48 protein-coding genes (1 of these 48 running past the window's edge) are annotated in these 57,671 nt (G+C 36.1%); 40 read left to right on the top strand and 8 right to left on the bottom strand.

Going from position 1 to position 57,671, the window contains the following annotated elements:
* The 9 genes from AC6CHR_RS13710 to AC6CHR_RS13670 form a co-directional block, all read left to right on the top strand.
* On the top strand, positions 1 to 1,437 hold the 3' portion of the coding sequence (locus AC6CHR_RS13710; protein WP_498249491.1) for a glycosyltransferase. 474 nt of this gene lie to the left of the window's left edge; 1,437 of the gene's 1,911 nt are visible here — the last part of the coding sequence; the start codon falls outside the window, past its left edge; its stop codon occupies positions 1,435 to 1,437.
* Between the two features lie 672 nt (positions 1,438 to 2,109).
* Entirely contained in the window at positions 2,110 to 2,277 is a 168-nt protein-coding gene (locus tag AC6CHR_RS13705; RefSeq protein WP_498249490.1) for a hypothetical protein, read from the top strand.
* A 191-nt stretch (positions 2,278 to 2,468) separates the two neighbouring features.
* Positions 2,469 to 2,825: a flagellar protein FlaG gene (gene flaG / locus AC6CHR_RS13700; protein ID WP_498249489.1), complete on the top strand. Its 357-nt coding sequence runs from the start codon at positions 2,469 to 2,471 to the stop codon at positions 2,823 to 2,825.
* An 11-nt stretch (positions 2,826 to 2,836) separates the two neighbouring features.
* Positions 2,837 to 4,360: a flagellar hook-associated protein 2 gene (locus AC6CHR_RS13695; RefSeq protein ID WP_498249488.1), complete on the top strand. Its 1,524-nt coding sequence runs from the start codon at positions 2,837 to 2,839 to the stop codon at positions 4,358 to 4,360.
* Positions 4,361 to 4,393: 33 nt separating this feature from the next.
* Complete coding sequence (fliS, locus tag AC6CHR_RS13690; RefSeq protein ID WP_498249487.1) at positions 4,394 to 4,795, top strand: flagellar export chaperone FliS; 402 nt, start codon at positions 4,394 to 4,396, stop codon at positions 4,793 to 4,795.
* Positions 4,795 to 5,145, top strand: coding sequence for a flagellar protein FliT (gene fliT / locus AC6CHR_RS13685; RefSeq protein ID WP_498249486.1), 351 nt, complete (start codon positions 4,795 to 4,797; stop codon positions 5,143 to 5,145). The genes fliS (AC6CHR_RS13690) and fliT overlap by 1 nt, the downstream gene beginning before the upstream one ends.
* A 564-nt stretch (positions 5,146 to 5,709) precedes the next feature.
* Positions 5,710 to 5,940 (top strand): hypothetical protein, encoded by a 231-nt coding sequence (locus AC6CHR_RS13680; RefSeq protein ID WP_498249485.1) that lies wholly within the window; start codon positions 5,710 to 5,712, stop codon positions 5,938 to 5,940.
* A 15-nt stretch (positions 5,941 to 5,955) separates the two neighbouring features.
* Complete coding sequence (locus AC6CHR_RS13675; protein WP_498249483.1) at positions 5,956 to 6,186, top strand: reverse transcriptase domain-containing protein; 231 nt, start codon at positions 5,956 to 5,958, stop codon at positions 6,184 to 6,186.
* Entirely contained in the window at positions 6,119 to 6,979 is an 861-nt protein-coding gene (locus AC6CHR_RS13670) for a reverse transcriptase domain-containing protein (protein ID WP_498249482.1), read from the top strand. Before AC6CHR_RS13675 ends, AC6CHR_RS13670 begins: the two co-directional genes overlap by 68 nt.
* An 88-nt stretch (positions 6,980 to 7,067) precedes the next feature.
* Here the strand turns inward: AC6CHR_RS13670 and AC6CHR_RS13665 are convergent, their stop codons facing one another.
* On the bottom strand, positions 7,068 to 7,856 hold the full coding sequence (locus AC6CHR_RS13665; RefSeq protein WP_498249676.1) for a flagellin: 789 nt from the start codon (positions 7,854 to 7,856) through the stop codon (positions 7,068 to 7,070).
* A 184-nt stretch (positions 7,857 to 8,040) separates the two neighbouring features.
* Between AC6CHR_RS13665 and fliS (AC6CHR_RS13660) the strand changes: the two genes are divergently transcribed.
* From fliS (AC6CHR_RS13660) to AC6CHR_RS13590, 15 genes are all read left to right on the top strand, one after another.
* Entirely contained in the window at positions 8,041 to 8,406 is a 366-nt protein-coding gene (fliS, locus tag AC6CHR_RS13660) for a flagellar export chaperone FliS (RefSeq protein WP_498249481.1), read from the top strand.
* Between the two features lie 81 nt (positions 8,407 to 8,487).
* Positions 8,488 to 8,859 (top strand): flagellar export chaperone FliS, encoded by a 372-nt coding sequence (gene fliS / locus AC6CHR_RS13655; RefSeq protein ID WP_498249480.1) that lies wholly within the window; start codon positions 8,488 to 8,490, stop codon positions 8,857 to 8,859.
* Between the two features lie 91 nt (positions 8,860 to 8,950).
* Positions 8,951 to 9,337, top strand: coding sequence for a DUF8042 domain-containing protein (locus AC6CHR_RS13650; RefSeq protein ID WP_498249479.1), 387 nt, complete (start codon positions 8,951 to 8,953; stop codon positions 9,335 to 9,337).
* 338 nt (positions 9,338 to 9,675) lie between these two features.
* Positions 9,676 to 10,233 (top strand): ribosome hibernation-promoting factor, HPF/YfiA family, encoded by a 558-nt coding sequence (hpf, locus tag AC6CHR_RS13645; protein WP_498249478.1) that lies wholly within the window; start codon positions 9,676 to 9,678, stop codon positions 10,231 to 10,233.
* Between the two features lie 202 nt (positions 10,234 to 10,435).
* Complete coding sequence (locus tag AC6CHR_RS13640) at positions 10,436 to 11,059, top strand: hypothetical protein (protein ID WP_498249477.1); 624 nt, start codon at positions 10,436 to 10,438, stop codon at positions 11,057 to 11,059.
* Between the two features lie 312 nt (positions 11,060 to 11,371).
* A complete protein-coding gene (gene secA / locus AC6CHR_RS13635) occupies positions 11,372 to 13,885 on the top strand; it encodes a preprotein translocase subunit SecA (RefSeq protein WP_498249476.1) in 2,514 nt (837 codons plus the stop codon).
* Positions 13,886 to 14,410: 525 nt separating this feature from the next.
* Positions 14,411 to 15,515 (top strand): peptide chain release factor 2 gene (gene prfB, locus AC6CHR_RS13630; protein ID WP_498249475.1). Its coding sequence is split into 2 segments (ribosomal slippage): positions 14,411 to 14,482 and positions 14,484 to 15,515, totalling 1,104 coding nucleotides; the frame shifts between segments, so codons are not numbered across the junction.
* A gap of 407 nt (positions 15,516 to 15,922) precedes the next feature.
* Positions 15,923 to 16,783 (top strand): YitT family protein, encoded by an 861-nt coding sequence (locus AC6CHR_RS13625; RefSeq protein WP_498249473.1) that lies wholly within the window; start codon positions 15,923 to 15,925, stop codon positions 16,781 to 16,783.
* A gap of 60 nt (positions 16,784 to 16,843) precedes the next feature.
* Complete coding sequence (gene cccB / locus AC6CHR_RS13620; RefSeq protein ID WP_498249471.1) at positions 16,844 to 17,164, top strand: cytochrome c551; 321 nt, start codon at positions 16,844 to 16,846, stop codon at positions 17,162 to 17,164.
* Positions 17,165 to 17,687: 523 nt separating this feature from the next.
* Positions 17,688 to 18,374, top strand: a complete 687-nt coding sequence (gene ftsE, locus AC6CHR_RS13615) for a cell division ATP-binding protein FtsE (RefSeq protein ID WP_498249470.1) — start codon at positions 17,688 to 17,690, stop codon at positions 18,372 to 18,374.
* A complete protein-coding gene (gene ftsX, locus AC6CHR_RS13610; RefSeq protein WP_498249469.1) occupies positions 18,367 to 19,257 on the top strand; it encodes a permease-like cell division protein FtsX in 891 nt (296 codons plus the stop codon). The genes ftsE and ftsX overlap by 8 nt, the downstream gene beginning before the upstream one ends.
* Before the next feature lie 102 nt (positions 19,258 to 19,359).
* Complete coding sequence (locus AC6CHR_RS13605; RefSeq protein ID WP_498249468.1) at positions 19,360 to 20,739, top strand: murein hydrolase activator EnvC family protein; 1,380 nt, start codon at positions 19,360 to 19,362, stop codon at positions 20,737 to 20,739.
* A gap of 238 nt (positions 20,740 to 20,977) precedes the next feature.
* Positions 20,978 to 22,435: a S41 family peptidase gene (locus AC6CHR_RS13600; RefSeq protein ID WP_498249467.1), complete on the top strand. Its 1,458-nt coding sequence runs from the start codon at positions 20,978 to 20,980 to the stop codon at positions 22,433 to 22,435.
* A gap of 242 nt (positions 22,436 to 22,677) precedes the next feature.
* Positions 22,678 to 23,025 carry a swarming motility protein SwrAA gene (locus AC6CHR_RS13595; RefSeq protein ID WP_498249466.1) on the top strand — a complete coding sequence of 116 codons (348 nt, stop codon included), beginning with the start codon at positions 22,678 to 22,680 and terminating at the stop codon, positions 23,023 to 23,025.
* Between the two features lie 445 nt (positions 23,026 to 23,470).
* Complete coding sequence (locus tag AC6CHR_RS13590) at positions 23,471 to 24,658, top strand: cell division protein (protein ID WP_498249465.1); 1,188 nt, start codon at positions 23,471 to 23,473, stop codon at positions 24,656 to 24,658.
* A 159-nt stretch (positions 24,659 to 24,817) separates the two neighbouring features.
* Here AC6CHR_RS13590 and AC6CHR_RS13585 read toward each other — a convergent pair whose 3' ends face one another.
* Positions 24,818 to 25,165 (bottom strand): DUF3895 domain-containing protein, encoded by a 348-nt coding sequence (locus AC6CHR_RS13585; RefSeq protein ID WP_498249464.1) that lies wholly within the window; start codon positions 25,163 to 25,165, stop codon positions 24,818 to 24,820.
* Positions 25,166 to 25,433: 268 nt separating this feature from the next.
* Between AC6CHR_RS13585 and AC6CHR_RS13580 the strand changes: the two genes are divergently transcribed.
* The gene (locus tag AC6CHR_RS13580; protein ID WP_498249463.1) at positions 25,434 to 25,682 is read left to right on the top strand and encodes a hypothetical protein; all 249 of its coding nucleotides are present in this window, start codon (positions 25,434 to 25,436) and stop codon (positions 25,680 to 25,682) included.
* Between the two features lie 405 nt (positions 25,683 to 26,087).
* Here AC6CHR_RS13580 and AC6CHR_RS13575 read toward each other — a convergent pair whose 3' ends face one another.
* Positions 26,088 to 27,251: a diguanylate cyclase gene (locus tag AC6CHR_RS13575; RefSeq protein WP_498249462.1), complete on the bottom strand. Its 1,164-nt coding sequence runs from the start codon at positions 27,249 to 27,251 to the stop codon at positions 26,088 to 26,090.
* Between the two features lie 218 nt (positions 27,252 to 27,469).
* Positions 27,470 to 28,828: a helix-turn-helix domain-containing protein gene (locus AC6CHR_RS13570; protein ID WP_498249461.1), complete on the bottom strand. Its 1,359-nt coding sequence runs from the start codon at positions 28,826 to 28,828 to the stop codon at positions 27,470 to 27,472.
* A 261-nt stretch (positions 28,829 to 29,089) separates the two neighbouring features.
* On the opposite strand from AC6CHR_RS13570, the gene AC6CHR_RS13565 reads away from it, so the two are divergent.
* From AC6CHR_RS13565 to AC6CHR_RS13530, 8 genes are all read left to right on the top strand, one after another.
* The gene (locus tag AC6CHR_RS13565; protein ID WP_498249460.1) at positions 29,090 to 29,656 is read left to right on the top strand and encodes a DNA-binding protein; all 567 of its coding nucleotides are present in this window, start codon (positions 29,090 to 29,092) and stop codon (positions 29,654 to 29,656) included.
* A 37-nt stretch (positions 29,657 to 29,693) separates the two neighbouring features.
* The gene (locus AC6CHR_RS13560; protein WP_498249459.1) at positions 29,694 to 30,674 is read left to right on the top strand and encodes an HD-GYP domain-containing protein; all 981 of its coding nucleotides are present in this window, start codon (positions 29,694 to 29,696) and stop codon (positions 30,672 to 30,674) included.
* 197 nt (positions 30,675 to 30,871) lie between these two features.
* Positions 30,872 to 32,578 carry a methyl-accepting chemotaxis protein gene (locus AC6CHR_RS13555; RefSeq protein WP_498249457.1) on the top strand — a complete coding sequence of 569 codons (1,707 nt, stop codon included), beginning with the start codon at positions 30,872 to 30,874 and terminating at the stop codon, positions 32,576 to 32,578.
* A 694-nt stretch (positions 32,579 to 33,272) separates the two neighbouring features.
* Entirely contained in the window at positions 33,273 to 34,709 is a 1,437-nt protein-coding gene (locus tag AC6CHR_RS13550; RefSeq protein WP_498249674.1) for a DHA2 family efflux MFS transporter permease subunit, read from the top strand.
* A 229-nt stretch (positions 34,710 to 34,938) separates the two neighbouring features.
* Positions 34,939 to 36,369 (top strand): PTS mannitol transporter subunit IIBC, encoded by a 1,431-nt coding sequence (locus AC6CHR_RS13545; RefSeq protein ID WP_498249455.1) that lies wholly within the window; start codon positions 34,939 to 34,941, stop codon positions 36,367 to 36,369.
* A gap of 323 nt (positions 36,370 to 36,692) precedes the next feature.
* A complete protein-coding gene (locus AC6CHR_RS13540; RefSeq protein WP_498249454.1) occupies positions 36,693 to 38,798 on the top strand; it encodes a BglG family transcription antiterminator in 2,106 nt (701 codons plus the stop codon).
* 7 nt (positions 38,799 to 38,805) lie between these two features.
* On the top strand, positions 38,806 to 39,237 hold the full coding sequence (locus AC6CHR_RS13535) for a PTS mannitol transporter subunit IIA (protein ID WP_498249453.1): 432 nt from the start codon (positions 38,806 to 38,808) through the stop codon (positions 39,235 to 39,237).
* Position 39,238: 1 nt separating this feature from the next.
* Complete coding sequence (locus AC6CHR_RS13530) at positions 39,239 to 40,378, top strand: mannitol-1-phosphate 5-dehydrogenase (RefSeq protein WP_498249452.1); 1,140 nt, start codon at positions 39,239 to 39,241, stop codon at positions 40,376 to 40,378.
* Positions 40,379 to 40,814: 436 nt separating this feature from the next.
* Here the strand turns inward: AC6CHR_RS13530 and AC6CHR_RS13525 are convergent, their stop codons facing one another.
* Positions 40,815 to 42,107, bottom strand: a complete 1,293-nt coding sequence (locus tag AC6CHR_RS13525) for an aminotransferase class I/II-fold pyridoxal phosphate-dependent enzyme (RefSeq protein WP_498249451.1) — start codon at positions 42,105 to 42,107, stop codon at positions 40,815 to 40,817.
* 282 nt (positions 42,108 to 42,389) lie between these two features.
* Here AC6CHR_RS13525 and cls point away from each other — a divergent pair, with 282 nt between their 5' ends.
* The 3 genes from cls to AC6CHR_RS13510 all read left to right on the top strand — a co-directional run bounded on the left by cls (position 42,390) and on the right by AC6CHR_RS13510 (position 47,054).
* Entirely contained in the window at positions 42,390 to 43,838 is a 1,449-nt protein-coding gene (gene cls, locus AC6CHR_RS13520; protein ID WP_498249449.1) for a cardiolipin synthase, read from the top strand.
* A gap of 660 nt (positions 43,839 to 44,498) precedes the next feature.
* Positions 44,499 to 45,509 carry a substrate-binding domain-containing protein gene (locus tag AC6CHR_RS13515; RefSeq protein WP_498249448.1) on the top strand — a complete coding sequence of 337 codons (1,011 nt, stop codon included), beginning with the start codon at positions 44,499 to 44,501 and terminating at the stop codon, positions 45,507 to 45,509.
* A gap of 252 nt (positions 45,510 to 45,761) precedes the next feature.
* Positions 45,762 to 47,054 (top strand): ABC transporter substrate-binding protein, encoded by a 1,293-nt coding sequence (locus tag AC6CHR_RS13510; protein WP_498249673.1) that lies wholly within the window; start codon positions 45,762 to 45,764, stop codon positions 47,052 to 47,054.
* 470 nt (positions 47,055 to 47,524) lie between these two features.
* Here AC6CHR_RS13510 and AC6CHR_RS13505 read toward each other — a convergent pair whose 3' ends face one another.
* Positions 47,525 to 48,391, bottom strand: a complete 867-nt coding sequence (locus tag AC6CHR_RS13505; RefSeq protein WP_498249447.1) for a TetR/AcrR family transcriptional regulator — start codon at positions 48,389 to 48,391, stop codon at positions 47,525 to 47,527.
* A 196-nt stretch (positions 48,392 to 48,587) separates the two neighbouring features.
* Here AC6CHR_RS13505 and AC6CHR_RS13500 point away from each other — a divergent pair, with 196 nt between their 5' ends.
* Positions 48,588 to 51,755 (top strand): efflux RND transporter permease subunit, encoded by a 3,168-nt coding sequence (locus AC6CHR_RS13500; protein ID WP_498249446.1) that lies wholly within the window; start codon positions 48,588 to 48,590, stop codon positions 51,753 to 51,755.
* A 257-nt stretch (positions 51,756 to 52,012) separates the two neighbouring features.
* Here AC6CHR_RS13500 and AC6CHR_RS13495 read toward each other — a convergent pair whose 3' ends face one another.
* Positions 52,013 to 52,348: a DUF3221 domain-containing protein gene (locus AC6CHR_RS13495; RefSeq protein WP_498249445.1), complete on the bottom strand. Its 336-nt coding sequence runs from the start codon at positions 52,346 to 52,348 to the stop codon at positions 52,013 to 52,015.
* Positions 52,349 to 52,808: 460 nt separating this feature from the next.
* On the opposite strand from AC6CHR_RS13495, the gene AC6CHR_RS13490 reads away from it, so the two are divergent.
* Both AC6CHR_RS13490 and AC6CHR_RS13485 read left to right on the top strand, forming a co-directional pair.
* Positions 52,809 to 54,563 carry a methyl-accepting chemotaxis protein gene (locus tag AC6CHR_RS13490; RefSeq protein ID WP_498249444.1) on the top strand — a complete coding sequence of 585 codons (1,755 nt, stop codon included), beginning with the start codon at positions 52,809 to 52,811 and terminating at the stop codon, positions 54,561 to 54,563.
* Positions 54,564 to 54,652: 89 nt separating this feature from the next.
* Entirely contained in the window at positions 54,653 to 54,829 is a 177-nt protein-coding gene (locus AC6CHR_RS13485) for a hypothetical protein (protein ID WP_498249443.1), read from the top strand.
* A gap of 120 nt (positions 54,830 to 54,949) precedes the next feature.
* Here the strand turns inward: AC6CHR_RS13485 and AC6CHR_RS13480 are convergent, their stop codons facing one another.
* Positions 54,950 to 55,366 carry a hypothetical protein gene (locus tag AC6CHR_RS13480; RefSeq protein WP_498249442.1) on the bottom strand — a complete coding sequence of 139 codons (417 nt, stop codon included), beginning with the start codon at positions 55,364 to 55,366 and terminating at the stop codon, positions 54,950 to 54,952.
* A 698-nt stretch (positions 55,367 to 56,064) separates the two neighbouring features.
* On the opposite strand from AC6CHR_RS13480, the gene AC6CHR_RS13475 reads away from it, so the two are divergent.
* A complete protein-coding gene (locus tag AC6CHR_RS13475; RefSeq protein ID WP_498249441.1) occupies positions 56,065 to 57,651 on the top strand; it encodes a peptide chain release factor 3 in 1,587 nt (528 codons plus the stop codon).
* Positions 57,652 to 57,671 lie beyond the last annotated feature (20 nt).

Here is a 57,671-nt window from a genome sequence, read left to right as displayed (position 1 = left end):
ATATTGATTGCAGATATATGGTTGATGCATTATGGGTATGATAATGAAAACAAGGATTTGATGGAGAAGAAATTCAAACGAACAGCAGGAATGTTAAAGAAAGAACTTGAAAAAGATCCTGAACGTATATATTACCGTTTTCAGTTAGCTCGTTCGTACATGATGCATGGTGACTATGTTGATGCTTTAGAAGAAATCACAAAAGCATATCAATCGATGAAAGAACAAGATGAAAAATTAATTGTCCATAAATACTATGTATTTGGTGAATATGCACGTATATCCTTAAATGCAAAAAAATATGAACAGGTTATTGAGGTTTGTAAGGAAGGTCTATATTATAACGAAAATTATGTAGATTTATATTATTACATGGGTCATTCATATTTATCATTAGAAAATTATGAAAAAGGTAAAGAATATTTAGAACAGTACCTACATTACTATGAAAAATATAATAACGGAGAGTTGAACTTATCCACTTTTACTGCTGTTGAGATGTATGCGTTAGATGAAAATTCATTCCAAAGTACATTGGAACGACTCGTCAATATTTTATATAAAGATAAAACACTGGGTTTTAAATTAGATGAATACCAAAGATGGTTGAATACATTTGAGAATAATATGCTTAGGTTTAAATTACTTATTCAGTTATTATGTATTAACAGAGAATTTGAGATTATATTTAATTTATACCATAGTATAGATGGAAAAGATCAACTTTCATTTGTGAACATTTTTGAAAAATATAAAAAGGATCTTAAAGAAGATGAAAAGAAACAAGTAGAATCTATATTTTCCACTAATGTGGATGCTTACGGTTTATTAAATAGTATTCGTATTGCTGAAGAACGAAGTAATTTATTAATAGATTTTATAAATCACTATAATCTAATTGATTTTACTGATGAAGTTATAATAGAATTTGTAAATTTAATATTAGAAGGTAAGTTATTAAATAGATTTTTTAAGACATTAGACAGTTTTACAGTTAAGAAGATTGTTAAGGTATTGATCGATAAGGAAGATAAAAAGGAGTACTTTTTAGAGAGTTTACGAAATGAATTTAAATTTAATGATTTTCAAGGTAATAGGGTATATATAGCGATAGCAAATGTTCTGCTTCTAACTATAGTTGAAGAAGATGAGAATAAACAAAATTTAAATAAAATAAATGATATCTTCAATTTATATATTGAAAAGGGATTAGAATATATTAAATATATGTATAACAAAGAGAGAATTCGGTTGACTTATAATACTTTTGTGAATAAAGAGGAAAAGTTTTTTGCATTAATATACCTAGCAAATGATAGACTTCAAAAAGGTGACATACGAAATTATAATAAAATTGTGTTAGAGGCTGCTATTGAATATCCATATTTATCAAGTTTGTTTAAATCGTATGTATCAGAAATATTGTCTGAATATTAACAGAAATATATCCTCTCATCTTAATAAAAAAATGAATTTGTTTAATTTAAAATTTATAGATCTTTTGTTTTGATATTTTACCTATTATGTCATGTGAATTTAATATACTCCTGACGTCCTTAATAAAGGAGAAGAGAATTATATGATTTCTGAAGAAAATGTAAAGAGGAAAATAATGATTTTTGAATTATTAAATATAATAAGAAGTAAGATAGATGTCGCAGAAACCTTTAAGCTGCATATTATAAATACTATGATTGATAACATTCTAAAAATTAAGGGAATGTTGGAATATTCATATTAAGCTTAGATATGAGGAAAAATTGTTCAATCATTCTCTTATGCCAGAAGCTGAATTAAGAGCACTTCAAAAAGAAATGCCCGATCTTAAGGAGGAAAATGAAATCTTTAAAATGGAGATGCACTACTTCGCGAAAAGCCCTCAGTAAAGTATGAACTCATACATGAAGACCGCTCCCGACGAATGTACGGAAAATCCACAGCTTGATTTCACCTTCATAAAAAAGTTTAAATTCCTAATTTGAACTTTTCTATGAAGGCCACCAAGCGAAAGCGTGGTAGAAATCTGCGTCAATTTTCTTGACATATCAATTGTGATAACGACAGTTTCAGGTAAACGTTCTCGTTTCGGGGCAATGAAAAATAAGATTATTGTATGCTTTATCGGTAAGTGTAAATAGTGCAGAAAATATAACCGCTTCTAAATCCCGAATTCGAGATAAAGATATAGCAAAAGAAATGATGAATAAAAAAAAACTCAATTCTTTCTCAAACTGCACAAGCTATCCAGCTATCATAGAAAGTACTACAACTTCTTAACTCGTCCTAAAAAAAGTCGCATAACTCTAATCAATGGCTAAAGATACATAGCCATGATTAGAGTTTTTTCTATATATATAATACTTAAATTTTATATATAATCCAATTTAATAATATTAAAAACTATTAAACTATATTCTATTTTACCGATATAACCTATATATAAGTGAATGGTAGGGGAGTGTCTATAAATGTCTGTTGAATCAATTTCATCACCTTTAACTTCTCGCAACATAGAATCAACTAAAACGACTGAAAATAGAGAAACAATTTCTACAAACGTGGAACAAATTAAAGATAGTAATGAGCAAGAGCGAAACCCAAAGAAAGAAGAAGTAGAATCTATTGTTAATAGTATGAATGACTTTCTTCAAGCTTCATACACACACATTAAATTTGAATTTCATGATAAGTTGAATGAATATTATGTAACGATTGTGGATAATGAAACGAATGAGGTCGTCCGTGAAATCCCTTCAAAAAAATTACTAGATATTTATTCATCTATGGCTGAATTTCTTGGATTTATTGTAGATGAAAAGATTTAGGAGGAGAAACAATGCGTATAGGTGGATTAGCAAGTGGTATGGATATAGATACATTAGTTAGTGATTTAATGAAGGCTGAGCGGATTCCATTGGATAAATTTACACAAAAGAAACAGACTCTTGAATGGCAACGTGATAATTACCGTGATATGAATAAGCTCCTATCAGAACTAGATGATATGCTTTTTACGAACAAAGATAGTATTGGTAGGGAATCAACTTTCCTACAAAAAACAGTAACTAGTTCAAATGAGGGATTGGTATCAGCAAAGGCTATTAATGCTCAAACGAATGTAACTTCAACGATTGATGTTGTATCATTGGCTAGTTCACAAACTTGGAAGACAAGCGGTGCTGTAGCTTTCACTGCACAAAATACAGAACTTAAATTTAAAGTGACAGATCCTGGAACCTCAACTACAAGAGATGTAAAATTATCAATAACCGATACAGATACAATAGACAAAGTAATTTCTAAAATTAATTCATCAGGTCTTGGTGTTACGGCTATGAAAGAAAAAATTTACAATGAAACAGATAACACATATACTGAGACGATAGTTTTTACAAGCAAAAACACTGGTGCAGGTGGAAAGATTGAGTTGGATACAAGTGACGCAACGTCTCTAACTAGTACAAAAACGTTTATGGAAGACTTTGGGTTCTCTTTTGGTACAGATAATATTACTTTAACTGGCGATAAAGCAGGTGCAAATGCTGTTGTAAAAGTTAATGGTTATCAAATGGAAAAGACCTCTAATTCTTTTACAATTAATGGTGTTGAATACACAGCAAAAGGTGTAACAACTACTTCAGGTTCAGTTACGATATCTTCTTCAACAGATGTAGAAAGTATAATGGATTCAATTGTGGAATTTGTAGATAAATACAATGAAGTGATAAAAACAATAAGTGAAAAGCTGTCGGAGACACGCTACCGTGATTACCAACCGTTGTCAGAGGAACAAAAGAAGGATATGGAAGAAAATGCCATCGAACTTTGGGAAGCAAAGGCGAAAAGTGGTTTATTAAAAAACGATTCTATTCTTTCCAATGGATTGAATAGTATGAGAATCAACTTTTATACACCAGTTAATAACTCCACGAACATGACAGGATTTAAACAGTTATCGGATATTGGAATAACGACTACTTCTAATTATTTAGATAATGGAAAACTTACGATTGATGAAGACGAACTGAGAAAAAAAATACAAGAAGATCCTTCAGCTATTTTTCAGTTGTTTAATGCCGATGGTGAAACAGATGAGACGAAAGGAATAGCAAAAAGGCTCCGTGCAACAATTGAAAACACAGTGACCAACATTGAAGAAAAGGCTGGAAACTCTTTACAAGTAAATAATCAATTTTCAATTGGGAAAAATATAAACAATGTGGAAGATTCAATTGAACGTTTTGAAGACCGGTTGAAGCAAATTGAAGACCGTTACTGGAGACAGTTTACAGCTATGGAAAAGGCAATTCAACGCTCAAACGAACAATCATCATATCTTATGCAACAATTCTCAATGTAAATAATGAATATATATAATAGAGGTGAAAAGTAAATGGCGCTCAACAATCCTTATCAAGCGTACCAACAAAACTCAGTCAGCACAGCTTCTCCAGGGGAACTAACATTGATGCTTTATAATGGATGCCTGAAATTTATTAGACAAGCTAACAAGGCATTGGAACAGTCTAACATTGAAGAAAAAAATACAAACTTAATTAAAGCACAAAAAATCATTACAGAATTGATGTTAACCTTAGATATGGACCAAGAAATCTCAAAGAATATGATAATAATGTACGAGTATTTGAATCATAGACTTATTGAAGCTAATACAAAAAACGATAAGGATATCTTAACAGAAGTAGAAGGACATGTTACAGAGTTTCGTGATACGTGGAAACAAGTTATTCAAACAGCCCGTCAAAAGCAATATGGTCAAGGCGGACAAGCATAGTGAGTGTAGTTAATCAAGTATACGACTTGACAAAGGAAATTATTGACATGTCAAATAAGAAGATTAATAAGGAAGAGCGTGAGGATGTTATTAACAATCTCACGCAATTATTAGAACAACGTGAAGTTTTTATTAGTGAAATGAAACCACCTTTTACTCCAGACGAGATGTTATTAGGTAAACAAATCTCGCTTTGGAATGAGCAAATCACATCAGGCTTTACCGAAATTAAGAAGCAAATACAACTAGATATTAAACAACTGAAGAAAACGACAGTTTCAACGAATAACTATATTAATCCTTATAGAAATACAGCAACTGATGGAATGTATTATGATAAACGAAAATAGATTCCTGTGTAGGAATTAACATCTAAAATGAAAGGAGCCTCTTCGATTAGAAAAGGCTCTTTTGCTTGTGTGCCAGGCATGGCAACTATCTAGGTGGTGAAAGTCCACTGTGGGGGTACACATCGACCAACCACTAAGGAAGCGCAAGGTACTTATCGTGAGATAGGGGCTAGAGGAAGCGTGGAATAAAATCTTGGCTCGACGTACAGAAATCTGATACTAAGGCTTTATAAAGGGATGAGACTCCAAGACAAGTCAAAGTCCAAAAGATGTGCGTAACTTTATGGAGTAAATCAGGCGAGTAAAAGAGGAAAGGTAGTGTCTTACCCTGGGCGGTCTTGCGGATGTACAGTGGTACAGTCGAAAAAGGTTAGTCGCAAGAAGTCAGCAGAAGCCATAGTAGTGAAATATTTCATGAAGGGCTGAACAATTTATAGTGTTTCAACACCACGAATGCGTAAGTGACGTACTCCGAATGTGTTAATGGTGAAAGTATGGGCGTATCTCAAAGGATAACCAAAATGGAGCTATCACTTACTACGTGAGAGGGAAGGAGAAACGAGTGTGGAACTTTTAGAACAGATTCTAAGTAATCAAAATATGAATGAGGCCTACTTACGTGTCTATAAAAATAAAGGTGCAAGTGGGGTAGATGGAGTAACTGTCGATGAATTAAAACAATATCTAAAAGAGAATAAGGATGAGCTTCGTCAGCGCATCAGAACAAGAAAATACCAACCACATGCTGCCTTAAGAGTGGAGATCCCAAAAGAAAATGGAAAGATGCGCAAATAGGGAATACCAACAGTAGTGGATAGAGTAGTTCAACAAGCCATTCATCAAGTTCTCAGTCCGATATTTGAAGAAAAGTTCAGTGAATTTAGTTACGGTTTTAGACCAAAGAGAAGTTGTGAGATGGCTATAATACAAAGTTTGGAATTTTTGAATGATGGGCACGACTGGGTAGTCGACATTGACCTTGAAAGATTCTTCGATACAGTTCATCAAACTCAAGCGAATTATTTCCAACACAATAAATGACGGAGATGTCATCTCGCTAATCAGAAAATACCTAGTCAGTGGAGTTTTGGTGAATGGGAAATATGAAGAAACACCAGTTGGGACTCCGCAAGGAGGCAACCGCAGTCCACTATTAAGTAATATTATGTTAAATGAACTTGATAAGGAACTAGAAAATAGAGGGTTGCGATTTGTGAGATACGCCGACGACTCTCTCATCTTTGTGAAGAGCGAGAAAGCAGCGAACAGAGTGATGAAGTCAATCGTGAGACTTATAGAAGACAAATTAGGATTGATAGTTAACGTGGAGAAGAGCAAAATCTCTCACCAAAAAGAATTAAAATTCTTAGGGTTTGGGTATTATTACAATACTAAAAACCAGAAATTCAAAGTAAAACCTCACTTAAATTCGATTCAGAAGTTTCAGAGAAAACTTCGAAAACTGACTAAACGAAACTGGGGTGTTCCGCTAGACTTCCGTATATTGAAGCTGAGACAAGTAATATTCGGTTGGGTAAATTACTTTAGGGTCGCAAATATGAAAGAAGTGATGATTCGAATAGATAAGAAGCTTCGCTCCAGAATTAGGGTAATCATCTGGAAACAATGGAAGGTATCGAAGAAGCGAATCAAATCGCTAATTCACCTAGGAATTCCGAAGGAAGAAGCCAAAGGATTAACGTTCTGTCGAAAAGGTTATCGCTTCATAGGACTATCGAAAGTAGTCCAAAGAGCAATCTCAAATAAAAGACTAAAGCAGAGGGGACTCCCCTCTGCTTTAGAACATTATCTAAAAGTTCACACTGTAATATAAATTGAAACGCCGTATACGAGATCCGTACGTACGGTGTTGTGAGAGGGGCGAGAATAAACACATTATTTTCCCTCTACTCGATTGAGTATTAATTAGAAATAATTTTTAATATATCAGCAGTATTTTGATTTATGTTTGATACGAGTAATTTGTCACCTTTCTGGCGTATTTCAATATTTACGAACTGAATCATTTCTTTTGCCATATTTGTGTTAGCTAACCTTGATCTAGAAGAAGTTATATTATTCTCTTTTACAAGATTATTTTTCATATGGAGTTCAAGGACTTTGTAATACGAACCAACCTGTGTCAAACTACCAGTTGTCTTCATAATTGCATTATCTAACTTAGTGATTAATTCGGAAGCTTTCTCTGTGGTGAGCAGGTTTACTTGATCCAATTTTAATGCTGATGTGCTTGTATCCATTAGGTCTAATGTTAATTGTTGCCCAGGATTTGCACCTACCATCAAAACTAGTGGGGAGTTCTCTCCAAGAATTTTCTTTGTGTTGAATTCAAGTTTGTTTGCTGTATCATTGATTCCTTCCATTAATTGTTCTAGTTCTAGTTGGCTTGATTGGCGGTCAGTGTCTGTTAATGTGTCACTAGCATTCATGACGGACAGTTCACGAGCCCTTTGAAGAAGGTCATTCACATTATTTAATCCTTCATTAGCCGCAGATAAAACGGAAAGTCCATCCTGCATATTACGATGTGCCTGTGATAATCCTCTTATCTGTGCTTGCATCGTTTCAGAAACAGCCAATCCAGAAGCGTTGTCACTGGCGCGTCTAATATCTAAACCAGATGCTAACTTATCAATTGTTTTTTCAATCCTTGTTTCATTACGCTGATAACGGTTAACTGAAAAGGCAATAGCCGATTGATTATGAATTTTAATATTATCACCTCATTTCAATACAAATCTTCCTAACATAAATAATATCGTTTTCAAGTAATTAGTGAAATATTACTAATAATTGTCGATATTACCTATATAACGGTAAATTTAATAAAGCAGATTAATTAGTAGAAGGACTTTTCAAAAGGGGATCATGTAAATGAATGTAAATAAACCAGAGGAAATATATAGACAAATCAGTTTGATGACCTCTCCTCCTGAAAAGTTGATTATATGGTTATTAGATGAAGCTATAAAGGCGATAAAAAGTGGAAAACAAGCAGTGAACGCTAAAGATATAGCAGAACAAAATTTACAAATTCAACGAGCACAGCAGCTCATAATAGAAGTCATTCCGATGACTAATGGTTCAATTGAGGGAGGAAAGAAATTTATGATGGTTCTTGATTATTTAAGCCGTCGTCTAATTGAGACAAATATAAAAAGTGAGGTTTTCATTTTAAATGAAATCGAACTCTTTCTTCTAGAAATAAGTGATGCTTGGAAAGAAGTGTTGAAGAACTGAAAAGTTAATAAGAGGAAGGAAAAAGAGGATTCATAAGTATTCCTGAAATTATGTATTGTAATGGAAAAAGGAGTGTAATAATTGGCTTTAAATAAACGGTATGCAGCATATCAACAAAATTCAGTGACGACAACATCACCAGGTGAAGTTACACTTCTGCTATACAGCAGATTTATAAAGGTTGTAAAGTTAGCATCCATAGCAATTAAGGAATCAAATATGGAAGAGAAGAATAAGGACATACAAAAAGCACAAATGATTATCAATGAGTTAAGGATCAATTTAAATATGGATTTAGAAATTTCCCGAAACATGGAGGTAATGTACGAATACATCATTCATCGTTTATTAGAAGGAAATATTAAAAATGATAGATCGATATTGAAGGAAGTAGAAGAATATGTTGAAGAGTTTCACGACACATGGAAGCAAACAAATAATAGCTGTGTTTGAAAAAGTTAAAAATCAAATTTAAAAAGACATTACTTATGAAATTGTAAATACAGATGGAATGAAATATGACTAAAAGAAGTAGGCGAAGAAAATGAAAACGATAACCTTTGATCAATTCCAATTGCTCGACTTCTATTATCATCTATTAGAATATGTAGAAGATGGAATTGATTATGTCATCGAAAGCTTTAGTGATTTGAAGCTTAGTGAAAGTGATAAAATTATGAAAGACATTCATACTGCTCTCTATCAAATTGATTCCACCAACCAAGTTCTGCTTAGAAGCTTAGATGATAGTGAAAACCTCATGCTTGAAATCAAGAAGTTTGATGTTGTTATTACCGTTTTAGAGGGGCTGGAATTGACGATCACAAATTCCTATCAATTTGAAACATTCATTAAAGGCCAATTATCACCTACTTTTAGGTTGTGGAAGCAATCTATCGAGCGCTATATCCAACCTTATATTATTAATTAGACTCGTCAAAATTTGGCGAGTTTTTATTTTCATTCTAAAGGTGCGACGCTAATGATGTATTCGGAACGAGATAGTTTTCCACAACGTTTGGAGAAATAGATAGTGAGGGAACAAGGAAGAAACAAAAGCTTGTTGCATAACACACATTGATTATATTATTTTTTCATACTCCCCAAACCCCGCGCATATATTAATACACTTAACCTACAATCCCCAATAAAACAATCTTCTACAAATAATCACAATTTTTTCACAATTATTTTAAAGTTTAAGCAGGAGACAAGTAGGGAAATGTAGAATTAAGTATACATAGCTTTATCAAAAGGAGGAGTTCAATCATGAGATACAATGTTAGAGGGGAAAACCTTGAAATAACTCCAGCAATTAGAGAATATGCAGAAAAGAAAATTGGTAAGCTTGAGCGATACTTTGAAGAGTCAGTTGATGCAAATGTAAATGTTAATTTGAAATATTATAGTGACCAGGATTCTAAAATTGAAGTAACGATTCCAATGACAGACCTGGTGTTACGTGCCGAAGAGCATAATCAAGATATGTATGCTGCAATCGATCTTGTTGTCAATAAATTAGAGCGTCAAATTCGTAAGCATAAAACAAAAGTCAATCGCAAACTACGTGAGCAAGGTGCACCTAAGTTTGTGTTTAGTAATCTATTAGAAGCCAATGGCAATTCATTAGAAGAAGAGGAAGACCCACAAGAGGTTGTCCGTACCAAGCGATTTAATTTAAAACCAATGGACAGTGAAGAAGCTATTCTTCAAATGGACATGTTAGGACATAACTTCTTCGTGTTTACCGATTCTAAATCAAATAATACAAGTGTCGTCTATAAACGTAAAGATGGAAAATACGGCTTAATCGAGCCTCACGTATAAACAAAGTGAACAGCGTCTATTAATAGACGCTGTTTTTTATCGTTTTTTCTTCATTATTAAATCCACATCCATTGCTTCTTCACTAAAATTTGGGCACAACCACTTTTTTCTCCTAATTCCTATGATTAGCTCTCAAAATCTAACTAAATTAACCGATATAAAAATTAATAGTTAATTTATCCTATTTTGAAGAGGTGACAACATGGTAAAAAGAACCTATTTAATCATACTGCTAACCAGTCTTCTTTCAGCTTGTAACCAGAACACAGCCTATATTTCTGAGATTGACGTGCAAAGTGTTCAGTCGATTGAAGATGTAACAAAAAAATCTCCGTTGAAAGCTGAATTCCAAATTAGAGGTATTTCAATTGGAGCAGATTTAACGACAATCATTCAAGCACTCGGTGAACCAGATACAAAGACTCTATTAGGAGAAGTGTCAGGTGGCATCAAAATAGAGGAATTAAGCTATGGATCGAACTTTTTTATCATGAAGGAAGGCAAAGCAATCGGTTTACTATCAAAGGACCCTTCTATCGAAACGAAAGCAGGGATTATGAATAACGATGCGATCGATAACCTATTAGAGAAATATCCGGATGATTCCCTTTTGTATACAACAGACACTTATTTTTTATATGATGAACATTACCTTTTAACATTCGAACCCCAAGAAGGTCTTATAAATGAAATCAGCCTTTTTAAGAAAGATACTTTTTTAGAGTTAAGTGGTTCTTCTTTTGAAAATTTACTTTTAAAGTCTACTAAATTTGAATCACCTACTGGAGAAACGTCGATCGGTCTAGAGGATGGGAACTCCTTTTGAGTGGATGTTCATTAGGTGCAACTCAGCAATTGCATTTTATTGCTATCCACCATATTTTGGGTATGAAGCCATTTAGAATAGTAACTTCCTCATTGCTATTCTAACTATTAAAAAGTAAAATATAGGAAATGAATAACCATATGAAATACATAATTGTGTGACTTACTATTTAATGTAGCTTTCATTTAAATAGACCAAGAGCCTGCTCCTGTTGTACCTTGCATTAAATAGTGCTAAAATAAAGGATAGTTTATAGTAAAACATTCGATAATTAATAGAAAATTTCACTCTATACAAAGAGGAGCGCTATGAATGCTTGGAATTTTAAATAAGGTATTTGATTTTAACAAACGTGCGTTAAATCGTTATGAAAAGATGGCTGATCAAATCGAAGCATTAAACAGTAAAATGAACGGTTTATCAGATGAAGAACTTAAGGCTAAAACAGAAGAATTTAAAGGTCGTGTTGCAAAAGGTGAAACGCTTGACGATCTTTTAATAGAAGCTTTTGCTGTTGTTCGTGAAGCAGCGAAGCGTGTATTAGGTTTACACCCGTACAAGGTACAATTAATGGGTGGTGTCTCCTTGCATGAGGGGAATATTTCTGAGATGAAAACAGGTGAAGGGAAAACATTAACTTCAACAATGCCTGTTTATTTAAATGCGCTTTCAGGTAAAGGCGTCCATGTTGTGACAGTCAATGAGTATTTAGCAAGTCGTGACGCACAAGAAATGGGTCAGTTATATGATTTCTTAGGTTTAACAGTTGGTCTGAATTTGAACTCGATGAATAAAGATGAAAAGCGTGAAGCGTATGCTGCCGATGTCACTTATTCAACGAACAATGAGCTTGGATTTGACTACTTACGTGACAACATGGTGCTTTACCGCGAGCAAATGGTTCAGCGTCCACTGAACTTTGCCGTTATTGATGAAGTTGACTCGATCTTAGTCGATGAAGCAAGAACACCACTAATCATTTCTGGACAAGCTGCAAAATCGACAAAACTTTATATGCAAGCGAATGGTTTTGTCCGTCAATTAAAGCAAGAAGATGATTTTACTTATGATGTCAAAACAAAAGCTGTTCAGCTTACAGAGGATGGAATTACGAAGGCTGAAAAGGCCTTTGGAATTGATAACCTTTATGATATTACGCATGTTGCCTTAAATCATCACATCAACCAAGCTTTAAAAGCACAATTTGTGATGCATAATGATGTTGATTATGTTGTTGAGGAAGAACAGGTTGTCATCGTTGACTCATTCACTGGTCGTCTTATGAAAGGTCGTCGCTACAGTGATGGACTTCATCAAGCGATTGAAGCAAAAGAAGGGTTAGAAATTCAAAACGAAAGTATGACCCTTGCAACGATTACATTCCAAAACTACTTCCGTATGTATAAAAAGCTTTCCGGTATGACGGGTACAGCTAAAACAGAGGAAGAAGAATTCCGCAATATTTATAACATGCAGGTCATTGCGATTCCAACAAACCAGCCGATTGCTCGTGATGATAAAGCTGATTTAGTTTATCGTTCAATGGAAGGGAAATTCCGTGCGGTTGTTGAGGATGTTTCACAGCGCTATGATCTAGGCCAACCAGTTCTAGTTGGTACGGTTGCGGTTGAAACGTCTGAATTAATTTCTCAGCTTCTCAAGAAAAAAGGTGTTCCACATCATGTGTTGAATGCGAAAAATCATGAGAAGGAAGCAGAAATTATTGAAACAGCTGGTCATCAAGGTTCAGTAACGATTGCAACAAATATGGCTGGACGTGGGACAGATATCAAGTTAGGCGAAGGTGTCATTGAACGTGGCGGTTTGGCCGTTATTGGTACTGAACGTCATGAATCACGCCGTATTGATAATCAGCTCCGTGGACGTTCAGGACGTCAAGGGGATCCCGGTGCAACACAATTTTACTTATCAATGGAAGATGAATTAATGCGCCGCTTCGGTTCAGAGAATATGATGAATATGATGGATCGTCTAGGTATGGATGATACCCAACCAATTCAAAGTAAAATTGTTTCTCGTGCTGTTGAATCTGCGCAAAAGCGTGTTGAAGGAAATAACTTCGATGCCCGTAAGCAGCTTCTACAATATGACGATGTTTTACGTCAGCAACGTGAGGTAATTTATAAACAACGCTTTGAAGTTCTAGACTCAGAAAACCTTCGATCAATCGTTGAAAAAATGCTTGCATCAACCATTGACCGTGTCGTTGCTACCTATACGCCGAAGGAAGAAGTTGAGGAAGAATGGAACTTAGACGGCATTGTTGATTATATGAATGCGAACATTCTTCAAGAAAATGACCTTGATGCCAAGGCGCTTCGTGGTAAAGAACCTGAAGAAATGGCCGAGTTGATTAACAAAAAAGCAATTGAGTACTATGATGCAAAAGAAGTGGACTTCGGCGAAGAACAAATGCGTGAGTTCGAAAAGGTTATCCTGCTTCGTGCTGTTGATTCGAAATGGATGGATCACATCGATGCTATGGATCAACTTCGTCAAGGTATCCATCTACGTGCATACGGTCAAAATGATCCATTACGTGAATACCAAATGGAAGGCTTTGCAATGTTTGAGGAAATGATTGCGTCGATCGAAGAGGATGCTGCTAAGTACATTATGAAAGCACAAATTCGCAACAACCTTGAGCGTGAAGAAGTAATCAAAGGCCAAACAACTGCTTCTCATCCTAAAGAAGGCGATGAAAAGCCAAAGAAAAAACCATCTCGTAAAGTCGTAGAAATCGGACGCAACGAAGCATGCTTCTGCGGCAGCGGCAAAAAATTTAAAAACTGCTGTGGACAATAAAGCTCTTTTCTGAAAATTCTTTGTTCCACTTTTATAAAAATCGGTCTTTGGATTTCTATCGTATTAATTGTAGCTATTTTCAAAAAAGAGACATAGTATTCAACGAAAAGAGCCTACTTGACTATATGCTTTTTACGTAAAACCTTAGGACTTGTCTTAATGGATAACAAAATTTAAGAATTCGTCTTAAAAGGAGAAAGGTGCTTACCACCTCTCTTTCTAAGACTGATTAAAAAATCGCAAATGAGGTTGACTAAAAAGGGTCTGACCCCTCCAACAAACACTAATATATGTGCTTTTACTTAAAGTAAGCCCCTATATTGAGATAGAGGGGTCTGACCCTTTGGTTTTGACCTTGGATCTGACCTCTCCACCAACACCAATATATGAGCTTTCATCTAAAGTAAGCTGTAAGCTCTATATTAAGATAGAGGGGTCTGACCCTTTCTTTTAAACACTTTTATAAATAAATACAATTCACCAAAAATACAACCCAAAACACAAATTAACCCTGAGGTGACTGTAATGGAACTAGTAGAAATTCGTCATGAGCTTGAAAATACAGCTAAACGTTTAGCGGACTTTAGGGGGTCTCTTTGACCTCGATATAAAGGAAGCTCGCATCGAACAGCTTGAAGGTCAAATGACTGCACCAGGATTCTGGGATAGTCAAAATGCTGCACAATCTGTGATCAATGAAACAAATGCATTAAAAGAAATGGTTGATCAATTCCATGAGCTCCATGAGTCCTATGAGAATCTGCAATTAACCTATGAACTTGTTAAAGAAGAAGAAGATGCAGAATTACAAGGTGAGTTAGAAACAGAAATTATGGAGTTAGTTAGTCAGCTGAATGATTTTGAGCTCCAGCTTCTTTTAAGTGAACAGCATGACAGAAATAATGCGATTCTTGAGCTTCATCCAGGTGCAGGTGGAACGGAATCTCAAGACTGGGGTTCTATGCTTCTTCGTATGTACACACGTTGGGCAGAGAAACGAGGCTTTAAGGTCGAGACACTTGATTATTTACCAGGTGACGAGGCTGGAATCAAAAGTGTCACACTGCTTATTAAAGGGCATAACGCGTATGGTTATTTAAAAGCGGAAAAAGGCGTTCATCGTCTAGTTCGGATCTCTCCATTCGATTCATCAGGCCGCCGACATACATCATTTGTTTCTTGCGAGATTATGCCGGAATTTAATGATGAGGTCGATATCGAAATCCGTACCGAGGATTTAAAAGTTGATACGTACCGCGCTAGTGGAGCAGGTGGACAGCATATTAATACGACAGATTCAGCTGTCCGTATTACTCACTTACCGACCAATTCGGTTGTGACCTGTCAAACAGAGCGTTCACAAATCAAAAACCGTGAGCATGCAATGAAGATGCTGAAAGCAAAACTCTATCAACTACGAATTGAAGAGAAGGAAGCAGAACTTGCAGAAATTCGTGGCGAGCAGAAGGAAATCGGCTGGGGTAGTCAAATCCGTTCCTACGTTTTCCACCCATACTCAATGGTTAAGGACCACCGTACGAACACAGAGATCGGTAACGTTCATGCAGTCATGGATGGCGAGTTAGATCCATTTATTGATGCCTACCTCCGTTCGAAGTTGTCATCATAAGACGAAAGCAACCTTATTACATGAGCAGTAGCTCTGTGTAGGGTTGCTTTTTTATTGGATTTTCAGTAAAAAGTGGCGTGCACACTGCGTTTTTGTCACTTGGTCGATATCTCGTTGGTTTCAGCTGATAAATAAACGTAATCGGACAATGAAAAGGGAAGTTCCAACAATAATATAGTAGAGATGGACAATACAGAACGAATTCAAGACAATAAGTCAGCTATATACAATCTGTATGACTCGATACCAATTAGCAAACACTAACAACCAACTGACTACAAAAGCTCTTTACCCCATTACCACGTTATTTTGCTGTTATTCACAGACAAAAGGCTGAGTGCTATACTCGAGTCTTGGCATCTTGAACATAAACGATGAAATTGACAGCAGAGGAGTATCGCATTCAGATGAAAAAAAGAAATCATATTTATAATCCTAAACTTGAAAAGTCTCTTGAATACATCTACATTTTACTTGGTTCTGCATTGGTAGCGATCGGATTTAATCTATTTTTATTACCAAACCGGGTTGCCTCTGGTGGAGTCAGTGGTATTAGTACAATCTTAGATGCAACCGTTGGATTTGAACCTGCTTATGTGCAATGGGCATTAAACATCCCGTTATTTATTGCCGGTGTTATATTCTTAGGAAAGCAATTTGGTTTTAAAACGTTAATAGGAACGATTTTTGTTCCGCTTGTTGTCTATCTAACAAGAAATTGGGAGCCGGCAACATTGGATCCGTTACTAGGTTCATTATTTGGAGGGATCTCAATAGGTTTAGGGCTTGGTTTGGTGTTTAGAGGGAAGGCTTCAACAGGTGGGACTGATCTAGCTGCTCAAATATTCCATAAGTTTACTGGACTATCGCTTGGTACTTGTATAGCATTAATCGATGGACTGATTGTGTTAGCTGCCGCGATTGTTTTTAATCTTGAACAGGGGTTATATGCCCTTGTCGGTTTGTACGTCACAAGTAAAACGATCGATATCGTCCAGATTGGGTGGGGACGTTCTAAAATGGCGATGATCATTACCAATAAACAGATCGAAATTCAGGATGCAATCCTTCATGATATTGATAGGGGGGTTACTCGTTTAGCTGCACATGGTGGTTTTACCAATAATGAAAGACCGATTCTGATGTGTGTGGTCGATCAGACTGAATTCACAAAGTTGAAACAACTGGTGCGAAGTATTGACCCACATGCTTTTGTTACGGTTACTGATGCTTCAGAGGTACTCGGTGAGGGTTTCAAACGGGCTTAGTTAGGTTATAATATCAATGGAATTATTTAGTGAAAACAACCTTTAAAGGAGGATATACAATTGAAAATTAAATTACTAGGATTGTTACTTGGAACTTCAGTTATTTTAGGAGCTTGCGGTGGTGCTGATGAACCAAAAGAAGAGTCTACAGGTGAAACATCAGGTGGAGAAGCCGAACAAATCGTTCAAGGAAACTGTATTGGCTGTCATGGAGAAAATCTTGAGGGCTCAGCAGGTCCTAACTTGACAGAAGTTGGATCAAAATACGATAAAGATGAAATCAAGAACATTATCATTAATGGACAGGGTGGCATGCCTGGAGGACTTCTAGAAGAGGCAGACGCTGAGGTTGTGGCAAGTTGGTTAGCTGAGAAAAAATAATTTCATTGGAAGAAGTCTTAATTTCTCCAATTCGCAACACTCTATGACAAAAAATAGTTAAAAAACTAAACAGTAAAAACTCAAATAAGCAATTAATACCGTAAAAAATCAAGGTTGGCCATGTCAAAGGTCACCCTTTTTTTATTTTTTCTTGCAATTTTAGTCAAAAAGTTCTAAAATTTTAATAGATATAAGCGCTTACAAATTCTGCAATGATTTTGTTACTTTATACCAAGTTCGACAGATGACGTCAATTGTATCAAGGTTTTGCTCCTGTTCAATGCTTTGAAATATAAATGTAATATAAATTTAGTCTATTTTTGCCGAAAAATGATGGTATAATGAGATTTGTAGTTTACAAGACAAGGAGTTATTGTGTCTGTTTAGTCGACAATATGCGACAACAACCGACTAATTTCTCAAGAAATATGTCTCTATTGGCAATATTACTTTGTCACTTTCTTTGAAGACAGTTCGCAACATTCTATAGAGAAAGCAAAAAACAACTATTAGGTGGGTTTCTATGATCGAAATGAATGAAGTATATAAAACATACCCAAATGGCGTTTTAGCCATTAATGGGCTTGATATAAAGATACAGTCAGGTGAGTTTGTCTATGTAGTTGGACCGAGTGGTGCAGGTAAGTCTACGTTTATTAAAATGATGTACCGTGAAGAGAAACCATCAAGCGGAAAAATTATCATTAATGGTGTCGATTTATCAAAGCTAAAGGAATCTAAGGTTCCTATGTTACGACGCAGCATTGGTGTTGTGTTCCAAGATTTTAAGCTTTTACCGAAGTTAACAGTTTTTGAGAATGTCGCTTTTGCATTAGAAGTAATTGGTGAAAATCGCAACACAATTAAAAAGAGAGTACTAGACGTTTTAGATTTGGTTCAGCTTAAACATAAAGCACGATTTTTTCCTAATGAATTATCCGGTGGGGAACAGCAACGTGTTTCTATTGCACGTTCTATTGTAAATAACCCTGCAGTTATGATCGCGGATGAGCCGACAGGTAACTTAGATCCTGATACCTCATGGGAAATCATGCACCTGTTTGAAGAGATAAATAATCGTGGCACAACGATCGTTATGGCAACACATAACAAGGAAATTGTAAACACATTGAAAAAGCGTGTCATCGCAGTCGAGGATGGAAAGATAGTGCGAGATCAGGCGAGAGGGGAGTACGGAATATATGATTAATGCCCTTGGACGTCATTTACGTGAAAGTGTGAAAAGCTTAGCGAGAAATGCATGGATGACATTTGCATCTGTGAGTGCGGTAACCGTAACTTTAATTTTAGTTGGTACATTTTTAGTTATTATGATGAACTTGAATCATGTTGCCGATAATCTTGAAAATGATGTAGAAATCAGAGTACATGTCGACGTAACAGCAAAAGAAGATGCACAAGCTAAACTTAAAAGTGATATAGAAAAGATCAAACAGGTCGATACAGTTGTATTCTCCCCTAAGGATAAAGAATTAACTAACTTAGTTGAAAGCTTAGGAGAAGAAGGTAAGTCCTTTGAATTGTTTGAACAAAACAATCCACTAAATGATGTATTTGTTGTTAAAGCAAAGAATCCACAAGATACAGATCAGATAGCTGCTAAAATTGAAAAGCTAGATAATGCTGCAAAAGTTAAATATGGGCAAGAAGAAGTCGAAAAATTATTCGAAGTCATTTCCATTGCTAGAAACATTGGAATAGCTTTAATTATTGGTCTTGTCTTTACTGCTATGTTTTTAATCTCTAATACAATTAAAATTACCATTTTTGCAAGAAGACATGAAATTGAGATTATGAAACTAGTAGGAGCTACAAATGGATTTATTCGCTGGCCATTTTTCCTTGAAGGATTATTATTGGGAGTTTTAGGCGCAACTGTTCCAATTATATTGATTGTAACAGGATATCAAACATTGTATAAATGGGCATTGCCTAAATTACAAGGTTCCTTTGTAGAATTCTTACCATTCAGTCCGTTTGTTTATCAAGTATCAGCGCTTCTATTACTTATCGGTGCGTTAATCGGTGTATGGGGAAGCTTAATGTCTGTCCGTAAATTCCTTAAGGTGTAAACTAGCAATATTGCTAGTTTACGATATTTAATAAGAGATTAGCATCAAGTTAGATCGAGTGGCTTAGGTCCATTCGGTACATAACGCGAGGGAGGATACATGATGAAATGCAACAATAAAGTATTAACGTTCGGCTTAGCGACAATCATTGGGACAAGCGGGTTATTGGTACCGTTTAACAATCCTGTCCACGCTGCAACGTTGGATGAAAAGAAACAAGAAATCGAAAGCAAACAATCAGATGTTACTACTAATATAGATAAAAAGGAAAGTGAAATTTCCAAGCTTGAGGCAGAAGAGGCAAAGCTAGATAATGAAATTAAAACGTTAGATAATCAAGTTGCTGATACAAATGGCAAGATTAGAGAAAAAGAAGCTAGTATCGAAGACATAAAGAATAATATTGAAGAATTAAAAGCAGAAATTGAGACAGTAAGGGCGAGAATTGAAGAGCGTAGCCTATTATTAGAAGACCGTGCGCGTTCACTCCAGGAAAGTGGAGGCATGATTAGCTATATGGATGTGCTTCTTGGTGCTCAAGACTTTGGTGACTTTGTCGGTCGTATAAATGCCGTTACAACAATTGTCGAAGCAGATCGTGATATTCTTCAAGCCCATGAAGCTGATAAAAAGCTGTTAGAGAAAGCCGAACAAGATCTAAATAGTCAGCTACAAAATTTAGAAGACTCCCTAACAGAATTAGAAGTATTGAAAGAACAATTAGATGTTCAAAAGAACAAAAAGAAAGTTATTATGGAACAAGTAATGGCTCAACATGACGAAGCAATTGAAGAGGTACATGTCCTAGAGAATGAAGCAGAATTCTTAGCAGAGCAGAAAAAAGCGATCGAATTAGAAGAAAAGCGACAAAAAGAAGCAGCTGAAGCCGCAGCACGTGAAGCAGCTGAAGAAGCGAAAAAGCAAGCAGCAGCTCAGGCAGCAGCTGAAAAGGCAAACAGTCAAGCAGCAACTTCATCAAGTTCGAAGTCAAAAGCTACTACTAGCTCGAAATCAAGCACAAGTTCAAGTTCAAACGCTAGCAATGCTTCATCACAAAAGCCATCAGTAACAGGCGGTAGCTTTATGTGGCCAGCATCAGGTAGTTATACGTCTGGATATGGTTATCGTATTCATCCTATAACAGGAGCCCGTAAATTACATGGAGGAATTGATATTGCCAATAGCTCAGATGTTCCGATTGTTGCCTCAGCAGGTGGAACGGTCATCAGATCACATCACTCTAGCAGCTATGGTAATGTTGTATACATTTCCCACAATATTAATGGACAAGTATACACAACCCTTTATGCACATATGGAAACGCGTCATGTTAGTGCAGGTCAAGCAGTGTCTAAAGGACAACAAATAGGCATTATGGGTAATACTGGACATTCAACTGGCCAACATTTGCACTTTGAAATTCACAAGGGACCTTGGAATGGATCGGCAAATACTGTTGACCCAAGAAGCTACTTACCTTAAAATATACCCTTGAAAAAAGCCCTTTAAACGTTACGTTTAAGGGGCTTTTTGTCGGTTTTAATTCTTGTATATCAAATTCCACCACTTTGACATCCAAAATACAAACACCTTTTAGCGCAATGTAATGACTTATTCCAACTTTTTGTAATGCCTTACATGATTTGTACAAGCATGACATATAATAAAAAAAGTCTAAATGATTACATAAACTTAGCGACATTTATATAGGAGGTATAGGATGAATCAAAGAATAACAGCTTTGTTTATTGCATTAGGGATCGTAGTTGGTGCGGGTGGCATGTATGTTGGTATTGATTTATTAGAACAGGATAAGAAGGTTGAAGCTGAAGCAATCCCAGCTAATGGTAGCGTCTTTAATGTAGAGGATGAGGCATCTGATATTGCAGGCTTTGAAAAGTTTAAGCAAGCACTCGAGTTAATTTCTACTCGTTATGTTGAGGATGTTGATGAAGAGGAGCTACTTGAAGGGGCTATTCAAGGGATGCTTTCTACATTAGATGATCCATATTCGGTTTACATGGATAAAGAAACAGCAAAGCAGTTTTCACAGGCATTAGATTCCTCGTTTGAAGGCATAGGTGCCGAGGTAGGAGTGAAAAGTGGTAAGGTTACAATCATTGCTCCATTCAAGGGATCACCGGCAGAAAAGGCTGGTCTGCAACCGAATGATCAAATCGTTGGAATCGATGGCAAAAATGTTGAAGGTCTCGACCTCCATGAAACTGTCCTAAAGATTCGTGGCAAAAAGGGAACAAAGGTAGCAATCGAGGTTGTCAGATCAAATTCAAGAGAGAAGCTAACCTTTGATGTCGTACGTGATGAAATCCCGCTTGAAACAGTCATTGGGTCTACTAAGGAATACAAAGATAAAAAGGTAGGATACATTCAAATTACCTCTTTTTCAGAGAATACGGCCGAAGATTTTGCAAATACGCTAAAGAAATTAGAAAAAGACCAAATTCAAGGGCTTGTATTAGATGTACGTGGAAACCCTGGTGGTTATTTGCAAAGTGTTGAAGAAATACTTAAGCAATTTGTCACGAAAGATCACCCTTACATTCAAATTGAAGAGAGAAATGGTGACAAAAAGCGTTACTTTTCAAAACTTACTAAGAAAAAAGATTATCCTGTAACAGTATTAATAGATAAAGGCAGTGCTTCTGCTTCGGAGATTCTTGCTGGGGCGTTAAAGGAAGCCTCAGACTATGATATTGTTGGTGTCACCTCATTTGGAAAAGGAACGGTACAACAGGCTGTCCCAATGGGGGATGGCAGTAACATTAAATTAACACTATATAAATGGTTAACACCTGAAGGAAATTGGATTCATAAAAAAGGTGTTGAGCCAACAGTAACAGTCGAGCAGCCAGTAGTATTCCAAACAAGTCCAATTCAACTTGAAAAAAGTCTAGTGCCTGACATGAATAATGAACAAGTAAAAACAGCCCAAGTTATCTTAAAGGGACTTGGTTATAAACCTGGCAGAGAAGATGGTTATTTTAACAAGGAAACAGAAATAGCCGTTAAAACGTTCCAACAAGAAAACAAACTCCCTGTAAATGGAAAAATTGATCTTCAAACAGCAGATACACTTAATGAAAAAATGACCGATCTAAAAGAAAAGGAAGAAAATGACAAGCAATTGAAAATGGGTATTAAGGCATTGTTTGATTGAGAATCATAAAGGACTGACAAATTTGTCGGTCCTTTTTTAATCTCTTATTTCTAAGTCATATTTCCTCTTTTTCAAATTCGAGAAATAATTGAGACGAAAAATGGTTAATAGAAACGAAATAGTATTAATATATAGATATATTGTCCATAAAGTTATTCTGAAAAATCAAATAGTTGAAGTGATGATGGTATGAAACGGCTACTTTGAACATAGATACTAACAGAAAAATCGGAGGGTTCAACATGAAAAAGTCCAGTTACTATAAGGAACAGGTCTATCAAAAGATACTTAAGGATTTAAGTGAAAGAAATTCAGCTAATCAAACACATGCGAGTTCTAATAAATGGATACGCTTATTTTGTATGTACTTAGCAAATTACACAGCAATTAAAGAGACGGATCAAATAGATAAGGCTTGTGTACAAGAATACTTTACCTACTTAATTGACAATCATAAGCGCTTAGCCATTAACTTGGCAGATATAAAGAAGTCTATGCAAATGATAGAAGAGATTTTACACATTGAAGTGGATGATGAGATGAATGATTTTTCACTTTCGAATACTGGTTTGTGGAAGAATTTGAAGTGATTTTGGGTTAGAGTGTAGGATAGGTAGAGGGATTTGAGTGAATTTAAGTGGGATAGTGTGGATATGTGGATTTTGTTCTGTATGTAGGGATCTTTTCGCGTTTATATATTGTTATTGGTTTTGTAGGGAGTTTAGTGGTGTTGTAAAAATCCAAGTACCGATTTTTACGGGATAGGTGGAACTTTGTATGGATATGAAAAGATCTTAAATCCAAGTGCCGATTTTTACGGTATTGTTTGAGCATTGTATTAATATGAAAAGATCTTTGATCTTTTCGCGTTTTATATATAGTTATTTGAATTGTAGGGAATTTATGGGTGTTGTAAAAATCCAAAAGCTTGATTTTTACGGTTAGTATGGAACTTTGTATGAATATGAAAAGATCTTTGGTAAAATATTAGTAACCTAATAGATAAGGTAGATAGAGGTAAGGTGGGATTCTGCTTTGATGGAAAATTGGTTACTGGAGTTATTTTGGGCGGTGGGTCGTTTTTTTATTCATCCATTGTTTTATTTGTTTTTCCTTTTGACACTTGCATATGGATATTTTCGGATTAAGCGTGAGAGAAGGTCTTTTCATATTCGGATAGAGGATATGTATGAGGAGATGAAATTCACTTATACAAAGGGATTAATTGTTGGCGGTATGGCGTCGCTGGTTCTTTTTGGAGTAGGCTTAAGCTTGCCATTTGGAACAATTGTTTTATTGGCTATTGTTACGGCAATTATAGGATTTACGTTTCAACTACGTTATCTTTCTGCGGCTTTTTCAATTGGCTTGACTCTTTTTATAACGGGAATGATTACAACCTTTGAATTAAATGGATTGGAACAGTTTTTTGTCGGATTATCAACAACAAACTACTTGTCTTTAAGTCTATTAGCAGGTTTATTGATCGTTGCTGAAGGTGTATTAATTTTTAAGACGGCTCATAAAAACACATCACCGTTTTTGAAGACTAGTACAAGGGGTTTGCCAATTGGCACACATGTTTCTAATCGGACATGGATGTTACCGTTGTTATTTCTTGTACCAGGTGGGACGCTTACTTCGTCTTTGCCTTGGTGGCCAGTTTTAACGATAAACGGAGAACCATTTTTATTGCTATTCATTCCTTTCTTTATTGGATTTAATCAGCGTGTACAAGGGTCACTTCCGATGCAGAGTATTAAAGTAACGGGTGTCCGAGTTATCTGGTTGGGTGTACTAACGATCGCGATATCAGTTGTCAGTATTTGGCTTACTGCCGCCGCATTTATTGCTGTATTTATCGCAATGATTGGACGCGAATTTATTACAGTACGTCAACGATTGAACGACGATTCTGCTGCCTTTTACTTTTCAAAGCGAGATCATGGCTTAATGATATTAGGAATTCTTCCGTATTCACCTGCAGCAAAAATGAATTTGCAGGTAGGAGAGATGATCATGAAAGCTAATGGTGTTGCTGTTAAGACGGTTGAAGAATTTTACGAGGCATTGCAAAAAAATAGTGCATTCTGTAAGCTTGAAGTCATCGATTATAATGGGGAAATTCGCTACGCACAATGTGCTCTGTATGATGGTGAGCATCATGAATTGGGGATTCTCTTTGTTCAAGATGAGAAAAAGTGGGAAACGGAAGCTGTTTAAGTTTTCATTTCTCACCTTCTTTTGCATAGCTTTTCATAACAAAACACCTCCAGAGTTTCACGGGAGGTGTTTTTTCCTATTTTAAAGGGCTCAATCCGTTGAAAAGAATCAAAATGAATGAGAATCTTGAGGCTTAGACCGAATCATTCTATTATTCAGTTAGAAAAGAGAAAGTTGTACTTCGCCATCCTCAAAATCCTCTATAGCCTCATTTTCCTTTTTATCTTCATTTACCTTAGGCGGAGGAAGGGGATCCTGCAATTCGGCTGTTAGTACTTCATATTTACAATCAACACGGTTTCTATCTAATGCTTTTAAAGAATGATTTTTTAACAATTTCTCTAGATAAGCAACAACATCAACATATAGTCGATATCTACCAGTAGAAAATGTTTTGTCAGAGAAGCCATGATTTTCGATAAGATCGTTGCATAGATCGAGTGCAGAAATCTCACTATGTCTTTTTATATAACTTTGGACATCTAATTGAAATTTAGCTTTATTCATATTTCCCTCCTTAAGTGTGGAATAAGAATCTAATGTACTGTAAGTATAAAGCAAGTTTATCATCAAATGACAATAAACTACTTCAAACGTTATCTGCGCTTTGAAAAATTCAGTCGTTAAAGTATACCTCGATGCTGTATGCAATGCCACTTTACATAGGAAAAGCTAAGTTTCTCATTGTCATCGTGCTACTTCTAACGTTTATTTAAATTGGCGAAAAGAAAATTGTGAATATATGTTAAAATAACGTTATAAAGAGGGGGATAGGATGAGCAAAAAATGTCTAGTATTTAACCTCATCGCAGGAATTATCATAATTGGTGCGATGGTCGTTCAACTTGTTTCCGGCAGTAACAATTTGCCTTATCTATTTATCGTTTTATTTATACTTTCTTTTTTATTACAAAAGGTGAATGGTAATGGGAACATTAAATTTTTTGGATTGATGCTTACAATTTTATTATTATTTTTGTCAATCATGATTTCATTACCCCGTATTTTTCCTTTTGCTCCTTAGTAAACCTTGATATAGCGGGTTAATTTAATGAAAGAGGCGTTATCGGTGAAAAACGAATTAGAATTTTTGAGGGATAACGTTTCACTAGTCCAATTACTGCGTGGTTCTAGTCTTTATAAGATAAGGCCTGCTAGTTGCTTACCCCAAGATGTAATTTTAGTTACGATAAATACTGCCTTTTTATAAACAGCTTCAGAATTTTCAGGATCATAACCAATCATAAGTATTAAGATAAAGAGTAAGTCCTTTTTTGCGAATCAATAAAATGAACGCCCAAGATCACTCTGAGCGTTTTTGTTTGTAAATTAACAGGTGATCTTCACTGTGAATTAAAGAACCAATTAAATGGATGTTAAATGTTTCGGAACGACTTAATCATACAAAACATCCTCTTTAGAAAAACATTTACCCGAATTGAAATAGCTTCAAGACTTTGTCAACAAAAGACTCATTGGAAAAATTCTGCTGATAATCATCAAGTTCACTTGTATAAAATTGATAATTCGCTTTGCCATTTTCTTTGGCAAGATACATCGCTTTATCAGCGTTTGTAATTAACTTTTCATTTTCGAGACCGTCATCTGGATAAGTTGAAATACCAATACTTGGTGTGACCGACATGGTGTTATGATTGAATGTGTAAGATGCTGAGATATTCGTTAAGATCCGATCGGCAATGGAAACTATTTCATCTTTATCTGTCTCCTCAATGACAACGATGAACTCATCTCCACCAATTCGTGAAATTAAGTCTTCCTCTCGAACGCTATTCATTAATCTGTTCGCTACTTCTTTTAGAAGTTCGTCACCTGTGTCATGTCCCAGGGTATCATTTATCGCTTTAAATCCATCTAAATCGATGAACATAATCGTGAAATCATGGTTTCTACGTTTAGCACGAGCGAGTACTTTTCGTAAATGGCTTTTTAACATGGTCCGATTTGGTAACTTTGTTAAAGCGTCATAAAAAGCCATTTGCGCTAATTCATCTTCTTTTTCTTGTTGTCGTGTCACATCAAAGACAATTCCGTAAATCGTCTTAACATTTCCAGAATCAGTAAAATCCAAATTTGTCCGAATTTCAATCCATCGTATTTGCTCATTATCTCCAACAATTCGATAGATAGAACTTGAGGGAATTCCTGCAAGCCAAGATTCTTTATTATGTTGAAAGTTCTGCCTGTCGTCGGGATAGATCTTTTCTTCGAAATCAGTGATTGTAAATGGGGAATCCTTTTTCGTACTGTTCATTAGAGCTGAGATGTTTTCAGAAGCGAACCAATTCTGAGTTTGTACGTCTAAGGAAAATACAGGAGCAGTTTTCTGCATGAGATTGTTTAAACGATACTGTTTCTCTTCTAATGTTGAATACTGTTTTGTCATGCGATCTTGTTGGATAGTCTGCTGCTTTAATATGATAGAAGTAATTAATATTGGAATGAAAAATGATAAAGCTAGAAGAAAGTGTGAAATTTGAGTTTGCCATGAGTCAACTGTATGATAAATAATGACTTCAATTCCTATAAATATAAAAATAGGGATTATCCATAATTTATTATTAATTGTCATTTAACCACATCCATTTTAAGATACTCTTATAGTAGCACAGAAATATAGATTTGGTTCGACAATTTTCTACAAAATTTTCATGAAAATTAAGGTATCCCCTTTATTGTGAACATATTAAATCTGGTTGTATTGCCTCTTAGTATTCGTTTACTTTAAAGGGGTGAAGACGTTGTGGAATGACTACCTGTTGTTATATGAGAGCAAAGGATACCGGCTCTTTAGAATTTAAAATCCGGTAATATCAATTCATGAAAATGAGTAAATAAAAACTGCTCATTTAGGTGGCTGTGATAGAGTTCTAAGCCTTGCATCGCTTCATTGTTTACTTGCTTTAATTTAGCTATTTCAAAAAGAATATCGGCTTTTAATAACCCTTGATAATTAGCATCGAATGAATCAAGCGCCTTTTGAAAAAGTGAAAGGGTTGTTGCTTCATCAATCGGCTTTACTTGCTGAAGTAATTTCGCCTCTAAATAATAATTTCTTGCAATTAGTAATGGATTGGTAACCTGTAAAAGCAATGGTTTTGTTCTCTGGATTAATTCATTAACGATCGAGCGAGACTCAGAATGGGCTAAACAAACGGTTAAACATAGTTGTGTTAGTGCTAGGCTAGTATCCTTTAATCGTTCTACCTCACGAAGTAAATCCAAATCGTTTAAAAGAATAGCCTTCCATTTTTTTATCGTATCCGTCTCTGGATATGTGGACATAAGTGTATAGATCGTAAGTGCCCATCCTCTATATATACCTTCTTGATCATTTGCTTGTTGCAGTCTTTCTCTTAATGCAAGTAAATCTTCCCGCACACTGGTATTGGCTTTATCTTCTAAAAAGGTGAGCAGTAGTTTAAGATAATCGGTTTCTAATGGATGAATGATATGATGATTTATTTTGTTCAGACTTTTTAAGGAGTGTAGGTTTTCCCCAATATAGAGATAGAGAACCGATTGATTAAAATAGAGATCATCTCTTTCTATTTTTGTAATCGTTGGATTTGCTTTTGATAGAGCCAATGCTTGGTCAAGTATTTGGATACTTTTTGTAAGCCCTTTTTGTTTGAAATAGATACTTGCTAATGCATTGTAGGATTTCAATTTTACTTTGATATTATAGCTATTATCTTGCTCTTCTATGATGATTCCTTTTAAGATTGTTTCTGCACGTTGAAGCTGATTTGTCTTTACGTAATAGACGGCAGAAAGATAGTGATAATCAATTTCTCTTGTATTGATTTGATAGTTATCTATTTTTTCCTTGAATTGATCTAGTAAGGTTTTTGCAATTTTCCAATTATTCAAGGTTAAGATGTCGTTAATTTTTTGTCTATCATAGTCTAGCTCTTTTATCTTTTCATTAATGTTAGGATCCAAGAAGAAGTTGGTGGGGATTTTTAACTTCTTACTAAACTCAGTTAATTCTTCATCGCTTATCCCAATATGACCATTTTCAATATTACTCATTTTTCCAAGCGAGCATATTCCCTTCGCTAACTCACCCAACGTTAATCCTTTTTGTTTGCGAGCTTCTCTTATTTTTTCCCCAATCGAATTATGTCTAGGTATCTGGCTTTTCATTTCATCACCTTATTGTGTATGTCATGAGAATATATTACTAGATAATTGATAAATTTACCACTGTAAATAGATCTTTAGGTTTATTTTATGAAATTATTTTCTTTTTACTAATAAAAAGAAATTGAAACTTTTGTGTTGGTTGTTATAATGTAATACATATTTACTAATAAATGTAGAAAATTGTTTAAGTAACCTACAAAGGTGGAAATAACGTTTATATAAGTTGTTTGGTCCAAAAATACTTCATCTTGAGGTGGTACTTTGGAAAGAAGAACCTGGGCAGAAGAGGAGATCGACTATTTAAAGGACAATGTAGGTACTATAAAACTAACAACGATGTCAAAAAAATTAAACCGCACTGAAGGATCGATTCAAAATAAATTAAAAAGACTAGGTATTTCAAATACAAAGGCTCAGACCGGTTACTTAACAACATATGAGCTTGCGAAACTCATTCAAAAGGACGCTACAACTGTTAGAGCTTGGATCACGAAACATGGATTGAATTGTACCAGAAAGACAACACGTTCCTCCCGTCAGTTTTGTTTTATTCATCCAGAGGATTTTTGGAAATGGGCATATCAAAATTGCGAAAAAATTGATTTCTCAAAAATTGAGGCACAATCGATCATTCCTGAACCGTGTTGGGTTGATAAAGAGCGACAAAGGGAAAATCCGACTATTTATAAAAATTGGAGTATTAAAGAGGAACGAGAATTAAAGATGTGGATGAAGGAAGGCTGTTCATTGCGAGAAGTTGCCGGAAAGCTTAATCGTTCTGTGATTAGTGTGCAACGAAAATATGAGCGATTACAGGTGGCGAAATAAACGATTAGTTAGATAAGGTGAAGGAAGGCTTAACTCTATGCAATTTATTGATGTATCGAAATACGACCATGAGACAATGCAGCTTGCCTGGCCCTTATATGACAAAATGAGAAGGGTATTACTAACCGCAGGTAGAACGATTCACCCGAAGATGTTAGCACGGATTAAAGAGATGGGGATCTCGACATTAATGGTAGAAGACGCTGAATCAAAAGGAATTACAATGGACGAGATGGTCGATATGCCAACCTGGCTAGATACAATTGAAGTTGTCCAAAAGATTTACGATCAGGCAAAGAAAAAGCAAGAAATAAACATTGTTGAGCTAAAAAAAGCAGTAGAAAAGATTATTACAGAAGTATCTGCGCGGAGGACGATCTTTCTTATCCCTTCTACGTATGTGACTGGAGAATTAAAGGATTATGCCCATTCGGTCAATGTTGCTTTACTCTCGATTCAAATGGGAAAAACACTTCATTACAGCTACCCTCAATTAAGAGATCTTGCAATAGGAGCTTTACTTCATGATATCGGAAAAGTATTTACAACCATTGAAACAGAGCATCCATTAAAAGGGTTCAATTGGATGAAATCAATAAGAGAGATAAGTTTATTGTCCGCTCATATTGCCTTCCAACACCATGAGTTGCTAAATGGCAAAGGCTATCCTCGAGGGATTTCAGAAAATAATGTTCTTGATTTCCCACAAGTTTGCGCAGTTGCTAATCGATATGAGCGGCTAATTTCTAGTGGTACCATGCTCCCCCATGAAGCAATGGAACTGATTTCAATGAAACATAATCTAGAATACAAAGGAAACATAGTAGAGGCATTCATATCAAGTATCCCTTCGTACATTCCAGGAACCAAGGTGATGCTCAGTAATGGGCAAAAAGCAATGATCATCGGCTTTAAAACAAATCTCCATCGACCAGTTATTCGTTATGTAGAAACTGAGGTGGAAGTTGATTTAGTAGAGAATCCTTCGATTGTGATTACAGGGATTTTAAAGAAGTAACCACCTATAAGGAAGAGAAAGGAAGTGATCATACGAAGTCGCTTCTTTTTTTTGCCCTTTTTTTCGAGAATGGAAAGGGAAAATTCTTAAGAGAACGGATACATTCAAACATTTAGTACCTATCCGATTAAACAAGTGAATAAAATGACCGATATTAATAGGTATAGTAAATATAAATTGTTAAAGGAGTAGTTAAAATGTTAAAGAGAAATATAAAGAGAAAATTAGGGATCGGAATGAAAATAAATCTAATTGTACTAGGCGTTATTTTACTTTTATCTTCTGTAATTGGTGTTATTGCATATAGGGAGCTTACTCATGGGATTAAATCCTTTGCGATTGAAAAGGCAAAGGGAGATTTAGGACTAGCATATCGCTATATTGATAAGAGCTTTCCTGGAGAATGGGAAATCATCGATGGAAAGTTATTCAAAGGCCTTGAAAGTATGGAGGAGAATTATCAAATTGTCGATAGTATAGCAGAGGAAACCGGGGATACTGTGACTATTTTCCGAAATGATATTAGTATTGCATCAAATGTTATGATTGATGGGGAACGTGCAGTAGGGACAAAGGTTACAAATGATATCGTAAAAGTTGTGTTAACTGATGGAAATAACTTTTACGGAGAAGCGCAGATTTTGGACCATACCTACCAAACTGCTTATATGCCAATCTCAGATAGTAGTGGAAACGTCATCGGTATTTTTTATGTAGGTGCTTCACAGAATCTGATTGACGAAACAATCGCATCGTTTTTTATTGTTTTTAGTATTTCTTTAGGAATCATTATTATCATCTCAACGATTGTTGTTATTGCTTTTACCAATCGACTTAAAAAGAGGCTCCGTTCCATCTCAGATGCGTTAAACCTGGCAGGAAATGGTGATTTTACCGCTGTTGTCGTGGACAAAACGGGGGATGAATTAGGAGATTTATCGAATAGCTTTATTACAATGAAGGAAAATCTCAAAGTGATGATTCAAAAGGTAGTCGGAACTTCAGAGCAAGTGGCAGCTTCATCAGAGGAATTAACTGCTGGTGCAGAACAAACGAATAAAGCGACAGCACATATCACAGAAGCGATTCAAGAGGTAGCAAGTAGTGCGGATACGCAAACAGAAAGTGTAGAAGCAAGTGCGAACGCATTAGAAGAAGTAACGTTTGGCATCCATCGAATTGCCGAGAATGCATCCGTTATTGCTGAAGCTGGTGGTCAAACGAGGGAACAAGCAGAACTTGGTAGAGTAAATGTAGAACATACCGTCAAACAAATTAATGCCATTCACGCTTCTGTAAATGGTACAGGTGAAGTATTAAAAAGGTTAGATAATCGGTCACAGCAAATTGGTCATATTACAGAAGTAATAAGTGGAATTGCTAATCAGACAAATCTATTAGCGCTTAATGCAGCAATCGAGGCTGCTCGTGCTGGAGAAAATGGTAAGGGATTTGCGGTTGTTGCAGATGAAGTACGTAAACTTGCCGAACAATCTCAAGAGTCTTCGACGCAAATCTATCAGTTGGTTAATGAGATTCAGCAAGATATGGTTCAGTCAAATGATGCAATGAATCAAGTAAAAGTTGATGTGCAAGAAGGTTTGGGCATTGTTGAGAAGTCACAAGTTAGCTTTAAGGAAATCCTCCAAGCAATGGAAAAAATGAGTGATCAAGTAACGGAAATGGCGGCAACGGCCCAACAAATATCAGCGAGCTCTCAAGAAGTATCTGCAACCTTTACCGGGATTTCAACGATTTCAAAAGAATCATCTGCCCATACACAAACTGTGGCAGCATCAGCAGAGGAACAATTAGCTTCTATGGAGGAAATCTCTACTTCAGCAAGCTCGTTATCAGAACTTGCAATGGAGTTACAGGAGACGGTAAATAAGTTTAAGATGTAATAGGATGTGGAATTGGGAAAATTTTAATAGATCGTTCAGAAAGTCGTACAGCTTGAGTAGAGTTGAAGTTGTGCGACTAAATCATATTCTGTGAAATGGGGAGTGATAGTCGATGTCACTTCTATTTTTATGTTTAGTAGGTGCCTTATAATTGACATATAGTTAAAATTTAAACTATAATTTAGCGGTTGAGCAAGAAAACAGTATTTTACAAAGAAGCTGATTTTTGTAAAGGATTTTTCTGAAATTTGGTTATATCTAATGATAAATGCTTATTTATTTTCACTATGATAAGTCAATGGAATGGCATCAATTGAGGAAGAAGTCTTGAGCAAATTTATTATACGTGGTTGAGATCATAAATAACAATCTTAGTAGAAGGCTTTTTTCACAAAGTTTGTTGTTTTTCGTAATGAGTACTTCTTAAGTACTTAGCTTGTCTTCAAGCTCTTTTCGTTAAATTACTCAGCCATTTTCTTTTAAAATTGCTTCTAATTATACGAAAAAAATCCAGTGACCGATTTTTTTATGTAATATCTAGGTGCCGATAATTACTAGGTAATATCAAGGAGCCGATAATTACTAGGTTTGATAACAACAAACTTTAAGGAAAGAGCCTAGTGGAAACAGGCTTTGTAAAAAAGGAAATATAGATAGTTTGAGAGGAGAATGTAATATGAACGCAGATGCAAGTATGTCATCACCGCAAAAGGGTGCTGATAAGCAGTATAAGGTAGTTCCGATTTTGGTTGCCTTTCTGATAAGTGGTTTTATTGGGTTATTCAGTGAAACAGCATTAAATATTGCACTGACTCAATTAGTTGAGGTTTTTAATACAACACATTCAACAGTTCAGTGGTTAACAACAGGTTATTTATTAACATTAGGTATATTGGTTCCCGTTTCAGGTCTATTATTGCAATGGTTTACGACGAGGCAGTTATTTATAACCTCATTATGTTTGTCGATAGTAGGTTCGTTCATTGCTGCGATGGCACCAAGCTTTGAAATTTTAATGGTTGCGCGTGTCTTCCAGGCAATGGGGACGGCTTTGCTTTTACCATTAATGTTTAATACGATCTTACTCATTTTCCCAGCTGAAAAACGCGGTGGAGCTATGGGAATGATTGGATTAGTTATTATGTTTGCACCAGCAGTTGGACCAACCTTCTCAGGGATTGTTCTAGATAACCTATCATGGCATTGGATCTTTTGGTTATCGATTCCATTCTTATTTATTGGGTTATTAGCTGGGATTTTCTTTATGGAGAATGTTTCAGAGGTAACAAAGCCCAAAATCGATATCCTGTCTATTTTATTATCGACTCTAGGATTCGGAGGAGTCGTGTTTGGTTTTAGTAGTGCAGGTGAAGGAGCGGACGGCTGGAGCAGTCCAAAAGTAATTGGTTTTATTTTGCTTGGAGTGATCTCGCTTATACTCTTTAGTATTCGCCAATTCAAAATGGAGAAACCGATGATTGACTTAAGAGCATTTAGCTATCCAATGTTCTCGATCGGTGTATTATTGGTATTTATTTGTATGATGGTTATTTTATCATCAATGCTTTTATTGCCTATGTATTTGCAAGGTGGATTATTACTAACAGCTTATACAGCTGGGCTTATTCTTTTACCAGGTGGAATTATTAACGGTCTATTGTCTCCAGTTATGGGGGGATTGTTTGATAAATATGGACCGAAGTGGCTAGTGATTCCTGGCTTAGTGATCGCAACGATTGTTCTATGGTTCCTATCATCAGTTACAACAACCACATCAACTGCGGTGATTGTTGCTTTACACATCTTCTTGATGATTGGGATTGCAATGGTCATGATGCCAGCTCAAACAAACGGGTTGAATCAGTTACCAAAACAGTATTACCCAGATGGTACGGCGATCATGAATACTCTTCAACAAGTTGCTGGAGCAATAGGTACCGCTGTTGCTGTTAGTATCATGAGTGCCGGCAGTAGCAATTTTCTAGGAACGGTGGAAAATCCTAATGATCCAACCAATATTGCTGCAGGTATGACGGCAGGTGTTCAGGATAGCTTCACCTTCCCATTAATAGCAGCAATCATCGCTTTAATTGTTGCATTTTTTATTAAACGTGTAAAAGTAGAGCATTAATATAGAAGAGAATGAAGAGTTAAAGCTTGTATGTGAGCTTTGGCTCTTTTTTTGTTTTTTGGGGCCAGTCCCCGCTCGTCGGTTCTTGGGGACTGGCCCCGTACGTTATAACGAAAAAACCTAAAAATAATTTGGCAACAATCCAGCTGACAAAAACGCGTTTACTTTAGATTGTTTCTAATATGAAAACGCTCTATTATTAACGTAAGATAAAAAAGGGGTGACTCAAATGGAAACAAACGAAAATAAAGCTGACTTTCGCGTTAAGATTCAACGTTTTGGAAGTTATTTAAGTGGCATGATTATGCCGAATATAGGAGCATTCATCGCTTGGGGGATTATTACTGCACTCTTTATTCCTACTGGCTATTTCCCAAATGAGCAGTTTGCTTCACTAGTAGATCCAATGATTAAATACCTGTTGCCATTATTGATTGGTTATACAGGTGGGAAGATGATTTATGACGTTCGTGGTGGTGTTGTCGGTGCTGTCGCGACGATGGGTGTCATTGTTGGAGCGGATATCCCAATGTTCTTAGGTGCCATGCTTATGGGGCCGCTCGGTGGATATTTGATTAAACAGATTGACAGATTCTTTAAGGGTAAAGTGAAAACTGGCTTTGAAATGTTAGTTAACAACTTTACAGCTGGAATTATCGCAGCTATTTTAGCTTTAGTAGCTGTTATGGCAATTGGTCCACTTGTATTAGGATTAAACAAAGTTTTAGCAAGCGGTGTAGAGGCCATTATTAATGCTGGTTTATTACCATTAGCAAGTATTTTCATCGAGCCAGCAAAGGTTCTCTTCTTGAATAATGCGATTAACCATGGAATTCTCAGTCCAATTGGTATCGAGCAAGCTGCAAAAACGGGTGAATCCATTCTGTTTTTACTTGAATCAAACCCAGGACCTGGTTTAGGTGTACTACTTGCGTATATGGTCTTCGGTAGAGGTTCTGCGAAACAAACAGCAGCAGGAGCAGGAATCATTCATTTCTTTGGTGGAATTCATGAGATTTACTTCCCATATATTTTAATGAAGCCATTACTATTGTTATCGGTTATCGCTGGTGGAATCAGTGGAGTGTTTACTTTTACACTTTTCGATGCAGGTTTGGTTGCTGTACCATCTCCAGGTAGTATTATTGCGTTAATGCTTATGACACCGAAAGGCAACTTTGTTGGCGTCATCCTCGGTGTGGTTGTCGCGACATTGGTATCATTTGCAGTGTCTGCGGTCATTCTAAAGTCGAGTAAGCAAAAGGAAGAAGATTTAACAGAAGCAACTGAAAAAATGCAGAATTTAAAAGGTAAGAAAAGTTCTGTTAGTGAATCTCTAACAACTAAACAACCAACTACTTCTAGTGAAGAATTTGATTATAAAAATGTCAAAAAGATCATTTTCGCTTGTGATGCAGGTATGGGGTCAAGTGCAATGGGTGCTTCGATTCTTCGAAATAAAGTTCAAAAAGCGGACATAAAGGATATTGAAGTAACAAATACTTCTATTACCAACATCCCAGATGATGCAGATGTCGTCATCACCCATAAAGATTTAACAGACCGCGCCAAAGCAAAATTGCCTAGCGCACATCATGTATCGGTTGATAATTTCCTAAATAGTCCTAGATATGAGGAAATCGTTAAGGAGTTAAGCTAACAATGAAAAGGGGGATGCGCTACATTACAGTAGAAGCGTCTCCCTTTTTTTAATCGGCAGCTTTGCTTGGGTAAGTGACAGTTTGTCATTTTTGTTGATTGGTTATATAGGTTTGAGTGATTCCGGAAAAATGGTGAGAATCGGACATGATAATCAGGAACTCAGACAATAAATCGAATCAAACGGACAATAAGTCTATGACAACTATTAAATAATGTCAGGAAGATCTTTGAAATAATCATCTTTTCAATAGGTTGAAATTGATTAAAACCAATTTATAATTAAACTATGTCAATAACTCCATCTGAAACGAGTTGATAGTAATGATTGTTTCGGCTAGGGAACGTCTTATTCTAAATTATTTAATGGATAAGGCGAGTCAGGAAGTGACGATAAAAGAACTTGCAGATCACATCGATGTTAGTGAACGAACGATCCACCGTGATTTGAAGACTATCGAACCAGAGTTGAAAACGTTTCAGCTTGAACTTGTCAAGCGTGCTGGAGTCGGCATTAAACTTGTCGGCACAGAAACAAATCGTCATGAGCTAAAACTGGCGATTCAAAAACAGGATTATAAGGAATATACTCCAGATGAGCGAATGCTTGTTGCACTTTGTACATTGTTAGCTCATCAGGGAACCATGAAATTAATCACGTTAGCCAATGATGTAGGCGTGACAACAGCAACAATTAGCAATGACCTCGATAAATTAGAGCCCTTTGTTCAAGAATATGGGTTAACTCTGATTAGAAGGAGAGGCTATGGAATTGAATTAACTGGCTCAGAGGAAGCGAAGCGGAAGGCGATTCGAAGTCTTATTTCAGATCAATTTGATGTAGCTGATTTTTTAACAATGATAAGAGACCGTATTGATCGGAACTCAACGAATAAACTTGACTCAATTTCAGAGCGGTTACTCGGACTTGTTGAGAAGGAAAAGCTGATCATTATTGAAAATCTAATTAATCAAATGAACGCAAGGCTTCCTTATCCTTTAGCTGATAGCTCTTATGTCGGACTGGTCGTCCATCTTGCACTAGCAATTGAACGAATCCAGCGTGGTGAGAACATTTCGATCAAACCGGAATACCTAGAACAGCTTAAAGATTCACGTGAATTTTCTTTTGCAAAGGAAATTGCCATACAACTTAAAGATACTTTCAAAATTGAAATACCTGAAGACGAAGTTGGTTATATCACGATGCATTTAAGAGGTGCAAAGCTTCGTTTTGAAGGCAAAATTGATATTGAGGATGAAAATGTAGAAGTGGCCTATCTTGTTCAACGGTTAATCGAACAAGTTGAATTGTTAACCGATCATCATTCATTAAAGGATCATTTTTCATTGTCACAGGGACTATTAGCTCATCTACAACCGGCTATTTTTCGAATTAAGCAGGGAATGAATATATCAAATCCACTTTTACCAGAAATAAAAAAGGATTATCATGAACTATTTTTGGTTGTTAAAGAAGCAGTTGAGAGAGTTCTTCCTTTGGAACATGTTCCTGATGAAGAAATCGGCTATCTCGTCCTCCATTTTGGCGCTGCACTGAATGAGCGACAAAATAGAACAAATTTAAAAGCGTTAATCATTTGTTCAACAGGCATCGGGACTTCAAAGATGCTTGCCACACAGCTTAAAAATCAATTCCCAGATATTGCTGAGCTGAAAAATATCTCAGTATTTGAATTGCAGGATTTGGACATAGAGAACTATGATTTGATTCTTTCAACCATTCCACTAGAAGTTCAGTCAGCTAACTATTTAATGGTTAGTCCAATTTTAACTGACGAGGAATTAGAGAGAATAAAAGCGTATATTTATAAAAAAGGCCTGTCAGTAGCTAACAATCGTGTAGCTGAACCTCGCCAAGAAAAAGTTGACGTTATACTAAGTTATGAGTCATATAAATCGTTTACAGAACAATCTCAACGATTAATTGAACTATTAGATGCAATGGAGACGTTTCAAAGGGAAAAACCAGCTATGATTGAGGAGATTTTAGCAGATAGTAGTGAATGGCTAGTTGATCGAGATCTCGTTATAGACGGCAAAGAATTAGTTCAGTCGCTCATGCATCGAGAGCGTATCGGTGGTTTAGCGATTCCAGGTACCATGCTTGCGTTATTTCACACCAGAAGTGAGGTTGTTTCTCGTCCTAGTTTTCATACGATTGATGTACCTCAGCCGATGTTATTAAAAGGAATGGACGGTCAGCAACAGGAAGTGATGCGCATTCTTTTACTATTAGCTCCAGAACATTCAGAACCACAACAATTAGAGCTGATGAGTTTTATTAGTGCAAGTATCATTGACTCACCAGCAAGTATAAACATGTTTGAAACCGCCGAAAAAGGCAAATTAATTCAATATATAAGCCAATTGTATTTTACTAACTTTGTCCAAAAACTAAAGGAGTGAACAAATCATGAGTATCTTAAAAGAAGCAAACATCCAATTAAATCAAACATTCACAAACAAAACAGAGGCAATTAAAACGACAGGTCAAATATTAGTCGATCAAGGGTATGTAAAAGTTGAATATATTGATCAAATGCTAAAAAGAGAAGAACTATCATCTACTTACATGGGGAATTTTATCTCGATTCCACACGGTACAGAAGAGGGGAAAGAAGCAGTTCTTGAATCAGGTCTTTCTGTCATTCAAGTCCCTGAAGGTGTCGATTTCGGAGGCGGAAACATTGTTAAGATTTTAATTGGAATTGCTGGAAAAGGGAATGAGCACCTTGATATCTTATCGCAAATTGCGATTGTCTGCTCTGAGGTTGAAAATGTTGAGAAGCTCGTACAAGCACAATCAAAAGAGGAAATCATTCAGCTACTTAGCGAGGTGAACTAATGTGAAGGCCGTTCATTTTGGAGCTGGAAATATTGGTCGAGGGTTTATCGGCCTTTTATTACACCAATCAGGCTATTCCGTTGAGTTTGTCGATGTCAATGAAGCGTTAATCGATGAGATAAACAAAGAGAAAACCTATCAAGTCATTCTCGCAAATGAGGAGAAGCAGCAGTTTGTTGTAGAGGGAGTTTCAGGAATAAATAGTGCGAAGTCCCCTGAAGCTGCAGTCCAAGCGATAGCAGCAACAGATCTGATCACAACAGCAGTTGGACCGAACATTCTAAAGTTCATTGCCCCATTGATTGCCGAGGGCCTGAAAGAAAGGAAACAAGCAAATTCACAGCCTGTTAACATTATCGCCTGTGAAAACATGGTCGGCGGCAGCAGTGAACTTAAAAAACATGTTTTAGAGAAACTAGCAGATGAGGAAAAAACATGGGTTGAAGAACATATCGGTTTCCCAAATTCAGCTGTCGATCGAATCGTACCAAACCAAAACAATGAAAACCCACTAGACGTATTAGTAGAGCCATTCCATGAATGGGTCATAGACGCAACCGGGATCAAAGGAAAACAACCTTGGATACAAGAAGCACTGTTTGTTGATAATCTGCAAGCATTTATTGAACGGAAACTGTTCACAGTCAACACAGGCCATGCCGCGACTGCATACTTAGGTAACCTTGCAGGCTATCAAACAATCGCTGAAACAATTGCGGACCAATCAATCAAAAAGAGAGTATTAGGTACACTTGAAGAAACTGGAAAGGTCCTAATAGCAAACTATCAATTTCCTGAAGACGAGCACCAACAATACATTGAAAAAATAATCGGACGCTTCTCAAATCCATTTATCGTTGATGACGTCCAACGAGTCGGCAGAGCGCCACTACGTAAACTAGGAGCAAAGGACCGTCTAGTTGCACCTGCATTAGCATACGTAAATGAATTTGGCCAAGTACCAGACAATTTGGTTACAGTAATTGTAGCCGCCCTTCAATTTGTCTCAGAAGAAGATCAAGAATCACTAACACTAAAGGAAAAAGTAGATAACTTAGGCTATGGTGCTGCATTTAGTGAGGTTTCTGGTCTTGAAAATGATCATCCGCTTGTGGAAAAAGTGATGGAACTGGTTAAATAAAAAAATGGTGGGGCCAGACCCCACCATCGTCTCTACCACCTAGGATTACCAGTTAAATCCGAATATATATCTACTAAATATTCGGATTTTCTACTAAAATAATGGGTTTGTCTTCGAAATCTATAATTTATCGAGTGTTCGACAGATATCGATATCATTGGGGCCAGTCCCCATTGATGAAAAAAAGAATGGTGGGGCCAGACCCCACCATTCTCTCCACCACCTACGCTTATCTACGAAATCCGAATAGGTACCTACGAATATACGGATTTTCTACGAAAACAGCGTATTTATTTGCGAAATCTATAATTTATCGAGTGTTCGACAGATTTCGACAGAGAAGGGGACAGGCCCCATTCGAATAGTGGTGGGGCCTGTCCCCACCAATGATATTAAAAAACGCCCGCCATACAAATGGCGAGCGCTCCACTAAATCCTACTGCAAATCAGCAGCTCCTTTAGCAATTAGGTCAAATAGTTCTTCAATATCAGATTCCTCTACACAAGAGAAGGCGATACGGAGGTCTGTTGCGTTAATTGAGATCGTACCGACACCGTATTTTTCTAATAAATGAACGCGTAGTTCTTCAGCGTTAATGCTGTGAAGTTTGAGGCACATGAAATATCCCGAATTAAATGGATAGTATGTCCAGAACTTTTGGAATTCTGCTTTGGCGAGAACTTCTTTTGTTTTATCTGCTCTGCCCTTCATGAGTGCGTACTTTTGTTCCTTTTCTGCAGTGAATTCAGCCGATTGTAGTGATTGGAGAATAATCGATTGAGAAGGGTGTGAGCCACTCGAAATTGTTCCTCTAATAATCCCTTTTGTTTTTTGTTCTAAGGCGTTGAGGATCGCGGCACTTCTGCTAGCGTATGTGATAAAGCCAATACGAAATCCCCACACGTAGTTTTCTTTTGTTGCCCCATCCACTTTTACAGCCAGAATTCTCGGGTGTGCATCAGCTAATAGACCGAAGATTGATTCTTTGTATGAATCTTCATAGAATAAGCCGAAATAGGCATCATCTATAAGAGCAATGACATTCAAACCTTCTTCAGCTGCTTCCTTTAAAACGGCAACAATTTCGTCTGTTTCAGTTTTAAGTGGTGTATAACCAGTTGGATTGTTAGGGAAGTTTAATAAGACGACTACTTTTCCAGCTGATTTTTGTGATTGGATGGCTTCTTTTAAGCCTGCAACGTTAAAGCCATCAGCGTCATTAAATAATGGATAAGTCGTTACTGTTCCACCGCGACGAACTTTAAAGGTGATGTTGTAATTTCCCCAATATTTGTCAGGTAAAATAATGGGAGTACCTTCATCGACAAACAGGTCGGCAACAATGCTTAAGCCATGTGTTAGCGCATTTGTGACAACAGGTGTACCTACTACTTCTTCATCAAGGCTTGGATTATCTTTTAGTATTTTTTGTTTCCAGATGCTTCTGAGTTCTTCTTTACCTTGTGGTGGTGCGTAAGGGAAAAGGTCTTTAGGGGCAATTTTATCACCGAAAAGATCTTGAATATGTTTAAAGTGCATCGGTTGGTTGTTTTCAGTTGCAATACCGATTGTTGCATTAAAGCGTGTTGCCTTCTTGTTTGCTTCTGCCGATTGACTTAGAATCCCTTTTGGGTAAAACATTTCTTTTCCTAATTGGGACAGCATCGTATAGACAGATTCATTGTCTTCTTTAATCGAATTATTAAGAGCTTGTGCTAATTCATTCATGCCTTGTTCCACCTCTACAGAATATAAATATTTTGAAAATTCATTATGTGATATTTTATCATACTAAAGTCTTTTCTCACAGTTATAAAAGAAAAATTTCTGCGTTTTATTAATTAATCAACCTGTTCTTGGCAAAATTGAATGTGTTTGAAAATAAGCCCTATTTATTCTAACTTTGTAAGAATTTCATACAGTTACAGATGGTTTTGTTTTCGGTATACTAGTAAGACAACTATGGTTCTATTCAGTGCCAAATTAAATCGTTACAAGCGAGGAACATATATGTATATTGTATCAATATTACTAGGTATTATCTTCTTTCTAAATATTTTATTTGCGATTGTCGTTATCTTTCGTGAACGCCGGGATGCTTCTTCTTCGTGGGCGTGGTTACTTGTTCTGTTTTTTATTCCGGTATTAGGATTTCTTTTATACCTTCTTTTCGGGCAAAATTTAAGTCGCTATCATATGTTTCAATGGGATGATCGTAAAAAACTAGGTATTGATAAATTGCTAAGTAACCAATTAGAGGAAATTCAGCATGACACATTTGAGTTTCACAATGAGATAGAGCGCGAGAGTAAGCAACTTATTTACATGCATTTAACTAATAATGATGCTGTCTTAACAACTGATAATCATATTGATATTTTTACAGATGGTAACCAGAAATTCGATCAACTTATTGCTGATATAGAACAGGCGGAGGATCATATTCACCTGCAGTATTATATTTTACATAATGATGAGTTAGGTAAGCGGTTGATAGCAGCATTAACAAGTAAAGCTAGGCAAGGGATCAAGGTAAAGGTGCTCTATGATGACCTAGGCTCTAGGGATTTGAGAAAACCATTTTTTGCAGAGCTACGAGCAGCTAATGGGGCGGTTGAAGTCTTTTTCCCTTCGAAGTTAAGATGGATTAATTTACGGTTAAACTATCGTAATCACCGGAAGTTGGTGATTATTGACGGGCAAATTGGCTATGTAGGAGGCTTTAATGTTGGTGATGAATACCTAGGTCTAGATCCAAAGTTTGGTAACTGGCGTGATACCCATTTAAGAATTGAGGGAAAAGCAGTTCATGCGATTCAAACTCGGTTTATTCTCGATTGGAATCAGGCTACACATAAACAGAAAATCCCCTATATAAAAGCTCATTTTCCAAAGATCGCAATAAAGGGCGAAAGTAGTATGCAAATTGTGACAAGTGGTCCTGATTCTGAATGGGAACAAATTAAAAGTGGCTATTTAAAAATGATTATGACCGCGAAAAAGACGATTGAGATTCAGACGCCGTATTTTATTCCAGATGCAAGCTTACTGGATGCCTTGAAAATTGCTAGTCTTTCTGGTGTTGAGGTTAAAATTATGATCCCTAATAAACCTGACCATGCGTTTGTGTATTGGGCAACAATGTACAATGTAGGTGAAATGCTTAGCTCCGGGGTGAAGGTGTTTATATACGAAAATGGCTTTATTCACGCAAAAACCATTGTTGTCGATCAAAAGGTTTCATCGGTAGGAACAGCAAATATAGATGTAAGAAGCTTTAAATTAAATTTTGAAGTCAATGCGTTTATTTATGATCCGAAAATTGCCGAAAAACTTGCTGAAGAATTTCAACATGATATGGAAGTTTCTAGAGAGCTAACTTTACAAGCGTACCACCAGCGTTCTCGTGTGATTCGTTTTAAGGAGTCTATTTCCAGACTTCTCTCACCAATTTTATAAGGAATTTATATTTAAGTGAAGGCTGTTTTCGCAAAGATTGTTGTTTTTCGTAATAAGTAAATCTTTACGAATTCAGCCTATCTTCGTGCTCTTTTAGAAAAAAGCCTAAGTGAAAAAGTAAGATTTACTAATTGACAACTATATTAGAAAAACGCTATAGTTAATTGAAGTTACCGATAAAGTAATAGTTTTTAAAGGGGGGGGTTCCATCCTACCCCCAAACCCCCCTTTTATCGCTAATGACAAAACTCAACCATAAACTTCCTATACGTAGATTCCATAACCTTTCACCGTTTGAAAATGGGCATGTTATACTAGTTATAAAGGAATAGTATGTTTGTTTTTTTAAAGGTAAACTACTTTCCTTTGACTTAAGAAAAAAGAACCTAAGTTAATAGAGCATTTATAAGCAAATTACCTTATAATAAATAAATAGATTGTCTAAATAGTTGCACAACTAAATACACATATCAGTTATTTTAGTGTGAATGGGTCGTTTATATCATGAAATGGACTTTGTTTTAAGTAGGTTCTTTTCTGGTAGTTTGTTGCTTTTTGTTTTATTATTTTTGAAAGCAACAATCAGTGTGAAAAACTGCCTTTAACTAAAGAATTTTTATATATAATTGTCTAATTTAGTGAGTGTCGGAGGTGTTATTCTTGGGAAGTAATGTAACAATGCGCGACATTGCAGCACGACTTGGTGTTAGTAGTGTTACTATTTCAAAAGCATTGAATGATAAAGAGGGCGTAAGTGATGAGCTCAAACAAAAAATTAAAGAGGTAGCAGAAGAAATGGGCTATCGATTTAATACAATGGCTAAATCAATGAAGGAAGGGCATGCGTATAATATCGGTGTCATCATTCCTGAGCGGTTTACTGGCGAAATACAATCATTCTATTTAAAATTTTACCAGCATATTGCCAGAGTATTAGATCAAAATCAGTATAGTGGAATTCTCCACATTCTTAGTTCTGAAGATGAAGATCAACAGGTACTACCGAGAATATACTATGATAAAAAAGTTGATGGTCTGCTTATTTTAGGTCAAATCAGTAATGAATATATAAATCTTTTAAATAGTATTGAGATCCCGATCGTCTATATTGACTTTTATAATGAAGATGCAGAGGCAGATACAGTCATTACCGATAATTTCTACGGTGTATATGAAATGACGAACCACCTGATAAAAAATGGCCACAAAGACATAGGATTTGTTGGTAATGTTTATTCAACTAGTAGTATTCAGGATCGATATTTAGGATTTTATAAATCATTACTTGAACATCAGTTACCACTAAACCAAAATTATATTATTAATGATCGTGATGAGCGCGGGAAATATATTGACATCGAACTACCAGAAAAGCTTCCCACAGCGTTTGTTTGTAACTGTGATCAAATCGCTTATAACTTAATTCAAAAGCTAAATTCACAAGGGTACAGTGTCCCAGAGGATTGCTCGGTGGTTGGCTTTGATAATGATATTTTTGCGCAAATCTCTGAACCGAAATTAACAACAGTTGAGGTAGATGTTGAAGAAATGTCGATTACGGCAGTCAAGTTGATCATCTCAAAGCTGAAGAGCAAGACAAAGAAGTTGGAACAAGTATCAGTCAAAGGCAAGATAATCTATCGCGATTCTGTTAAGCAATTAGCAGACTAGGATATTGATCAATCGCTGGTACTTCCTGTAGCTGAAAAAGACCTTCAACCAAAAAAAGCTAGGACAAGAAAATGTTCTAGCTTATTTGTGTTTTTATGGCATTTTTAGGGGAGGATAGCAGAAAAGGGATAAAGAAATCAGTGAAAGTTTTTTTAGTTGACAAGTAAGCGTTACCATTTTAAAATAGAAAAGTAACTTAAACGATAAGCTTATCTAGGAGGTCGCAGTGTGAAAAAATTACTAAAGCTATCAATGTTTACTGTTTTATCATTTGGATTATTAATTGGTTGCGCGCAGGGTAATAATAGCGGCGAGAATGATGATGAAGGGTCAAAAACTGAAGGGTCAGGTCCTTCTGGAGAAATTCTTGTTTTAACAAATCGTACAGATATAGTGGATACAGTTTTTCAAGACTATGCGAAAAAATTTAATGAAAAATACCCAGATGTAAAGGTTGAATTTGAGGGAATTACTGATTATGAAGGACAAGTTAAAATTCGTATGAATTCGAAGGAATATGGAGATGCTCTGCTGATTCCTAATGACGTTCCTGTCCAAGAATTAAGTAATTATTTTGAACCACTTGGTACAGTTGATGAATTAAGTAAAACGTATTTACATGTAGATGAAGATGCATATGAAAATAAAGTTTATGGAATTCCGATCGTCGTCAATGCTCAAGGGGTTGTCTATAATAAAAAAGTCTTTGAAGAGGCTGGCGTAAAAGATATTCCAACATCACCTGAAGCGTTTATTGATGCATTAACAAAGGTGAAGGAAAACACAGATGCGATTCCTTACTATACAAACTATGCTGCCGGTTGGCCGTTAACACAATGGGAGCCAAACCGTTTAGCAATTTCTGGTGAAGAAGATTATGTCCATGGTCAAATGGTCAATATGGATGACCCGTTTTCTAAAGGGAAACCACATTATATTCTTTACAAGCTTATGCATGATTTAGCTAAGAATAAATTGATTGAACCTGATCCATTAACAACAGATTGGGAACAATCAAAGGAATTGATGGCTAAAGGTAAGATTGCGACAATGGTATTAGGGTCATGGGCAATTACTCAAGTACAAGCTTTAGCAGAAAATCCAGATGATATTGGTTATATGCCTTTCCCTTATAACCATGATGGCAAGCAATACTCAGAGAGTAGTGGCGATTATAAAATTGGGATAAATAAAAATAGTGAAAACAAAGAAGCAGCTCAGGCTTGGGTTGACTGGTTTGTTAACGAATCAAACTATGCTGTTGAAAATGGCGGAATTTCACCAGTTATCGGCGATGATTTCCCAGAAACGTTGAAATCGTTTGAAGAGCTTGGAGTAGAACTATTGAAAAATGCACCAGCTAAAGAAGGTCAAGAAGGCTGGAATGAAGCAATCGATAGCGAAGGGCAAATTGGTTTATTCCAACCAGAATTCAAACAACGTATTATTGAATCGGCGATTGGAAATACAGATGAAAGCTTTGATGATATTATGAATGATCTCAATAGCGACTGGAAAGCTGCCAGAGAGAAAGTAACGAAGTAATAGTTGAAGCGAAGGGCTAAAGTGATGCCTTTCGCTTTTTTTTTGCGTAGCTAAGCGGAAGAACAGCGTCGAAATAGGCTCGGATTTTGTCGAATGATAGGTTTTTGCCCGAAGTTGATAGATTATAAAAGTAAGTCACTTAAAATGTACTCTTGATTAATGATACATAGTTGTGTTTATTAGAAATTGGATGGCAATCGTAACTTGAGGCGAATAAATGATCAAGAAGTAGAGATACCTCTTGGATTAGCCTTTCAAGGTGACAACTTACAGATCAACTTGGAAGTTTAGATCGGCAACAGCTCAAATAGAAATCGAAACAATTGCATAGACTTAATAAGGCTCTTTCCTAATAATTTTGTTGTGCCTACATACAAAACCCCCTCTCGAATTGAAAGGGGGTTTTACTGATTCGTGTAAATAATTGATCAGATAATCTGGCCAAGATATACAAACTGAATCAACATAAGTCAGTAGTCTTTTTTGTCCAAAGCGAAAAAGACTTCAATCATCTTTTTCACTTTCTGCAAGCCAGGTTCATCCTTAAGATTACTGAGCATCCCCTGAATAACAGGTATTCTAGGAGTTTCCAAATTGATCTCGGCAGCTAATACCTCAAACGTAATCAGGATTTCCTCTTTGTTTACTTGATTTTTTACTAGTTTTAGATGTCTGAGGATTTCCTCTTTATCTGGTGTTGGTTCTGGATAAATTTCAGACAATTTTTTCAAGCAGTCAGCAGTTAGCATAGGTTGTTCACTAGACTGGGAAAACCCGGTGACTAGGTCGTCAATTCTATTTAGAATAAATATCGCTAATTTTTGTAAGTCAAAGCTTACTTTATCAAAAATAATCAGCTTCAAGTATGATTGAACGATTCCTTGAAGGATCATGTTTAGGTCGTGAACAAAGAGCTCAATAGTAGTACCGTACATTTTCATTAAAGACGTATGATAGGATTGTCCAATTTCTGTCGACATCTTGCGAATGAACATTTCGATCTCTTCATTCATCGGGATTGCTTGTTCACGTGTTTGCATAATAATAAAATCTTTATTTTTTTGTACTTCTTCTAATTGTGCTTCTAATTGAGAAATAAACGTTTCTCGCGGTGTTAAACCTTCGATGGACAATGAATCTAATTTGGTTTGGATCGATAGAAATTGATATTTAAAGGCTGCGAGCAATAGTGCTTCTTTTGATTTAAAGTAGAGATAAAAAGCACCCTTTGACATTTCACAAAGGTCAACAATTTCTTGGATAGATGTTGACGAATAGCCTTTTTTAGCAAAGAGGCTTACTGCCGCCTCGATAATTTTCTTTTCTTTTTCTTTCATCTTAATCGATATCTCCCTTAGGACTTTATAATTACTTGTTGGCTATGCCAAAGATAATATGGATAAAATGTTCACATTTACAAAAAATTAATATGTGATCTTATTGATGTTGGTTGACTATGAACGATTGGTCATTTATATTATTAGTTATTGTGACTCGATAGTCAAATGATATTAAAAGTTATTGGGGGATATTATGAATAGCATTATTAATTTTGTTTTAAAGAACAAATTTGCAGTTTGGCTGTTAACGATCATTATAACAGCTGCAGGCTTATATTCAGGATTAAATATGAAATTAGAAACAATACCTGATATTAACACTCCAATTATTTCCGTTACCACAGTTTACCCTGGAGGAACACCTGATGAAATTGCCACAAATGTTACTGAACCAATTGAATTAGTCGTTCGGAATTTAAGTGGAGTCAATGTCGTTAGTTCAAACTCCTTACAAAATGCATCATCGATCCAGATTGAATATGGATATGAAAAAAATATGGATGAAGCTGAGGATGAATTAAAAGATAGCTTAGAAAACATTGAACTACCCGAGGGGGCAAATGAACCAACAGTTTCAAAGCTAAGTATAAACGCCTTTCCAATATTAGCGCTTAGTATTGCAAACGAAGATCAATCACTTGCAGAATTGACTACCGTTGTTGAGGATGAAATCCTTCCTGCTTTAGAAGGCGTAGAAGGTGTATCTTCCGTTCAAATAGCTGGACAGCAAGTTGAGGAAGTAGAATTTACATTTAATGATGAAAAAATGCAAGAATTAGGTCTAGATGAGGAAACGGTGCAAAACCTGATTAAAGGTGCTGACGTTGCGTTCCCGCTTGGCATATACACATTAGATGACTCAGAGAAATCTGTAGTCGTAGACGGTAATATTGTTAGTTTAGAGGATTTGAAAAATCTTGCTATCCCAGTTATGCCTTCGAATGCAGGTGCTGGGCAAGGGAGTCAAGCTCCTGATATGACTGGTCAGGCAAGCCTTGCTGGACTACCTGATCAAGCAGAAGCATCTCAAGCTGCGCAAAATATTGAGTTACCGACCGTTAAGCTATCTGAACTAGCTGATATTAAATTAGTCGGTAAAGCTGAGTCCATTTCTAGAACAAATGGAAAAGAAGCAATTGGGCTTCAAATTACCAAAGCAACTGATGCGAATACAGTTGATGTTGCAACAGGAATAGAGACAGAATTATCTGAGTTTGAAGATGAAATCAAAGGCTTAGATATTGTTTATACTCTTGACCAAGCAACACCAATTAAAGAATCCGTAAGCACAATGTTAAGTAAGGCATTGTTTGGAGCACTTTTCGCAGTTGTGATTATTCTCATCTTTTTAAGAGATATAAAATCAACATTAATTTCGATTATCTCAATCCCATTATCGTTATTAATTGCGATTATCCTCTTAAAACAAATGGATATTACCCTCAATATGATGACACTGGGTGCGATGACGGTGGCGATTGGTCGGGTTGTTGATGACTCCATTGTTGTTATCGAAAATATTTATCGGAGAATGGCTCTAAAAGGAGAACCACTCAAAGGGAAAGCGTTAGTACGTGAGGCAACCAAGGAAATGTTTATTCCGATTCTTTCATCAACAGTCGTTACGATCGCAGTTTTCCTTCCGTTAGCTCTTGTAAAAGGAATGATTGGTGAACTATTCCTACCATTTGCGTTAACAATGGTCTTTGCTCTATTAGCTTCATTGCTAGTAGCGGTTACGATTGTACCAATGATGGCACATAGTTTATTTAAGAAGAACCTATACGGGGAAGGCAAAAAGCTTAAGCATGATGAACACAAACCAGGTAAATTTACTGGTGGTTATCGTAAAATATTAAACTGGACGCTAGATCATAAAATCATTACATCCGCAATTGCGATCATCATGTTAGTAGGTAGTTTATTCCTCATTCCAGTTATCGGGGTAAGCTTCTTATCTTCAGAAGATGAAAAAATGATGATGGTCACATACTCTCCAGAACCAGGAGAGACTAGAGAACAGGCTGAAGCACAGACGGGTATAGCTGAAGATTTCTTCATGAATCGAAAGAATGTAAATACCGTTCAATACTCATTAGGTAGTGAAAATCCTATGAGTCCTGGGGATACAAATAGTGCGATCTTCTTTGTAGAATATGATGAAGATACACCGAACTTCGGTGAAGAGAAAGAAAAAGTAATCGAGGACTTAAAGGCAACAGCTGATGGTGGTGGCGAATGGAGTTCACAGGACTTTGCTTCAGCAGGAGTAAGTAGTGGAATTACCATGTTTGTTTATGGAAACAGCATGGATGAAATTGAGCCTGTTGTAAAAGAAGTTGAAGAGATCATGGCAGGTAATGACTCACTTGAAAATGTAGAATCAAGTATGTCTGAAACATATGATGAGTATACATTTGTTGCGGATCAAGAAGAGCTAAGTAAGCTTGGATTAACAGCTGCACAAATTGGAATGGAGCTTAGTCCACAAAGAGAACGTCCGATTTTAACGAAGGTTGAAAAGGATGGAGAAGAATTAACCGTTTATCTTCAAGTAGAAGAAGAAACAGTAGATACAGTAACTGACCTTACAGATAAGACCATACAATCACCTCTTGGAAAAGAAGTGAAAATAAGTGATGTTGTTGAGGTTGTTGAAGGTGAGACCTCAAATACGGTTACTAGACGTGATGGTAAAATCTATGTACAGGTTTCAGGAGATATTAAAACAAATGATGTAGCAAAAGTATCAGCTGATGTGCAAGAAAAGGTCGAAGATATTGATATTCCTGCTACAATGGATATTAATATGGGTGGTGTAACAGAAGATATTCAAGAATCATTTACACAGCTAGGCCTTGCGATGCTAGCAGCGATTGCGATCGTCTACTTCATTCTTGTGGTTACATTCGGTGGTGGGTTAGCACCATTTGCAATCCTCTTCTCATTACCATTTACAGTAATTGGAGCACTGGTTGGATTATTCCTAGCAGGTGAAACATTAAGTGTAAATGCAATGATGGGTGCGCTCATGCTCATCGGTATCGTTGTAACAAATGCAATTGTCCTTGTTGACCGAGTGATAAATAAAGAAAAAGAAGGACTAAGTACTCGAGAAGCTTTATTAGAAGCTGGAACAACTCGTCTACGTCCAATCTTAATGACAGCACTCGCAACAATCGGTGCCCTAGTCCCATTAGCATTAGGACTTGAAGGTAGTGGCATTATTTCCAAAGGATTAGGCGTAACTGTTATAGGTGGCCTAGTAAGTTCTACATTATTAACACTTGTGATTGTACCTATTGTGTATGAGGTTCTTGGAAAACTACGTCGCAATAAATCATTAGTTGAAGAAGAATAAATAGTATGACTGTTTGAGGACCTGACTTTATATAGTCAGGTTCCTTTTTTAGGCTCTTTTTTAATAGTTTGTTGATCTAGTACTAATTAAATGGACGTTTTCGTAAAGATTGTTGCTATTGCGACTTTTAATGGTTACATTTTCTGAGATAACTAAAAGGATAATAATGAATTAACAGTATAAAAAACGTCACAAAAAAGCTCAGATTTGAAAATTGTTATATTTTGCTTAACAATTGCTCCTGATCGTAAAAAAACTTATTTTTTTAATTGTATTTTTTTAGCATTAGCTTGCTCAGGATAGGATGCACGTACATCTCCATCAATCCATACTTTTACTTCATCACCTTCTGACCACTCCTCTTTATTGTCATAAGCTAAATAAATTAAAGGAATACCCTTTTCCTCTTCCTGTATCTCTGAAATTGATTTATTTTTGATTTCTTCGTATTTGTCCCGAGAAAGATTATCTGAAAGTAGTATCTCATTTTCTGTTACTTCTAAAATAATACCTTCCATATCACCCTTACCACATCCTACGAGTGAAATACTGATCAATATAACAGTAAATGCAATGAAAAATTTTCTTTTCATTAACTACACACCTTCCCCTTTATAAGATCAGACGACTTTAAATCCATATCGGTTTCGGACTTGTTTAGCAATCCAACAAACCCATTGTGATCTGCACTCCCAAATAGCGTGTTATTTAATGTTTTCTCCTCCATAACTAAACCCATTACACATAACTGAGGTCTTTTATTATGTGCTTCTCGACATCTCCAATTGGTCTGATTTAGTTAAATCGCTTAAACCCTCAAACACGTCTTCCCACATATAACGCTATTACCTCAACCCTTTAGAAGCAACGTTAAGAAAGCAACAATCGGTAATTTAGTATCAACTCAATTCTTTTTTGAAAATAGTTAAAATACTGTTAAAAATTAACTCAGTATGCCGATATAACCAATGTAACTTAACGATAACTTAATTAAACCCTTACAAAAACTTAACATCGCAGTTGATTTATACAAAGTAGAAAAGGAGCATATGTATGAAAAAGAGTTTGAAAGAGAAATTGAATGTAAAAATGAACATGAATTTAAATTTGAAAATGTCTGTAGGTAGAAAAATATTTACAATATTCGCCTCAATTATTGTTGTTATTCTTATTTTAAGTGCTGTAAATATGACGAATATGAACCGTATGAAAAATAATTCAACAGAGGTATCTGAGCAACTACTTCCTTCTGTTATGCATATCTCTGAAATGAGGTATTTAATAGAAGCCCTTGTTTCGAAAGAGCTTTCTTATGTGAATTCTACAAATGATAGTAATAAAAGTGAATATCTTTTATCGATGGAATCAATTCTAGAAAAATACCAAAAGGCCGCTAAAAGCTATGAATCTCTAGATTTAAATAGTGAAGAGAAAGAGCTTTATAATGAAGTGAAAAAAGGATGGACTGATTACTTAGCGATACACGATGAAGTGATCACGGAAGGTAAGGCCAATAACGTTGAGAAAGCAGAGGAAATCCTCCGTAAAGGTAGTTGGGATTTATCTAGCATAAGCATAAATATGAACAAGCTTGTGGAAATCAGTGAAAAGAGTGCAGATGCAGTAAGTAAAGAAGGTAATGATCTTTATAATAGATCAAATATTGTGTCGATTATCTTTATTGCTGCAGCCATTTTACTGTCGGCATTCCTAGGATTGTTGTTAACTAGAAATATCTCAGTACCAATTCGAAAAATGGCTGACCAGGTTAAGCAAGTTGCATCTGGAAATTTAGTGATTGAAGAAATTAAGATAAAAAATAAGGATGAGCTTGGTAGCCTTGCGAGGGATTTTAATGACATGACAAGAAGTCTACGATCATTGATTACATCAGTCTCTGAGCATTCTGAACAAGTGGCTGCAACATCAGAGCAATTAACAGCAAGTGCAGAGCAATCAACGAAAGCATCTGAGCATATATCAGAAGCTATTCAGGAAGTGGCGAATGGTTCTGAGTCCCAAATGAATCAAGCAAATGAAACAAATAAAGCTGTTGATGAGATATCAAAGGGAATGAATCAGGCAGCAACTTCAATTCAAGTCGTAGCCGAGTTATCAACTGGAGCCAATGAGCAGGCAACAGCTGGAAATAAGGTTGTTGGAGAAACAATTGAACAGATGAATACTGTTCAAAACCAAGTAAAGACAACTGCTAATGTCGTTAATTCTTTAGGAGAAAAATCAAATAAAATAAGCAGTATTGTTACACTAATAACAGAAGTTGCTGATCAAACAAATTTACTTGCATTAAATGCGGCAATCGAAGCGGCAAGAGCTGGTGAGCATGGTCGAGGATTTGCAGTGGTTGCTGATGAGGTTCGGAAACTTGCGGAGCAGTCAAGCAAAGCTGCGAACGAAATCAGTACAATTATAGTAGAGATTAAGAATGAAGCAGATCACGCAGTGGTGTCGATGAAAAATGGTTCGTTAGCTGTTGATGTTGGGATTGTTAAGGTCGAAGAAACCGGAAATGCGTTTAAAGGCATAGCTAAATTAATAGAAGAGGTAGCAGAACATTCTCATGATGTATCTGCAGTTGTTGAAGAAGTATCAGCTAGCTCTGATTCTATGGTTATGATGATAAACGAAGTAGCTAGTTTATCTGAACAAGCAGCAGGAAATACCCAAAATGTAGCAGCATCTGCTGAAGAACAAAGTGCATCAATGGAGGAGATTTCATCTTCGGCAACAGCCCTTAGCAAGATGGCAAGTGAGCTTCAAGAAATTGTTAGCCGCTTTAAAGTGTAAATGACCGTCGTTAATATTATTGATTGAGTAGCATTTTCTCCCCTATGGTACATATATATATATGTACAAGGAGAATGGGGGAGAATGTTATGGAGACTATTTTGTTTTTAATCGTATCACTACTCCTATTAAGCATGATAACTGGTCTTAAAATGCTAGTTAGCATTTGGGGAAAAAAGTATCGATACAAAAACACTTGGGAGCTACTTTACTCAGAAGAAGAGGCAGCAAAACATAAACGTACCAGCCAACACTATGAACAATGAAAGACAGGGGGGTGCTCCTGTTTTTTTCATATGATAACGAGTTATTATATAATAGGCTCTGTTATCTATTCATATTCACAAATTACATGAAAAGGAAATTTTTAACTCATTTACATTTATTTAGTTCTCAAACGGTACGCTTGTTTCTACTCCGCTTTGAACAATAACTAGGCTCTCTACATCTTTAGAAATTTCTTTTTCAATTTCGATGACAAATGTTCTCGGGGTTGCATCAGAAGTACATGTACCCTCTGGTTCTGACAAAGACACTGTGATGTTCTTGTTGTCAGAGCTAAGTTCTATATTACTTATCTTGTAGGGACAGCTTCCCGATTCATGAACTCCAATGAAAAAAACATCTTTCTTTTTAAGGTCTACGTCTGGTGTTTTATTTTCAAATCCATATAAATTACAGATTTCTTCAAATTCAAGTTCATTAACGGATTTTCTTACTAAATACTGAAATAAAGGTGTTTCTTTTCTCTCAAACGCAATATCATGAAAATTAGTAGGCAAAATCTTTTCACTTGCTGTCACAACAAAGTTAAATTGGTTATTTTCTTCATTAGATTGTCGTTCTTTTTCGTTTGTGTCATTACTTCAACCCAATAATAGTGACAACAATATAACAAAAGAAAGTAACGGTTTAAAGTTTCTCATCGGATATACACGCCCTTTCTAATTAGATTAGACGGCAATCGTATATAAAAGTTTCACAGATAAAGATTACAAGGTGATTATGATAGACGTAAAAATGATGTAAGCAAGAATACTTTACTATTGTTCTTACCTTAAAATAAGCTGAAGTAATGATAGTGACCAGTAAATACCATCGCGAAGTACCAATCATTCGTTTAATACAAATTGTTAATTCGCTGTCTTTGTAGTATATTTGAAACACGAATTTATATAGAGAGGTTGTCGCAAAGATTGCTGTTTTTCGTATTGGCACTTCTTTACGTATTAGCCTGTCTTCGTGCTCATTTCGTATGAAAAGATTGTCTTATTCATTGAAGATAGATTTCATTCGAAAAGTAAAAATCTTAATGCAGATTTTTACTTTTCTTTTTCACCATACATTTTTGAAATGAGCCTTGCTCTATTCGTTAAATTATCCAGCCATTTTCTTGCAAAATAGCTTCTGATTTAAACGAAAAAAATCCAACGGTCAATTTTTTAGGTTTGATAGAAACAAACTTTTAGAAAAGGCCCTATATAAAAAGAGGTTATCGCTAATGAGCTTACAACAGGAAATAAATAAACGACGTACATTTGCCATTATTTCACATCCGGATGCTGGTAAAACAACGTTAACAGAAAAACTATTATATTTTGGTCAAGTTATTCGTTCTGCAGGAACGGTTAAAGGGAAAAAGTCAGGTAAATTTGCTGCTTCTGACTGGATGGAAATTGAGAAAAAACGGGGAATTTCCGTTACTTCCAGTGTGATGAGCTTTCCGTATCATGATTTTCATGTGAATATCTTGGATACACCTGGACATGAGGATTTTAGTGAAGATACCTATCGTACATTAACAGCGGTTGATAGTGTTGTGATGATCATCGACTCGACTAAAGGTGTAGAGCCACAAACAATCAAGCTCTTTAAGGTTTGTCGGATGAGAGGTATTCCGATTTTTACTTTTATAAATAAGCTAGATCGTGAAGGAAGAGAACCACTAGAATTACTTGCAGAAATTGAGGAAGTCCTTGGTATTGAATCTTATCCGATGAATTGGCCCATCGGAATGGGAAAACGTTTCGTAGGAATTTACGATCGTTTTAAAGATCAAGTTGTCCAGTATAAAGGTGACGAAGAAGAGGAATTCATCCCTATAAGTGAATTATCTAAACATGGAATTGAAGACAATCCTATCTATCAAGATACATTAGGTGAGATTGAATTGCTTGAAGAGGCTGGTAATGAATTCACTCAGGAGCGTGTCGAAAAAGGTGAATTAACACCTGTGTTTTTCGGAAGTGCGTTAGCAAATTTTGGTGTGCAGACATTCTTTGATACCTTCCTTGAATTTGCCGTGAAGCCACAGCCTCGGAAAACGAATGAAGGCTTGGTTAACCCTGAAAAGGATCAATTTTCAGGCTATATATTTAAGATTCAAGCCAATATGAACCCTGCTCATCGTGATCGGATTGCTTTCCTTCGAGTTTGTTCAGGAAAATTTGAACGGGGCATGAGTGTCAATCTAAGCAGAACCAATAAAACGATTAAATTAAATCAAACACAAGCATTTATGGCGAAAGATCGTGATACAGTAGATGTGGCATATCCTGGTGATATAATTGGAATTTATGACCCAAATATTTATCAAATCGGTGACACATTAATCGAGGGAAAAGGGCAGTATCAGTACGAAGAGCTACCACAATTCCCACCTGAACAATTTAAACGTGTTCAAGCGAAAAATGTGTTGAAATCAAAACAATTTAGAAAAGGAATCGAACAGCTTGTTCAAGAAGGCGCGATTCAATTATTCCGTCAAGACTTAAATGATTCGATGATCCTTGGAGCAGTTGGTCAACTTCAGTTTGAAGTATTTGAGTACCGAATGAAGGCTGAATACAATGTTGATCTTGAATTCACGCCACTTGGTGAACGAATTCCACGTTGGATTAAAAGCGAAAAGTTTGAAAAGCGTTTCTTTGATTCGCGAAGCATGCTTGTTCGTGACCGATATGGTGCCTATGCTGTTCTTTTTGAAAATGAATATACGTTAAGATATTTCTTAGAAAATCAAAAAGAGATCGAGTTAGTCGACCTTTTAGAGGAAAATGATTACCAAGGTGTCCACTCACATAAATAAGTAAAAAAAGCTAACTCTTT

Source organism: Metabacillus sp. GQ13 (assembly GCF_059758525.1).
Note: the sequence above shows the minus strand (reverse complement) of the source record. Positions and strands in the feature narration are given on the sequence as shown.

Bases quoted from the DNA above. Each gene is read 5' to 3' on its own strand.
- flaG (WP_498249489.1), top strand. From the start codon at position 2,469: ATGTCTGTTGAATCAATTTCATCACCTTTAACTTCTCGCAACATAGAA.
- AC6CHR_RS13695 (WP_498249488.1), top strand. From the start codon at position 2,837: ATGCGTATAGGTGGATTAGCAAGTGGTATGGATATAGATACATTAGTT.
- fliS (WP_498249487.1), top strand. From the start codon at position 4,394: ATGGCGCTCAACAATCCTTATCAAGCGTACCAACAAAACTCAGTCAGC.
- fliS (WP_498249481.1), top strand. From the start codon at position 8,041: ATGAATGTAAATAAACCAGAGGAAATATATAGACAAATCAGTTTGATG.
- AC6CHR_RS13650 (WP_498249479.1), top strand. From the start codon at position 8,951: ATGAAAACGATAACCTTTGATCAATTCCAATTGCTCGACTTCTATTAT.
- hpf (WP_498249478.1), top strand. From the start codon at position 9,676: ATGAGATACAATGTTAGAGGGGAAAACCTTGAAATAACTCCAGCAATT.
- AC6CHR_RS13640 (WP_498249477.1), top strand. From the start codon at position 10,436: ATGGTAAAAAGAACCTATTTAATCATACTGCTAACCAGTCTTCTTTCA.
- secA (WP_498249476.1), top strand. From the start codon at position 11,372: ATGCTTGGAATTTTAAATAAGGTATTTGATTTTAACAAACGTGCGTTA.
- AC6CHR_RS13625 (WP_498249473.1), top strand. From the start codon at position 15,923: ATGAAAAAAAGAAATCATATTTATAATCCTAAACTTGAAAAGTCTCTT.
- ftsE (WP_498249470.1), top strand. From the start codon at position 17,688: ATGATCGAAATGAATGAAGTATATAAAACATACCCAAATGGCGTTTTA.
- ftsX (WP_498249469.1), top strand. From the start codon at position 18,367: ATGATTAATGCCCTTGGACGTCATTTACGTGAAAGTGTGAAAAGCTTA.
- AC6CHR_RS13605 (WP_498249468.1), top strand. From the start codon at position 19,360: ATGAAATGCAACAATAAAGTATTAACGTTCGGCTTAGCGACAATCATT.
- AC6CHR_RS13600 (WP_498249467.1), top strand. From the start codon at position 20,978: ATGAATCAAAGAATAACAGCTTTGTTTATTGCATTAGGGATCGTAGTT.
- AC6CHR_RS13595 (WP_498249466.1), top strand. From the start codon at position 22,678: ATGAAAAAGTCCAGTTACTATAAGGAACAGGTCTATCAAAAGATACTT.
- AC6CHR_RS13585 (WP_498249464.1), bottom strand. From the start codon at position 25,165: ATGAATAAAGCTAAATTTCAATTAGATGTCCAAAGTTATATAAAAAGA.
- AC6CHR_RS13580 (WP_498249463.1), top strand. From the start codon at position 25,434: ATGAGCAAAAAATGTCTAGTATTTAACCTCATCGCAGGAATTATCATA.
- AC6CHR_RS13575 (WP_498249462.1), bottom strand. From the start codon at position 27,251: ATGACAATTAATAATAAATTATGGATAATCCCTATTTTTATATTTATA.
- AC6CHR_RS13570 (WP_498249461.1), bottom strand. From the start codon at position 28,828: ATGAAAAGCCAGATACCTAGACATAATTCGATTGGGGAAAAAATAAGA.
- AC6CHR_RS13560 (WP_498249459.1), top strand. From the start codon at position 29,694: ATGCAATTTATTGATGTATCGAAATACGACCATGAGACAATGCAGCTT.
- AC6CHR_RS13555 (WP_498249457.1), top strand. From the start codon at position 30,872: ATGTTAAAGAGAAATATAAAGAGAAAATTAGGGATCGGAATGAAAATA.
- AC6CHR_RS13550 (WP_498249674.1), top strand. From the start codon at position 33,273: ATGTCATCACCGCAAAAGGGTGCTGATAAGCAGTATAAGGTAGTTCCG.
- AC6CHR_RS13545 (WP_498249455.1), top strand. From the start codon at position 34,939: ATGGAAACAAACGAAAATAAAGCTGACTTTCGCGTTAAGATTCAACGT.
- AC6CHR_RS13540 (WP_498249454.1), top strand. From the start codon at position 36,693: ATGATTGTTTCGGCTAGGGAACGTCTTATTCTAAATTATTTAATGGAT.
- AC6CHR_RS13535 (WP_498249453.1), top strand. From the start codon at position 38,806: ATGAGTATCTTAAAAGAAGCAAACATCCAATTAAATCAAACATTCACA.
- AC6CHR_RS13525 (WP_498249451.1), bottom strand. From the start codon at position 42,107: ATGAATGAATTAGCACAAGCTCTTAATAATTCGATTAAAGAAGACAAT.
- cls (WP_498249449.1), top strand. From the start codon at position 42,390: ATGTATATTGTATCAATATTACTAGGTATTATCTTCTTTCTAAATATT.
- AC6CHR_RS13510 (WP_498249673.1), top strand. From the start codon at position 45,762: ATGTTTACTGTTTTATCATTTGGATTATTAATTGGTTGCGCGCAGGGT.
- AC6CHR_RS13505 (WP_498249447.1), bottom strand. From the start codon at position 48,391: ATGAAAGAAAAAGAAAAGAAAATTATCGAGGCGGCAGTAAGCCTCTTT.
- AC6CHR_RS13500 (WP_498249446.1), top strand. From the start codon at position 48,588: ATGAATAGCATTATTAATTTTGTTTTAAAGAACAAATTTGCAGTTTGG.
- AC6CHR_RS13495 (WP_498249445.1), bottom strand. From the start codon at position 52,348: ATGAAAAGAAAATTTTTCATTGCATTTACTGTTATATTGATCAGTATT.
- AC6CHR_RS13490 (WP_498249444.1), top strand. From the start codon at position 52,809: ATGAAAAAGAGTTTGAAAGAGAAATTGAATGTAAAAATGAACATGAAT.
- AC6CHR_RS13485 (WP_498249443.1), top strand. From the start codon at position 54,653: ATGGAGACTATTTTGTTTTTAATCGTATCACTACTCCTATTAAGCATG.
- AC6CHR_RS13475 (WP_498249441.1), top strand. From the start codon at position 56,065: ATGAGCTTACAACAGGAAATAAATAAACGACGTACATTTGCCATTATT.